At 40.6% G+C, this 57,671-nt stretch carries 40 protein-coding genes and 4 pseudogenes (1 of these 44 cut by a window edge); 24 read left to right on the plus strand and 20 right to left on the minus strand.

What is annotated here, in order from left to right:
- The 4 genes from AB2N10_RS14600 to AB2N10_RS14615 all read right to left on the minus strand — a co-directional run.
- A protein-coding gene (locus AB2N10_RS14600) for an IclR family transcriptional regulator (protein ID WP_354623098.1) crosses the window boundary here: on the minus strand, nt 1-690 show its 5' portion. 81 nt of this gene lie to the left of the window's left edge; the window shows 690 of its 771 coding nt (coding positions 1-690); it begins with the start codon at nt 688-690; its stop codon lies off the left edge, out of view.
- A 377-nt stretch (nt 691-1,067) separates the two neighbouring features.
- Nucleotides 1,068-2,156 carry a 3,6-anhydro-alpha-L-galactonate cycloisomerase gene (locus tag AB2N10_RS14605; protein ID WP_354623100.1) on the minus strand — a complete coding sequence of 363 codons (1,089 nt, stop codon included), beginning with the start codon at nt 2,154-2,156 and terminating at the stop codon, nt 1,068-1,070.
- A 12-nt stretch (nt 2,157-2,168) separates the two neighbouring features.
- Nucleotides 2,169-2,795, minus strand: a complete 627-nt coding sequence (locus AB2N10_RS14610; RefSeq protein WP_354623101.1) for a bifunctional 4-hydroxy-2-oxoglutarate aldolase/2-dehydro-3-deoxy-phosphogluconate aldolase — start codon at nt 2,793-2,795, stop codon at nt 2,169-2,171.
- Between the two features lie 12 nt (nt 2,796-2,807).
- The gene (locus AB2N10_RS14615) at nt 2,808-3,779 is read right to left on the minus strand and encodes a sugar kinase (RefSeq protein WP_354623102.1); all 972 of its coding nucleotides are present in this window, start codon (nt 3,777-3,779) and stop codon (nt 2,808-2,810) included.
- Between the two features lie 379 nt (nt 3,780-4,158).
- On the opposite strand from AB2N10_RS14615, the gene AB2N10_RS14620 reads away from it, so the two are divergent.
- From AB2N10_RS14620 to AB2N10_RS14680, 13 genes and pseudogenes are all read left to right on the plus strand, one after another.
- Nucleotides 4,159-5,619: a mannitol dehydrogenase family protein gene (locus AB2N10_RS14620; RefSeq protein ID WP_354623103.1), complete on the plus strand. Its 1,461-nt coding sequence runs from the start codon at nt 4,159-4,161 to the stop codon at nt 5,617-5,619.
- 14 nt (nt 5,620-5,633) lie between these two features.
- Complete coding sequence (locus AB2N10_RS14625) at nt 5,634-6,656, plus strand: zinc-binding alcohol dehydrogenase family protein (protein WP_354623104.1); 1,023 nt, start codon at nt 5,634-5,636, stop codon at nt 6,654-6,656.
- A 10-nt stretch (nt 6,657-6,666) separates the two neighbouring features.
- Entirely contained in the window at nt 6,667-7,674 is a 1,008-nt protein-coding gene (locus AB2N10_RS14630; RefSeq protein ID WP_354623105.1) for an Ldh family oxidoreductase, read from the plus strand.
- Nucleotides 7,675-7,883: 209 nt separating this feature from the next.
- Complete coding sequence (locus tag AB2N10_RS14635) at nt 7,884-9,680, plus strand: methyl-accepting chemotaxis protein (RefSeq protein ID WP_354623106.1); 1,797 nt, start codon at nt 7,884-7,886, stop codon at nt 9,678-9,680.
- 298 nt (nt 9,681-9,978) lie between these two features.
- Nucleotides 9,979-11,289, plus strand: coding sequence for a GGDEF domain-containing protein (locus AB2N10_RS14640; RefSeq protein WP_354623107.1), 1,311 nt, complete (start codon nt 9,979-9,981; stop codon nt 11,287-11,289).
- A gap of 568 nt (nt 11,290-11,857) precedes the next feature.
- Nucleotides 11,858-13,135: a hemolysin family protein gene (locus tag AB2N10_RS14645; protein WP_354623108.1), complete on the plus strand. Its 1,278-nt coding sequence runs from the start codon at nt 11,858-11,860 to the stop codon at nt 13,133-13,135.
- Between the two features lie 513 nt (nt 13,136-13,648).
- Nucleotides 13,649-15,822: pseudogene (gene katG / locus AB2N10_RS14650) on the plus strand (catalase/peroxidase HPI).
- 281 nt (nt 15,823-16,103) lie between these two features.
- Nucleotides 16,104-17,210 carry a GGDEF domain-containing protein gene (locus AB2N10_RS14655; RefSeq protein ID WP_354623111.1) on the plus strand — a complete coding sequence of 369 codons (1,107 nt, stop codon included), beginning with the start codon at nt 16,104-16,106 and terminating at the stop codon, nt 17,208-17,210.
- A 476-nt stretch (nt 17,211-17,686) separates the two neighbouring features.
- Nucleotides 17,687-18,709, plus strand: a complete 1,023-nt coding sequence (gene galE, locus AB2N10_RS14660) for a UDP-glucose 4-epimerase GalE (RefSeq protein ID WP_354623112.1) — start codon at nt 17,687-17,689, stop codon at nt 18,707-18,709.
- Between the two features lie 62 nt (nt 18,710-18,771).
- Entirely contained in the window at nt 18,772-19,824 is a 1,053-nt protein-coding gene (locus AB2N10_RS14665) for a UDP-glucose--hexose-1-phosphate uridylyltransferase (protein ID WP_369434022.1), read from the plus strand.
- A 14-nt stretch (nt 19,825-19,838) separates the two neighbouring features.
- Nucleotides 19,839-20,996 carry a galactokinase gene (gene galK, locus AB2N10_RS14670; RefSeq protein ID WP_354623114.1) on the plus strand — a complete coding sequence of 386 codons (1,158 nt, stop codon included), beginning with the start codon at nt 19,839-19,841 and terminating at the stop codon, nt 20,994-20,996.
- A gap of 25 nt (nt 20,997-21,021) precedes the next feature.
- Entirely contained in the window at nt 21,022-22,083 is a 1,062-nt protein-coding gene (galM, locus tag AB2N10_RS14675; protein ID WP_354623469.1) for a galactose-1-epimerase, read from the plus strand.
- A gap of 334 nt (nt 22,084-22,417) precedes the next feature.
- Nucleotides 22,418-24,200, plus strand: a pseudogene (locus AB2N10_RS14680) (cation:proton antiporter).
- Nucleotides 24,201-24,258: 58 nt separating this feature from the next.
- Here the strand turns inward: AB2N10_RS14680 and tkt are convergent.
- The 4 genes and pseudogenes from tkt to AB2N10_RS14700 form a co-directional block, all read right to left on the minus strand.
- A complete protein-coding gene (gene tkt / locus AB2N10_RS14685; RefSeq protein ID WP_354623116.1) occupies nt 24,259-26,253 on the minus strand; it encodes a transketolase in 1,995 nt (664 codons plus the stop codon).
- Between the two features lie 69 nt (nt 26,254-26,322).
- A pseudogene (tal, locus tag AB2N10_RS14690) lies at nt 26,323-27,272 on the minus strand (transaldolase).
- Between the two features lie 336 nt (nt 27,273-27,608).
- Nucleotides 27,609-28,589 carry a sugar-binding transcriptional regulator gene (locus tag AB2N10_RS14695; protein WP_354623118.1) on the minus strand — a complete coding sequence of 327 codons (981 nt, stop codon included), beginning with the start codon at nt 28,587-28,589 and terminating at the stop codon, nt 27,609-27,611.
- Nucleotides 28,590-28,726: 137 nt separating this feature from the next.
- Nucleotides 28,727-30,009, minus strand: a pseudogene (locus tag AB2N10_RS14700) (cation:proton antiporter).
- A 420-nt stretch (nt 30,010-30,429) separates the two neighbouring features.
- Here AB2N10_RS14700 and AB2N10_RS14705 point away from each other — a divergent pair.
- Complete coding sequence (locus AB2N10_RS14705) at nt 30,430-31,470, plus strand: porin (RefSeq protein WP_354623119.1); 1,041 nt, start codon at nt 30,430-30,432, stop codon at nt 31,468-31,470.
- A gap of 84 nt (nt 31,471-31,554) precedes the next feature.
- On the opposite strand, the gene AB2N10_RS14710 is transcribed toward AB2N10_RS14705, so the two are convergent.
- Nucleotides 31,555-32,538 (minus strand): MDR family oxidoreductase, encoded by a 984-nt coding sequence (locus AB2N10_RS14710; RefSeq protein ID WP_354623120.1) that lies wholly within the window; start codon nt 32,536-32,538, stop codon nt 31,555-31,557.
- Between the two features lie 60 nt (nt 32,539-32,598).
- On the minus strand, nt 32,599-33,231 hold the full coding sequence (locus AB2N10_RS14715) for a TetR/AcrR family transcriptional regulator (RefSeq protein ID WP_354623121.1): 633 nt from the start codon (nt 33,229-33,231) through the stop codon (nt 32,599-32,601).
- Between the two features lie 372 nt (nt 33,232-33,603).
- Here AB2N10_RS14715 and AB2N10_RS14720 point away from each other — a divergent pair, with 372 nt between their 5' ends.
- Nucleotides 33,604-34,035 (plus strand): copper resistance protein NlpE N-terminal domain-containing protein, encoded by a 432-nt coding sequence (locus tag AB2N10_RS14720; protein WP_354623122.1) that lies wholly within the window; start codon nt 33,604-33,606, stop codon nt 34,033-34,035.
- 51 nt (nt 34,036-34,086) lie between these two features.
- Here the strand turns inward: AB2N10_RS14720 and AB2N10_RS14725 are convergent, their stop codons facing one another.
- The 8 genes from AB2N10_RS14725 to ygfZ all read right to left on the minus strand — a co-directional run bounded on the left by AB2N10_RS14725 (nt 34,087) and on the right by ygfZ (nt 44,219).
- Nucleotides 34,087-35,535 (minus strand): sensor histidine kinase, encoded by a 1,449-nt coding sequence (locus tag AB2N10_RS14725; RefSeq protein WP_369434023.1) that lies wholly within the window; start codon nt 35,533-35,535, stop codon nt 34,087-34,089.
- The gene (locus tag AB2N10_RS14730) at nt 35,525-36,181 is read right to left on the minus strand and encodes a response regulator (protein WP_354623124.1); all 657 of its coding nucleotides are present in this window, start codon (nt 36,179-36,181) and stop codon (nt 35,525-35,527) included. Before AB2N10_RS14730 ends, AB2N10_RS14725 begins: the two co-directional genes overlap by 11 nt.
- The gene (locus tag AB2N10_RS14735) at nt 36,181-36,825 is read right to left on the minus strand and encodes a hypothetical protein (protein ID WP_354623125.1); all 645 of its coding nucleotides are present in this window, start codon (nt 36,823-36,825) and stop codon (nt 36,181-36,183) included. The genes AB2N10_RS14730 and AB2N10_RS14735 overlap by 1 nt, the downstream gene beginning before the upstream one ends.
- A 17-nt stretch (nt 36,826-36,842) precedes the next feature.
- Nucleotides 36,843-37,646 (minus strand): SDR family oxidoreductase, encoded by an 804-nt coding sequence (locus AB2N10_RS14740; protein ID WP_354623126.1) that lies wholly within the window; start codon nt 37,644-37,646, stop codon nt 36,843-36,845.
- Entirely contained in the window at nt 37,636-39,864 is a 2,229-nt protein-coding gene (locus AB2N10_RS14745; RefSeq protein ID WP_354623127.1) for an AMP-binding protein, read from the minus strand. Before AB2N10_RS14745 ends, AB2N10_RS14740 begins: the two co-directional genes overlap by 11 nt.
- Complete coding sequence (locus tag AB2N10_RS14750) at nt 39,861-40,478, minus strand: thermostable hemolysin (RefSeq protein WP_369434024.1); 618 nt, start codon at nt 40,476-40,478, stop codon at nt 39,861-39,863. Before AB2N10_RS14750 ends, AB2N10_RS14745 begins: the two co-directional genes overlap by 4 nt.
- Nucleotides 40,479-40,611: 133 nt before the next feature.
- Nucleotides 40,612-43,098, minus strand: a complete 2,487-nt coding sequence (locus AB2N10_RS14755) for a class I adenylate cyclase (protein WP_369434025.1) — start codon at nt 43,096-43,098, stop codon at nt 40,612-40,614.
- A 146-nt stretch (nt 43,099-43,244) separates the two neighbouring features.
- Nucleotides 43,245-44,219: a tRNA-modifying protein YgfZ gene (gene ygfZ / locus AB2N10_RS14760; protein WP_354623131.1), complete on the minus strand. Its 975-nt coding sequence runs from the start codon at nt 44,217-44,219 to the stop codon at nt 43,245-43,247.
- A 143-nt stretch (nt 44,220-44,362) separates the two neighbouring features.
- Between ygfZ and AB2N10_RS14765 the strand changes: the two genes are divergently transcribed.
- Together AB2N10_RS14765 and AB2N10_RS14770 are read left to right on the plus strand one after the other, a co-directional pair.
- Nucleotides 44,363-44,614, plus strand: a complete 252-nt coding sequence (locus tag AB2N10_RS14765) for a succinate dehydrogenase assembly factor 2 (protein ID WP_354623132.1) — start codon at nt 44,363-44,365, stop codon at nt 44,612-44,614.
- Nucleotides 44,586-45,041: a protein YgfX gene (locus AB2N10_RS14770; RefSeq protein ID WP_354623134.1), complete on the plus strand. Its 456-nt coding sequence runs from the start codon at nt 44,586-44,588 to the stop codon at nt 45,039-45,041. The genes AB2N10_RS14765 and AB2N10_RS14770 overlap by 29 nt, the downstream gene beginning before the upstream one ends.
- 48 nt (nt 45,042-45,089) lie before the next feature.
- On the opposite strand, the gene AB2N10_RS14775 is transcribed toward AB2N10_RS14770, so the two are convergent.
- Nucleotides 45,090-46,010, minus strand: coding sequence for a LysR family transcriptional regulator (locus AB2N10_RS14775; RefSeq protein WP_354623135.1), 921 nt, complete (start codon nt 46,008-46,010; stop codon nt 45,090-45,092).
- 108 nt (nt 46,011-46,118) lie between these two features.
- Here AB2N10_RS14775 and AB2N10_RS14780 point away from each other — a divergent pair, with 108 nt between their 5' ends.
- Nucleotides 46,119-47,591, plus strand: a complete 1,473-nt coding sequence (locus AB2N10_RS14780; RefSeq protein ID WP_354623136.1) for an NAD-dependent succinate-semialdehyde dehydrogenase — start codon at nt 46,119-46,121, stop codon at nt 47,589-47,591.
- A 54-nt stretch (nt 47,592-47,645) separates the two neighbouring features.
- Complete coding sequence (gene gabT / locus AB2N10_RS14785; protein ID WP_354623137.1) at nt 47,646-48,923, plus strand: 4-aminobutyrate--2-oxoglutarate transaminase; 1,278 nt, start codon at nt 47,646-47,648, stop codon at nt 48,921-48,923.
- 186 nt (nt 48,924-49,109) lie between these two features.
- Here the strand turns inward: gabT and AB2N10_RS14790 are convergent, their stop codons facing one another.
- A complete protein-coding gene (locus AB2N10_RS14790; RefSeq protein ID WP_369434026.1) occupies nt 49,110-50,009 on the minus strand; it encodes a LysR family transcriptional regulator in 900 nt (299 codons plus the stop codon).
- Between the two features lie 377 nt (nt 50,010-50,386).
- On the opposite strand from AB2N10_RS14790, the gene AB2N10_RS14795 reads away from it, so the two are divergent.
- The 5 genes from AB2N10_RS14795 (at nt 50,387) to AB2N10_RS14815 (ending at nt 57,523) form a co-directional block, all read left to right on the plus strand.
- Nucleotides 50,387-51,724, plus strand: a complete 1,338-nt coding sequence (locus AB2N10_RS14795) for an aspartate aminotransferase family protein (protein WP_354623140.1) — start codon at nt 50,387-50,389, stop codon at nt 51,722-51,724.
- Between the two features lie 116 nt (nt 51,725-51,840).
- Nucleotides 51,841-53,334 (plus strand): CoA-acylating methylmalonate-semialdehyde dehydrogenase, encoded by a 1,494-nt coding sequence (locus tag AB2N10_RS14800; RefSeq protein WP_354623141.1) that lies wholly within the window; start codon nt 51,841-51,843, stop codon nt 53,332-53,334.
- 439 nt (nt 53,335-53,773) lie between these two features.
- Complete coding sequence (locus tag AB2N10_RS14805; RefSeq protein ID WP_354623142.1) at nt 53,774-55,255, plus strand: aldehyde dehydrogenase family protein; 1,482 nt, start codon at nt 53,774-53,776, stop codon at nt 55,253-55,255.
- A 19-nt stretch (nt 55,256-55,274) separates the two neighbouring features.
- Nucleotides 55,275-56,684: an NAD(P)/FAD-dependent oxidoreductase gene (locus tag AB2N10_RS14810; protein WP_369434027.1), complete on the plus strand. Its 1,410-nt coding sequence runs from the start codon at nt 55,275-55,277 to the stop codon at nt 56,682-56,684.
- Nucleotides 56,685-56,737: 53 nt separating this feature from the next.
- Nucleotides 56,738-57,523 (plus strand): LysR family transcriptional regulator, encoded by a 786-nt coding sequence (locus tag AB2N10_RS14815; protein WP_354623143.1) that lies wholly within the window; start codon nt 56,738-56,740, stop codon nt 57,521-57,523.
- The last annotated feature ends 148 nt before the right edge of the window (nt 57,524-57,671 follow it).

Raw genomic sequence — 57,671 nt, forward strand, 5'->3', positions numbered from 1 at the left:
TGAGTTTAATGTTGAAACTGTTAACGAAGCGACAACTAATCCATTCGGTTTTCCGATCAACACTGCAAAATTATTAATGCCTTCCGATAATTCGTTTTGCGCTGAGTCAATACCCGTTACTCGAACACTATCAATGAGCGCTAGAAATTCTGCTTTTTCCTCTTTGTTCATCTGATTAAATTTGTCATCTCGCTCTAAAATCATCCCTTGCACATCAGGATTACTATTTGCTAGTAATATACGACCTGAGACGGTTTCACTGGCAGGGAACAACGTACCTTCTGCAATACTAATGGAAACAGGGCCATGGCTGCGAGCATGCAAAATGACCATTGCTTGGCTTTGGTAAAGCATGCTTAGATGGCAGGAGTGACCTGTTGAAAAAGCAAAGTCTTCCATATGTGGTAAAGCACATTTTGCCACTTTGTGTAGCGGCGATATTCTGCGTGATAGGTTATAGATTTTTAATGATGCACTATATTTACCTGACAGTTCATCCCGAATAAGATACCCGCGCGCTTCTAGTCCAACTAACACTCGATAAATTTCATTCGCGCTACGGGATAATGCAGTCGCAATTTCAGTTTGTGATTTTGGCTGCTCTTGAGTGACGATATATTCAAGAATATCTAACCCCTTATCAAGCGCAGGCACTGCATATTTGCTTGCCGATTGTGTTTTTTTATCCATCACTACTTAGTTCGTTTTAAATTGTTTTTGCATATTAGCAGGTTGGCATTAAAACCCAAAATTAATCACTTTTGTTTAAAGCCGCGATATTTAAGCTACCAATAATCCCATTCCGCATAATATTGTGATCAGGGCTTGTTGAGGAAAAATGCTGGAGAGCAAGGCGCATAATTGAGTAATAGCAGGCTATTGCGATTGAATGCAACGCAGCCATCTATTATTTTAACCACCAAGATAGATCAGATACTTATGCGGATTGGTATAAGAGAGGATTTTTTAGGTTTTTCAATATTCCAAAAAAAATCCTTAACACCAAATAGTGTTAAGGATTTTTGGAGAAGCTCTTTTTATCTTGTTAACGCAAGATAAATCGTTGCTTAAACCTCATATTGCGCTATTTTCTGCCAATCGAATTCTACGCCAACACCAGGCTCGTCAGAAGCGACTGCACGATAGTTTTCTACTACTAATGGGCGCTTAGTATATTCGTCGATAGGGAAGCTATGTACCTCTAACCAACCTGTATCAAAAGCAGATACTAGGCTTACATGCAACTCTTGCATCCCATGCGTACAAACGGGAATTTCATTTTCAGTAATTAAATTAGCTGCTTGTAACCAACCTGTAATACCGCCACAGTTTGATGCATCCGGTTGTGCAAAGCCTAGTTTAGCTTGATCCATGGCATAACCAAATTCGTGAATGGTATGCAGGTTTTCACCCATCGCTAATGGAATAGAGGTGTTGTCAGCAATTTTTGCAAAACCTTTATAATCATCTGGTAGTGTTGGCTCTTCAAACCAAGTGATATCGTACTGCTCAACCGCTTTTGATAGCGAGATTGCTTGGTCAACTGTTAGTGAGTAGTTGGCATCGATCATAAAAGTAATATCTGGGCCAATTAGCTCTCTAACCGCTTTGATGCGATCAATATCTTCTTGCGCATTTTCACGGCCAATTTTAATTTTAACCGCGTTAAATCCAGCATCTAAATAGCCTTGGATATTTTTAAGTAGTTTCTCTAATGGGAATAAGAGGTCAATACCACCACAATAAGCTTTACAGGTATTGTTTTTACCTCCGGCCATTTTCCATAGTGGTAAACCTTCGCGCTTACCTTTTAAGTCCCACAATGCAATATCAACGCTCGACATCGCAAAGCTTGAGATACCGCCACGTCCAACATAATGAATATGCCACTCCATGAAATCGTAGATCTGAGCTATTTGAGTTGCATCTTTACCGATAAGGGCGGGTTGAATATCATGTTCAAGCATCGCTTTGATAGCATAACCACCTTTACCACCCGTGTAAGTATAACCTGTGCCTTGTGATCCATCTTCGAGCGTGATGGTTGTTGTGATCAGTTCAAAATGGTCGTGATCACCATGTTTTGCATCGGATAAAATCTCTTTTAATGGAATTTTGAATAGCTGCGTTTTTATCGTTTTGATTGCTGTATTCATCTGTCTAGCTACCTATTTTAAGTCAGTTACAATTTCGTTAATAAGGCGGCCAATCTCTTCCCAATTTCCGCTTTTAACAAGTGCAGGATCAACCATCCAAGAACCGCCACAAGCAAGTACTGCTGGCAGTGCTAAATAATCTTTAATATTTTTTGGGTTAATACCACCCGTAGGCATCACTTTAATTTGCCCGTAGGGAGCAAGTAGTGATTTTAGCATGGGTAGGCCACCAGATGCTTCTGCTGGGAAAAACTTAACGGTATCTAAGCCAAGTTCAATCGCTCGTTCAACTTGTGATGGGTTATTAACTCCAGGAATAATGGCAATATTATGTTTTTTACAAGCAGCCACAGTATTTGGGTTAAGGCCTGGTGAAACGATAAAGTCAGACCCTGCTTCTTTTGCTGCAATAACTTGCGCTTCATTTAAAACTGTACCTGCACCGATTAAGATATCAGGGTATTGCTTACGTAATAAGCGAATAGCTTCAACAGCTGCATCAGAGCGGAATGTGATCTCAGCTACAGGTAGACCGTTTTTAACTAACTGTTCACCAAGTGGAAGAATCAATTGTGCATCATCAACAGCGATCACTGGAATCACTTTAAGTGATTGTAATGCTTCATTTAACTGGTTCATTATTTTTATATCCTATTTAGAAGTGGGTTCGTTAATTCTTTCTTGTACCTGTTGTAGAGTCGGTAGCGGTGCTACTGCGCCATAACCTGTAATGGTAATCGAAGCGGTTGCATTAGCATGCTTTAAGCACTCTTGTAAACTTAAACCATTTACGTAATGAGTACAAAATGAGCCTGCGAAAGAATCGCCTGCTGCTGTTGCATCAACAGGTGTTACTTTATGTGGTGCAATGCTAAAACGCTGTGTTGCATCAGCAACGGTTGCGCCTTCAGAGCCTCGTTTAAGTACCACTATTTTTGCACCTAACGCTAGGTAGTGATCTATAATTTCATCTGCATCTTCTAAGCCCGTTAATAGTTGTGCTTCATCTAAGCTTGGGAAGCAGATATCAACCATTGATGCCGTTTGACTAATGATCCCTTTCGCTCTTTCAAGCGACCACAGTTTTAATCGTAAATTAGTATCATATGAAACCAATGTGCCATTTGCTTTTGCAATTTTGATCGCTTCAAAAACAGCATCGCAACTTGATGCGCTTATTGCCTGAGTGATTGCGGTAACATGCAGTAACTTCGCTTTTTTGATTGCTTCAATTGGGAGTTGGTTGTCTGTAATAAGACTAGCCGCTGAGCCTTTACGTAAAAAAGAGAAGTGGTGCCCATCACTGTTATGAGTAATGAAATAAACACCAGTATGTGCATTTGGATTGCTAACTACATTGGAAATATTAACTTTTTCTTCTTTCCATAGGTCGATAAAACGTTGTCCAAATTCATCACAACCTAGATGAGTGAGCATACCCACATCTGCACCTTGGCGTGCTGCTGCAATAGCAAAATTAGATGCATCTCCACCAAACCCACTCAAGAAGTCGGCTCCCGTATCGCTGACCTCTTTAATTTGACTGAATTCGTACATTGGTTCACCAAAGCTTAGGATTTGGCAAACGTCACTTTCATTTTCAACAGTTTCTTTTATGCTCATAACGCTCTATCACCTTATAATAACGACTTGATATAGTATGTGTAACTTATTTTAGATTTATCTATTAGAGATAGTATGTGGCTAATGTTATTTGGTCAACCAAAACGCGCAATGAATGTAGAGCAGTGTCACAAAATAGAGTTTGCTTTAAGCTAGGTTGTTTGCGGGTTTGCCCCCTTAGGAGCCTTTGTTTTATTGACATTTAGTTGCTTTACTATTTTTTTTTTAATATTTTTTCTTTTAATTGGTTATCCATTTGCCATTGATTGGTTGGTGTTCTTTGTTTACAATTACCTAAAGTGTTAATGAGTTGCTGTGTAATACAGCTGGTACATACTGTTCACAATGATTATTGGTTAATTAATCAAGGTAGGTAAATATGAATTATCCGGATATGAGATCCGCTGTTTATTCTTCTCAAACATCATATGTTCGAGAAAATTTAAAGTCTGACATTGTGCACATTGGGTTTGGTGCATTTCATCGTGGGCATCAAGCTGTTTACAATGATTTAACGAACGATATATCAGATACTCAATGGGGTATCTGTGAAATTAATATGTTTGGTCCTGCGGATCTTATTGATGATTTAAAAGCCCAAAATAACCTATTTAGTGTTGTCGAAAAATCTGCAACAGAAACTCATACGCGTTTAGTAAGAACCGTTTCAGAAGCGATTCATACGCCCGTTGACGGTATTAATGCTGCGATAGAAAAAATGTGTGAAGCGCAAGTGAAAATCGTTTCTTTGACTATCACAGAGAAGGGCTATTGTGTTGATCCTCAAGCGGGTACTTTAGACTTTACGAATTCACTTATCGTACATGATTTAGAAAACAGTAATGCGCCTCAATCTGCTATTGGTTTGATTACTGAAGCTTTACGTATCCGTAAGGAGCAAGGTTTAGCGCCATTTAGTGTCCTCTCTTGCGATAATATTCCTGAAAACGGTCATTTAACTAAAAATGCAGTATTAGCGTTTGCATCAGCGGTTGATAAATCACTGGGTGCATGGATTGAGGAAAACGTTAGTTTTCCTAGTACCATGGTGGATCGTATCGTACCTGCTATGACGCCAGACCAATTCGAAGTTATTCAAAAAGAAACAAATTATCTCGATCCTTGTGGTGTTGTGACTGAAGATTTCCGTCAATGGGTTATCGAAGATAATTTTGTTGCAGGTCGCCCAGATTGGGACAAAGCTGGTGCAATGTTTGTTGCTGATGTATTGCCCTATGAAGAGATGAAACTGCGTATGTTAAATGGTAGTCACTCATTCTTAGCTTATAACGGCAGCCTTGCTGGTTATGAGTTCATCTATCAATGTATGGAAGATGAAGCTCTAAAAGCTACAACACTGCGCCTGATGCTAGAAGAGCAAGCAAAATCGTTGAGCCCTAGCTTAAATGTTGACCTGCCTGAGTATGCCAACTTATTAATTGCCCGTTTTAGTAATACCAATATTAAACATAAAACTGGACAAATCGCGATGGACGGTTCTCAAAAACTGCCTCAGCGTGCTGTTGATCCGTTTATTGAACTACAAAAACGTCAGATCAAATCTGCATGTTTACCTGTATTAGTCGCGGGTTGGATGCATTACGTCATTAAGCTAATCCAGAAGGGTGAAACACTAGTTGATCCTATGGCTGAGACGTTTATAGAGATCGTTGTAGCTGATACTGACTTACAAACTAAATGCAATGCACTTTTTGCTATTGAAAAAATCTTTGGCAAGCATGCAAAAAATTCACTGTTTGCTGAGCAGGTAACAACAGCATTCAATGCCATAACAGAGCAAGGAATTGAATCAGTGATCAATTCTTTAGCAACCAAATAGAAGGCTTACTTAATATGAAAACACTTATTTGTCATGAACCGAACTCGATTGAATACATTGAACGTGAAATGCCTTCAATTGAAGCAAACGAAGTACTTTTAAAAACCCGTGCCGTAGGTATTTGTGGAACAGATATTCACGCTTATGCAGGTCGTCAACCATTCTTTTCATACCCTCGCGTACTAGGTCATGAAATTGCAGGTGAAGTGGTTGAGTTAGGTAGCGCAGTTACCTCAATTACTAAGGGCAAACGTTATTCAGTTATTCCTTGTATCCCATGTGGTAAATGTAGTGCATGTAAAGATGGCAAAACAAACTGCTGTGAGAATGTTTCTCTATATGGTGTACACCAAGATGGTGGTTTTTCTGAATACTTAGCGGTACTAGAAGATAACTTAGTTTTGTTACCGGAGTCAGTTTCTGATTCTCAAGGAGCATTAGTTGAATGTTTTGCTATCAGTGCACATGCCGTGCGTCGTGCTGAAATTAAATCTACGAATAACGTGCTTGTTGTTGGTTCTGGTCCAATTGGCTTAGCTGCTGCTGCGATTGCTAAAGCGGAAGGGGCGACGGTTGCGGTTGCTGATGTAACTGATTCTCGTCGTGAACATGTTGAAAAAGCACTTGGTATTCCTGCTTTAAACCCGTTAGAAGATTCTTATGTTGCTGATCTTCGTGCTGCATTTGGCGGTGAGTTACCGTGTGTTGTAATGGATGCAACGGGTAATAAAGGTTCAATGAGCCGTGCTGTTGAATTGATTCGTCATGGTGGTAAATTGGTATTCATCGGTTTATACATTGGTGATTTGGTTATTGATGATCCGACATTCCATAAGAAAGAGACCACTCTATTAAGTAGCCGCAATGCAACGCGCCAAGATTTTGAACGTGTTATTGAATTGATGGCTTCTGGTGATATAAGTGAAGCGATCATGAAAAATAAAGACTATGACTTTGACACCTTTGGTCTCACTTACAAAGAAGATGTTGTCGAAAACCTTTCGCTGGTAAAAGGCGTTATCAACTTTAATTCTTAAGGATAAATTCATGTCGACTCAATTAGTAAAAGAAGAAAAACTACGCGAACTTTCGTTAGCTAAACTATTGGCTGCTGGACTTGATGAAGCAACCGCTGCTGAAGTTGTTGATGTATTAGTTCACGCTGATTTAACAGGTGTGCATTCTCATGGGGTTATGCGTGTAGAGCATTACTGTCATCGTCTTGCGATGGGCGGATTAAATAAAGAAGCTAAATTTTCAATCGAACAAATATCACCTTCTGTTGCTGTACTTGATTCAGATGATGGTATGGGGCATTCAGGTCTTATTGCTGCAACCAAACACGGCATTAAAATGGCTGCTGAGACAGGTTTAGGCTTTGTGAGTGTTAAAAACACTTCGCACTGTGGTGCGTTATCTTACTTTATGGAGCAAGCTACAAGTGAAGGTATGATTGCGATAGCAATGACGCAGACAGATACTTGTGTTGCACCATATGGTGGCGCTGAACGCTTTTTAGGGACTAATCCAATTGCATTTGGTTTCCCAGTTAAAGATTCTCACCCGATGATTGTCGATATGGCAACAAGTGCCACTGCATTTGGTAAATTACTTCATGCTAAAGAAACTGGGCAACAAATTGGAGAAGGCCTTGCGATTGATAAAGATGGCAATGGCACAACGGATCCACACAAAGTTGAGAACTTATTAACGTTCGGTGGCCATAAAGGATCAGGCCTCGCACTCTCTATTGATGCGTTAACAGGCGGATTGATGGGGGCTAACATGAGTAACCATATTAACCGTATGTATGGTGATTATGAGAAAATGCGTAAATTAGCAAGTCTTGTTATTGTTATCAGCCCTGAAAAATTAGGTAACCCACTATTCTCTTTTGCAATTGGTGCAATGATCAATGAATTACGTGCGGTAAAACCTGTTCCTGGTGTAGATAAAGTGATGGCGCCAAATGATCCACAAGTAGCGTATAAAGCTAAATGCTTGGTCGAAGGTATCCCTGTTGCTGATGGTGTTTACGAGTATTTAATGAGTTAATGTTTCATCCTGTTTTTTGATAAAAAGCCCACTTTTAATGTAAATTAAAGTGGGCTTTTTGGCTTTATTTAAGGCGTAAATTTTAGATTATGAGATGTATGAATGATTAATTGGTTAACCTATGTGGTATTGTTGTGGTTAAATTTAATGGTATTGGTTGGACTTTTTATTGTATTTAAGTCACTAAATATAGGTAAGGATATTTTTGAATGAATGTATTACAGCAGCTGTCTTTTAAAGCTAAAATAATTTCAGTTATGATTATTCTGTTGCTCAGTTCAACAGCCGTTTCTTTTTTAAGTGCCCGCTATTTTATCGGTCAGGAGCTCGTTAATACCGATTTGAAACAGATTGAGTCACAAATTTTCCTCATCTCTAACCGCGTTGAAAGTGAACTTGCGTCTAATATAAAACTTGCTGATAGCATTCCACTAAACCTCGCAAATTTAGCACAAGTATTAGATATCAGTGGGTTTTATAGCGTAAGTAAAGTGGTATATGGTTCGGTTTTTACACCTGATCGTAACGTTGATTATATCGCAGGAGAGCCTCCTACTTTTGTTCAGTACACTGACGAAACACAGCAAAAATATTTAACACTTGCTAATAAAATTGAAGGAAGTAAAACTTATATTAGTGATGTCTATTACGAACAACAAAAGCCACTTATCTCGATTGCGAAAGCGTCAATAGACAGTACCGGTGGTGTTGATATTTTTATTGTTGATTTAACCTCTTTGATTGATGGCTTTAAACAGATTGAAACGGAAGGTAGTTTTTTAGAGTTGGTTGATAATTTAAACCAAGTTATCTATAGCAATAAAGAGGCAACTGATGTTATTAAGTTCGGTAGAGAGGTTGATATAGCGGGTAAAAAATGGCAAATAATTGGTTATATTGATAATAGCTATATCGAAAACCATACCGCGTCACTTAATAATAAAATTAGCATAGTAACACTTGGTTTTGGTTTATTTATCATGTGTTTGGGTTTGTTGATTATAATGTTTACCTACAGACCTATTGTCGCTCTGCGTGAATTAATTGAAGATCTTGGGCAAGGGGATGCGGACCTAACGATGCGCCTTAATAGTAAAACCAATGACGATATTGGCAGAATATCAAAGGGAGTAAATAATTTTGTTGCACGCTTACAATCTATGATGCTAGAGGTGCGTGATTCAAGTCTGAAATCCACTCAGGAGATTGATGAACTTCAAGCACAAACAACGGCGAATAAAGCGTTAACAAATAGCCATAATAAAGAGATAGAATTAGCTGTCACTGCAATCACAGAGATGAGTACGACCGCAAGTACCGTTGCTGCAAATGCAGATAATGCAGTTAAACAAACAGGCACAGCACTTAATGCGACAAAAAACAGCAAACAGATTGTGGAAGAGGCGGTCAATAGCGTTGATGACTTGACTTCCGAGTTTGATAAAATGGCCGAGTCCATTAATGTGATGGTGACAGATGTTGACCAAATAGGCATCGTGCTTAACGTTATCGGTGCTATTGCAGAGCAAACCAACCTATTAGCATTAAATGCAGCGATTGAAGCGGCTCGTGCCGGTGAGCAAGGGCGAGGTTTCGCTGTTGTTGCGGATGAAGTTAGGGCGCTGGCTGCGCGGACGCAAAAAAGCACTGCTGAGATCACTGCGATGTTAAATCAGTTACAAAGTGGCAGTAGTAAAGTCGTTAATGCATTAGATGAAACACGTGCAAGATGCCTTAATACTTCATCTAATACTAACAAAATTCATGAGTCTTTGGATGTTGTCATTCAATCGGTTGCTACTATCTCTGAGCTTAACGAGCAGATATCACAATCGGCAAATGAGCAACGTGAAGTAAGTGGGGAAATTGATCAGAATATGTCTGTTATGCAGGATATGGTTTTACGCTTAGATAATGATAGTGAGTCAGCGGTTGGTAAGATGAGACACCTATCTGAAACTAATGACGCATTAGGTAAACTCGTTAACCAATTTAAATTACAATAATAGTTTTATTAACTAGAGATCTGGTTAATGAAGCATCAAATTATTACTTTTCACAGCGCCTGAGGTTCACTGCCCACAGGCAGTTCAGATATGCTGATATAGGTTGGTGGAATGGCACATCTTTGTGTCTCATCCTGTTCAGCATCCTTGCCTCTCGCTCGTGGTGATTGCTGTTGTAAGACGCGTCCAAATTGATACGAGAGGGGTATGGCTCACAGTAATTTTGCTACCTGTTAGTGCTTCTACAATAACTGTATTACCATCAGCCCGTTGGTATTTTTAGGACTTGGGCAACGAAATGGATATCTCTAAAATTAATTATCGTATAATTGAACGATTCTATTTTTCTATGGCGGTCATTTCTGCCGTGTTAATTATGTGGCAGTACTGGGGAATGAACCACAGGGTCAATATCTATCCAAGTCCTGCCGCTAAAATAGCGACAGGAGGCGACCATATAAATGGTGGACGGTCAGAAAGTGCTATATTAGTCGCTGAAAATATCATAAAGCAGCATTGTCAAATAACGCCTTCTAATACTTTTGCATTTTGTAGTTTAGATATTTCCATTGGAGCTGATCCTAACCATGGTATTGATCTTAGCCAGTTTGACCATTTGTCGCTTTTGATTGACCATCAATCTAGTGAGCAAGATACCTTGTTAATTTACTTAGAAAATAGCGAGTTTAATGGAAACGATTCGACTATTTCTCGTATAAAGAGCAACATGCAGGTTATTTTACCTTCGTCATCTAAGCAGCTTTATAACTTACCTTTGCAGAGCTTTTTTGTTCCATCGTGGTGGATTCTACAAAATAAAGTCACCGGGGTGGATGCCCAAAGCAATTTACGTAATGTGACAGGATTCAGAATAACAACGGGTGATAGCACGCTAAGTCGTAGTATTGATATTACGTTATACAAAGCGCAATTTGTCGGTAAATGGATTAGTAGTTACACCTTGTATTTGGGCTTGCTGATCTGTTGGATAACCATGATTTTTATTCATGCCACTTATCGGCTTTACCAATTAAATAAAAATTTAACTTTAAAGCGGCTGCAGACTAAAGAGTTGACGCAGATTAATAAATTATTACGTATCGAAAAAAATAAATTTGAAACGTTATCGAAAACAGATCTGTTAACGGGGATCGCTAATCGAGCCGGTACGCGTGACCTTTTACAAAAATTGCAAAATTCATCGGAGGATAATTGTTCGTTAATCCTATTTGACATTGACCATTTTAAACAAATAAATGATAACTATGGTCATAAAGTTGGTGATGACGTTTTACGTAATTTAGCGCAGTTAATTAAAAACACGATTAGAGAAAGCGACCATTTTGCGCGCTGGGGTGGTGAAGAGTTTTTGATTTTATGCCCTAATACAACAATTCATAATGCCGTTGCTATTGCCAACCATTTATGTAAAAAGGTGAGTGAGGCGAACCTGATTAAAGAACAACCCGTTACTTGTAGTTTTGGTGTTGCTGAATCTCAACTGAAACAATCGCATAGTATTATTGCCCTGTTTGAATCGGCTGATTTGGCTATGTATAAAGCCAAAGAGAGTGGACGTAATCGGGTTGTAATGCAGCATGAGATTTAAGCTAGTTTAAGGAAAGGTTGCGATACTTTTTTGCTTAGCTTAATTGTTACCATTAGGCGTTTATTTTTAGTTATACCAACTCCGGTAAGTATGTGATCCAAATTTTGCGTAGGAAAAACAGCTTAATTCAAGGCGTAATTTGACGTAAATGGTTATTCCCTTTGCGAAAATTACAACGCAGCAGTAAGTTGTTTTAACCAGTAAAATAGATCAGCTATTTATCGGAATTGGTATTAGCAACTCTGTTTACGTTAATAAGTGTGCTTCAATTTTTATTTCATTCTATCTTCAATAGGTAAAGTCAGTAAAAAACGTGCCGAGATACTAGGCATAAAATAGAATTAGCGTATGCTACATCGATATGTTATCCCCCCCCCCGAAAAGAGGCTGACAATTACCTCCGGTTACGCTTTAGTCTGGTCTGTGAGTGAGCAGCTGACAAAGCATCTGGAGATATAATGCGCTCGCTTTTAGGGGAAAAATAGGGCAAATCTGTTTTCTGCCGTATTTTATTGATCTTAGTGAAGTATTCAAAGAAGCACTTGAACGTTATAACAGGGTAAAAAAAATGAGTGATATATTAAGTATTGGTTTACTGATCATTGCCGGCGCGCTGTTTGCCATGTCTGAGATCGCAATATCAGCATCCAGAAAAATTAAACTAAGGGTGATGGCTGAAGAGGGTAATCTTAAAGCGTTAGAGGTGATTAAACTGCAGCAGCAGCCGGGTAATTTTTTTGCCATGATTCAAATTGCCTTGAATGCGACCTCTATTCTTGGTGGTATTGTCGGTGAGCAGGCATTGACGCCATATACCCGCGAATTGATTAGTTTTTTTTATGACGGTGCCTTACTCGATAAAATTAGTTTTTTGCTTTCATTTCTCTGCCTGACATCTTTGTTTATTCTATTTGCTGACCTGCTGCCGAAACGGTTAGCGATTATTATGCCGGAAACCGTGGCGTTGCGGGTTATATCAATCATGCATTGGATCACTTTTTTATTAATGCCGGCGGTTTTTCTCTTTAATGGTTTAACTAATATTATTTTACGTATTTTTAATGTACCAACGGAGCGTAGTGAGCTCGTCACGACTGAAGATATTGTTGCGATGATGGATGCGGGCGCAGAGGATGGTAGTCTGCAAAAGCAGGAGTACCAATTGATTGGTAATGTGTTTGATTTAGAGTCACGGACTATCGCTAGCGCGATGACGCCGCGAGACCAAATTATTTATTTTGATTTGGATGATAGTAGTAGTGATATTAGCCAAAAAATTATTGACCATCCACATAATGACTTTTTGGTTTGTGATGGCAGTTTGGATAAAATTCAGGGGAGCATTGAGTCTAAAGAGATATTACGTTTGGTGCTAAAGGGGGAGTTGGCGCAGATTAATCCAACCCAAGTTGATAAGGATCTATTTTACCTACCTGAAACATTGACGCTTTCTGAAGCGCTCAATGCATTTAAAATTGCAACGCAGCCCTTTGCAGTGATCGTTAATGAGTATGCGACAGTGGTTGGCATTGTGACGGTCAAAGACTTGTTGAGCAGCTTTATGGGGGAATTGATCACTCCTCAGGATGAAGAGCAGATTGTGCAAAGGGATGCTGATTCTTGGCTTATTGAGGGACTAACGCCAATTAACGATGTCATGCGCAGTTTGGATATTGAGGATTTTCCTGATCGTAATCAATACGAAACCATTGCCGGTTTTATGATTTATCAGCTAAAACGGTTACCCAAACGAACCGATAATTTTATTTATCAGGGCTATAAGTTTGAAGTGTTAGACCTTGAGGGGGTGCGTGTGGAGCAGGTTTTGGTGACGCGATTGGGATGATTTTGTGGGTTTACATCATCGCTGGCGACGTTGTAACCCATGATACTTCAAGATGCAAAGTCAGCAAGAAAAAGCATACCGAGATGTGAGGCATAAAATAGAAGTATAGTGATTCTACATAGATATTTTATAACAAAGCAGATTGGTGCTATTTTCCTTGCCCTACTGGGTACTACCTCGAAAACCAGTGCAGCGTTGTAACATTCAAAAAGTGAATAACAATTACCTCATGTTACGCCTTGCTCTGCTTCATCTTTCCTTAATAAGCGATGACCATAATATTCTCTGTAATGATATTAGTTTCATCGCTATCCGCTCGCTGCCTATTACTTTCTCATATTCACCCAGCTCGTTTTACTAGGCAATTTCACATTCGTACAACGTTATACAGTTCCGCTGTTCTGCTTCAGTTACGCATTAATAGTAAAGCGAACTAATATCAGTTATGTATATTTAATTTATATACCGATCTCACTGCGGTATGAATTTCAATTTATGAGAGGAAGTTTAAATATGGCTGAAAAGAGCACAAACAGCGCTGGTAAATGTCCAGTGATGCACGGTGGTGCAACTGAGAGTAGTATGTCAAATATGGCGTGGTGGCCAAAAGCTTTAAACCTCGATATTTTGCATCAACATGACCGTAAAACGAATCCAATGGAGGCCGATTTTAATTATCAGGAAGCGGTTAAAAGGCTTGATGTTGCTGCCCTGAAGTGGGATATGCTTGCCTTAATGACCGATACTCAAGCGTGGTGGCCTGCAGACTGGGGACACTACGGTGGTTTAATGATTCGTATGTCTTGGCATGCTGCGGGTACCTATCGTACCGCCGATGGGCGAGGTGGTGCTAGCACGGGTAACCAACGTTTTGCGCCGCTCAACTCTTGGCCGGATAATGTCAATCTTGATAAGGCGCGCCGCTTGCTTTGGCCGATTAAGAGAAAGTATGGTAACAAACTTAGCTGGGCAGATCTGATTGCCTATGCGGGCACGATTGCCTATGAGTCTATGGGGCTAAAAACCTTTGGTTTTGGCTTTGGACGCGAGGATATTTGGCATCCTGAGAAAGATATTTATTGGGGTTCGGAAAAACAATGGTTAGCACCAAGCGGCAGTGAAGGGAGTCGTTATTCTGGAGAGCGGGATCTCGAAAATCCCTTAGCGGCGGTAATGATGGGGTTGATTTATGTTAATCCGGAAGGGGTTGATGGTCATCCTGATCCGTTAAAAACAGCGCATGATGTACGCGTTACTTTTCAACGTATGGCGATGAATGATGAAGAGACCGTAGCCTTGACCGCTGGTGGGCATACTGTCGGTAAATGCCACGGCAATGGTGATGCCGCTCAATTAGGTGGTGCACCGGAAGGTGCTGATATTGCAGAGCAGGGGTTAGGTTGGAATAATAAAACGAAACGGGGCGTGGGGCGGGATACGATATCGAGTGGTTTAGAGGGGGCATGGACGACGCATCCAACGCAGTGGGATAATGGTTACTTCTCGTTGTTACTTAACTATGAATGGCAACTGCAAAAAAGTCCCGCTGGGGCATGGCAGTGGGAACCTATCGATATAAAAGAAGAAGATAAGACGGTCGATGTTGAAGATCCTGCAATTCGTCATAATCCGATCATGACTGATGCTGATATGGCAATGAAGATGGATCCAGCTTATCGTAAAATAGCGGAGCGTTTTTATAACGATCCCGACTATTTTTCGCAAACTTTTGCTCACGCATGGTTCAAATTAACCCATCGCGATATGGGGCCAAAAAACTGTTATATCGGGCCCGATGTGCCAGCGGAAGATTTACTATGGCAAGATCCCATTCCTCAGGGAGTATGTAATTATGATCTTCAAGTCGCCAAAGATAAAATTGTCGCCAGTGGTTTAAGTATTGCTGAACTTGTCGCGACGGCTTGGGATAGCGCAGAACATTCCGCGGTTCTGATAGACGGGGCGGTGCTAATGGTGCGCGTATTCGTCTGGCTCCCCAAAAAGATTGGCTAGGTAATGAACCAGAGCGTTTGTCTAAGGTGCTTGCTGTTTGTGAGGGAATAGCTAGTGATGTCGGTGCGAGTGTCGCAGATATTATTGTCTTAGCTGGTAATGTTGCTATAGAGCAGGCGGCCAAAGCGGCAGGTTTTACGATTAGCGTGCCATTTTCACCGGGACGTGGTGATGCTTCACAGGATATGACCGATGCGGTCTCTTTCGCCGATTTAGAACCTATTCATGATGGTTATCGCAATTGGCTTAAGCAGGATTACTCCGTGAGTGCTGAAGAGTTACTACTTGATCGAACCCAATTGATGGGATTAACTGCGCCTGAAATGACAGTGTTGATTAGTGGTTTGCGTGTTCTTGGGGCTAACTATGGTGGTAGCCAACATGGTGTGTTAACTGATCGAGTTGGCGTCCTGAGCAATGACTTTTTAGTGAATTTAACGGATATGCGCTATAGCTGGAAGCCCGTTGCAAATAACCTTTATGAAATCTGTGAACGTGATACGGGAAAAGTAAAGTGGACGGCGACACGTGTTGATCTTGTTTTTGGCTCAAATTCGATACTGCGTGCCTATGCTGAATGTTATGCGCAGGATGATAACCAAGAAAAATTTGCCAGGGATTTTATTAAGGCATGGGTCAAAGTGATGAATGCCGATCGCTTCGATTTACTGTAGTTTTATGCTTTATATTCATGTTACCTCAAGTCTGGTGCGAGCTCGTATACCAGAGCTGAGTTGATTGTTATTTACTTTTGAGTCTTATAACGCCAAGTCGGCACTCTCCCATAGTGCAGAGCATCGTAGTCTGGGAGTTTGTCGAGATAGGCTGCGCGAAATATCTAATTAATTGACCAGCATCAGCAATTAGCGATTAATTCATTGAATATCGAGCAAGCGTAAATTAATCTGCACATTAGGCGCACAATATTTTAATACTCAAGGTAGAGATAAGTATCATGGATTCATTTAATTGGGGGCAATATTTTGAAACTGGGTTAGATGAGGTTGATGAACAGCATCATCACCTTGTTAATTTAATTAATCAGTTTGGCCGGCTGCTATCTGAAAACCAAGTTCATATTGATGATGTTGATCGCCTATACCATCAGTTATCAGATTACGCGGTATATCATTTTCACAAAGAAGAAAAGTTAATGGCTGAAATTCATGTTGATCCTCGTCACTTGAGTAGTCATATTGATGTCCATAGAGGCTTTCTTGAGGAAGTATCTTCAATTTATTCCAGTATATCTATCGATGACCTTGATCAAGCAAAATCTTTTTTTAAATTTCTGACTCATTGGCTCGTCTACCATATCCTTGGTAAGGATCAGGATATGGCTAAACAGATCCATGCCATTAAATCAGGAGTGACTCCTCTGGCTGCATACGATTCATTACAGCAAGAAAAAAATAGATCCATGGAACCTTTGATGGAGGCGCTTGATGGCTTGCTTGATCTTGTCTCCATGCGTAACAAACAGCTTAAAAAATTGAATGCGTCTCTGGAAGAAAAAGTAGCATTACGTACCGAAGAGCTTTATAAGGCAAACCAATACCTTGAAGAAATGTCCTTAACCGATGTGTTAACTGGATTACCTAATCGCCGTCACGCGATGCGTTTTCTTGCGAGTTGTTGGAATAAATCATTAGCAAATAACTCCCCCTTAATCTGTATTATGATCGATGCAGATCACTTCAAAGAGGTTAATGATAGCTATGGGCATGATGCTGGCGATTTAGTGTTGAAAGAGCTGGCTAAAACGTTGCGTGATACTTTTCGAACTGATGATCTTGTCTGTCGTCTCGGTGGGGATGAATTTTTAATTATCTGTCCCAATACCGATAAAGAAAGTGGTATGCATATTGCGGAGTTAGCCCGTAAAGCGATTGCTAAGCTTTGCGTTGTAACAGGCGGCAAACCTTGGCATGGCAGCATGAGCGTTGGGGTTGCTTGTCGAACGCCCGATATGCTGCAATATGAAGATCTTATCAAGGTCGCTGATAAAGGCGTATATGCAGCTAAAAAGGCCGGGAAAAATTGCGTGAGATCGACAGGATAAAAACGCTGTTATCATGCATGATGCACTGTTTATCTGTTTTAGCGCGCCTCAATAAGCGTCATATTCATAGCCCATAGCTGTACTTTTCTAACCCAATAAATCATGAAAATAAGAAAACCTTCCCTAGCCGTAACTTTTTACGAAAGTAGGATTACAGCAAATTTTCTCGTTACTGAAGTCAATACATCGCTGCGTTGCATTCAATCGTAATAGCCGGCTATTACTCAATCCTGCACCTTACTCTCCCTTATTTTTTCTCTACAAGCTATGACTACCAATATTATCTGGATTGATATAATTAAGGGGTTGATTTATTTAGCTATTGAGGAATGCATTATCGCATCAATAAATACATGAAAATTTTATCACTACAGTATTGTGTAAACGTTTACAGTTATGTATAGTCATATCTTGGTAGCCGTGCTGTTAGTAGAGCAGCAAAGTGCTTATTTCGGATAAAACAAGGTGATAGAGTTATGAAAGTATTAGTGACAGGTGGTATGGGATATATCGGTAGTCATACTTGTGTACAGATGATCTTAGCTGGCATTGAGCCCATTATTGTCGATAACTTATGCAATGCTAAGTTAGCCGTATTAGATCGTATCGAGGAGTTAACAGGCGTCAAGCCTGCTTTTTATCAAGGGGACATCCGCGATGAAGCATTCTTGACAGATATTTTTTCGCAGCATCAAATCCAGTCTGTGATCCATTTTGCGGGTCTTAAAGCGGTGGGTGAATCGATGGTAATGCCGCTTTCCTATTACGACAATAATGTCAATGGTTCGTTGGTGTTAGCGCGAGCAATGGCCAAGGCTGGTGTAAAAAGCTTAGTATTTAGTTCCTCTGCCACTGTTTATGGTGACCCTGAAGTAGTACCTATTACAGAAAGCTCGCCAACAGGTGCGACAACAAATCCATACGGCCGCAGTAAATATATCGTTGAACAATGTTTATCTGATTTGCTTGTTGCTGAACCCGATTGGAGCATTACATTATTGCGTTACTTTAATCCGGTTGGTGCGCATCCATCAGGCACTATGGGAGAAGATCCACAAGGTATCCCTAATAACTTAATGCCTTTTATTGCTCAAGTGGCGGTTGGTCGTCGTGAATCATTAGCTGTTTTTGGTAATGATTATAACACGCCCGATGGGACTGGCGTACGTGATTATATTCACGTGATGGATTTAGCCGATGGTCATATTGCAGCGTTACAAAAAGTGGGACAAAAAGCAGGATTACATATTTACAATTTAGGTACGGGCAAAGGAAGTAGCGTGCTTGAGATGGTGAATGCCTTTGCAAATGCGTCGGGTAATCCTGTTCCTTATAAAATTTGTCCACGCCGAAGCGGTGATATTGCACAGTGTTGGGCAAGTACCGATAAAGCTGAAAAGGATCTTGGTTGGAAAGCGAGCCGAACTATTGACGATATGAGTGCTGATACTTGGCGTTGGCAGTCGCGAAATCCGCAGGGTTATCCCGATCCTCAATAATATTTTAACATTATGATGAATAAAGCCCATTGTATATGGGCTTGCAAATAGAAGAGAATACTATGTCTGAAGTTACGTTTAACCCGATTGATCATCCACACCGCCGTTATAACCCGTTAACGGGGCAATGGATTTTAGTTTCACCGCATCGTGCGAAGCGCCCTTGGAGTGGTCAAGACGAGACTCCCTCGACAGAAGAGTTACCGAGTTATGACGCTGAATGTTTTTTGTGTCCAACCAATACGCGTATCTCTGGTGATAAAAATCCTGGTTATGCAGGTACTTATGTTTTTACCAATGATTTCGGTGCATTAATGCCGGACTCGCCAGACGCCCCCATGTCGAGCAATCCACTATTTAAAACACAAGGTGTTCGTGGTTTAAGTCGTGTTATCTGTTTTTCACCAGATCACAGTAAAACACTGCCAGAGTTACCGTTGGATAAGATCCGTGGCGTGATTGATACTTGGAATGATCAAATTGAAGAGCTTGGCAAAACCTATGTATGGGTACAAGCCTTTGAAAACAAAGGTGCAACAATGGGGTGCTCACAGCCTCATCCGCATGGTCAAATTTGGGCAAATAGCTTTTTACCTAATGAAATTGAACGTAAAGAGCAGCTTCTTAAAGCTTATTATGAACAACACGGTTCAAATTTGCTGCTTGATTACGTACAGGCTGAATTAAAAGATGGAGAGCGTACGGTTGTTGAAACCGAACATTGGCTTGCAGTTGTTCCTTACTGGGCCGCTTGGCCGTTTGAAACCATATTATTACCGAAAACGCATATTCGTCGTATGAGTGAGTTGACCCAAGATCAGCGTGATGATTTAGCGCTAGCAATTAAAAAACTCACGAGTCGTTACGATAATTTATTTAACTGTTCATTTCCTTATTCCATGGGATGGCATTATGCACCATTTTTTGAACAGGGGACTGATATTGACCACTGGCAATTACATGCTATTTTCTATCCGCCATTGTTGCGTTCTGCCTCTGTACGTAAATTTATGGTGGGGTATGAAATGCTTGCTGAATCTCAACGAGATCTTACGGCAGAGCAAGCTGCACAAAAATTACGTGATGTAAGCGATATTCACTATAAAGAACAATAACGAGGAACGACACCATGTCAACGAATGAATTGAAGTTACGAGCTGCAAAGGCATTTAAAGATGTATGTGGTTATCAGGCAACAACCTTTGTACAGGCGCCTGGTCGCGTTAACTTGATCGGTGAACATACGGATTATAACGATGGTTTTGTGATGCCTTGTGCGATTAATTACCAAGCGGTTGTTGCTTGTGCTAAACGTTCTGACGGTATTGTCCGTTTGATCTCTGTCGATTATGACAATGTGCAGGATTCATTTTCTCTGAATGAGCCGATTAAGCCGACCAATGATAAACTCTGGGCTAATTATATGCGCGGTGTGGTCCATTTCTTAAAAGAAAAGGGCTATGTTGTCGGCGGTGCGGATATCGCGATCACAGGTAATGTTCCACTTGGCTCTGGTCTTAGTTCATCCGCTGCACTTGAAGTGGTAACTGGGCAAGCAATGAAGGCATTGTATGATTTAGAGGTTGCGCAATCAGAGTTGGCACTTATTGGTCAAGCCTCTGAACATAACTTTGCAGGATGTAACTGCGGTATTATGGATCAGATGATCTCCGCTTGTGGTGAGAAGAACCATGCTCTTCTTCTTGATTGCCGCAGCTTAGAGACAAAAGCTGTGAGTATTCCAGATAATATCAGCATTATGATCATTAATTCTAATGTGACCCATAGCTTAGTGGATGGAGCATATAATGCATTGCGTAAACAATGTGAAGAAGCTGCTCACATTCTTGGTAAGGCTGCTTTACGTGATGCGACCTTGGCTGAATTAGATGCCTCGACTATTGAAAAAGGTTCTGATGTTTATAAACGTGCGCATCATGTTATTTCTGAAATTGATCGTACAGTTGCTTGTGCCGATGCTTTAATCGCAGGGGATTTGCATAAAGTGGGTGAATATATGTACGCATCACACGCTTCTATGCGAGATGACTTTGAAATTACGGTACCAGAAATTGACTATATTGTAGAAGTATTAGCTGATTTTCTCGGCTCTAAAGGTGGTGTTCGCATGACTGGGGGGGGCTTTGGTGGCTGCTGTGTTGCGTTAATGCCTTCTGATATGGTTGCTCAGGCAAAAGCGCTCATTGAAGCTAAATATGAAGCAAAAACAGGTATTAAAGAATCGATTTATATCTGCACGCCACAAGATGGTGCGGGTAATATCTAATAAATAATAAGGTTAGATTATTGTGATGGAAAATTCTCTTATTCAAACGATGACTCAAGAGGTCGCCTTTGATGGGCTTCCGGCTAAATTGGTGACGTTGCAAAATAAAAACGGCATGTCCGTTACATTTATGGATATCGGTGCAACGTGGTTAAGTTGCACTCTTCCTATTGATAATGAACGCCGAGAGGTTTTGCTAGGGCTTGCGACAATGTCTGATTTTAAAAAGCATTCTTCTTATCTGGGGAGTACTATCGGTCGTTACGCTAACCGCATCGCCAAAGGGATGTTTGATATTGATGGTTTGCATTATCAGGTTGCTATTAATCAAGCCGGAAATACGCTTCATGGGGGCCGAGATGGTTTTGATAAACGTCGTTGGAATATTACACATCAAGATGCCAGCACAGTCGGTTTTTCGCTTGTTTCTGCGGATGGTGATCAGGGGTTTCCTGGCAATTTACAGGTGTCAGTTTGTTATCAGTTAAGCGATGAAAATACATTGTTAATTAGTTATCAAGCGACAACGGATAAAGCAACGCCAATTAATCTAACTAATCATGCTTATTTTAATCTATTAGGCGCTGAATCTGGATTAGATTGTAAAAGCCATATTCTTTCTATTAATGCAGATAACTATTTACCGACAGATGGAGACGGGATACCACTTGGCCATCCCGTATCTGTACAGGCGAATAGTTTTGATTTTCGTCAAGCAAAAGCAATTGCTTCGGACTTTTTAAAGGGCGAACAGCAATCGTTAGCGAAAGGTTATGATCACTCCTTTTTACTGAATCAAGATAGTCAGAATGGAGCGTGTGCTGCAACACTTTGTAGTCCAGATAAACGTATTACATTAAAAGTGTTTACTAATAAACCTGCTATACAATTATACACAGGTAATTGGCTAGCTGGAACGCCAAACCGCAGTGGTGGTGAATATATGGATTATGCGGGTATCGCGTTAGAAACTCAGTTCTTACCCGATGCGCCTAACCATCTTGAGTGGGCGCAGCCTAGTCCGCTTTTGGCGCCAGGAGAAACCTATCGTTATCAAACCGCTTATCAGTTTACTCTGTTAGAATGATAATCTCTCATGTATTACAATGAATAAATTAAGCCGAATATTATCCTATTCGGCTTTTTTATGGGTATCGATGCATTACTCAGCTATTACGCTATCATGCGCCTTGCTCTTCCTCATTTGTCCTCAACAAGCTATGACCACAATATTATGCCTAATGGTATTGGCTCCTTACTTTCCGCTTGTTGTTGTTTCTGTTGTCATCTAATATGAAGCATTGTTTATAAATGTAGCGAGGAGGTTGTCATAAAACTGTTTTACAGTTTCGTTAAAATAACGTAATTTTTTCTAAAATGCTGCGTATCATTCGTAGCGCTCAGTCACGTTAAGGATATTTATGACTGCACTTATTTTTGCTGCCATCGTTTTGGTCTCCGTTGTTGCCCAGTGGCTTGCTTGGTCACTGAAAGTTCCCGCTATTTTGTTTCTTCTCCTCACCGGTTTACTCTTAGGGCCGGGTGTGGGGCTATTAAACCCCGATGCATTGCTCGGCGATCTATTATTTCCAGTGATTTCACTCTCCGTTGCCGTTATTCTCTTTGAAGGCGCATTAACATTACATTTCAAAGAGTTAAAAGGGCTAGGTAAGATTGTTCGTAATCTCTGTTCGGTCGGGATGCTGGTGACCTTTGTGATAATTGGTGCTGCTTGCTACTGGCTACTTGATATAGATTGGCGTGTTTCTGCGGTGATCGGTGCCGTATTGGTAGTGACAGGGCCGACGGTAATTGCGCCGATATTAAACACCATGAAACCCGTTAAAGAGATTGACTCTATTTTACGCTGGGAGGGGATTGTTATTGATCCGATTGGTGCTTTATTTGCTGTTCTGGTTTTTGGCGCGGTAACGTCAACAAGCCAAGGTGATGCGGTACTTTCTACTTTACTTGCGCTGTTGCAAATGTTGTCTGCGGGCTTATTAATGGGGATTTTCGCGGGTTGGTTTACGACGCTCATTATCCGTCGTGAATGGCTACCCTATGAGTTGCATAAATTTGCTATTTTAGCCTTAGTCTTAATGACCCATTCGATTGCTAATGTTGCCAGCCATGAATCTGGGTTACTTGCGGTAACTATCTATGGCATGTGGCTTGCCAACCAGAAGGATCTTGATTTAACCTCTATTTTAGAGTTTAAAGAAGATCTCGCAAATATTAATTTCCAGTTTATTTATCTTACTGGCCGCTAGGTTAGAGTGGGATAGTGTGTTGTTACTTGGCCCGATGGTCTTCGCATTTTTGGCTGTTATCCTGTTTATTGCGCGCCCGTTATGTATTTTCTCATCAACATTGGGCAGTAAGATTTCCTATCGTTCAAAAATTTTATTATCCTGGATCGCACCAAGGGGGATTGTGGCTGCGGCGGTGGGATCTGTCTTTGCCTTAAGTCTTACCGAAGCCGGCGTTGAAGATGCAGAAAAAATTGTGCCGCTTATTTTTACTGTAATCATTGTGACGGTGATATTACAGAGCGTAACGGCGACACCTTTAGCACAGTGGTTGGGCTTAAGAAAACCCGTTCCATCAACGGTTTTATTTATCGGGGCTAATCATGTTGCCAGAGGCATTGCGGTTGGGCTGAAAGATTTGGGTGTCTCTGTACTGATGTCTGATCCTGCTTGGGAAAATTGTCATCTAGCGCGTATGGCAGGGCTTCCTTGTTACTACGGTAATCCACAATCTGAGCATGCAGAGCGTTTTGTGCCGCTTGCTGATCTCAATATGGTGCTGGGCCTTTCACCTAATCGCCATGATAACGCCCTCGCTGTTCAGCATTTTGCTCATCTACTCGATGAAAAGAAGGTTTTTTCGCTACATTCAGGTGAACATCATAGTAAGCGCAATAAAGTCAGTTCGACCTTTCGTTCAAGGCAAGTTTTGTTTCGCCGCGATGTGACGTTTACCAAGTTGAGTAGTTTGTTGACTAAAGCAGGTAAAGTTAAAGCGACTAAATTGGGTGATTCTTTTCTTTGGCAAGATTATTTGCAAGCCAATAAAAGTGCGGTACCACTCTTTGTTATTAGCGTATCAGGTAAGCTTAAGCCATTTGAAATAGGGGATGAGTATCAACCAATTGCAGGGGAAACGATTGTTGCCGTTCACCCGGTGGCGAACGTCTAGTTGTGCAGCCCTTTTATTAACGGTAATAAAAGGGCTGTGAAGGGATCACTTCAAATAGTTAGTTAAGTAGCGTTTTTGCAGTGTTAACGATATTTTCAGTGGTAAAGCCGAATAACTTGAATAGTTCATCGGCTGGCGCTGACTCTCCGAAGCTATTCATGCCAATAATGCGTCCAGAAAGCCCGACATATTTATACCAGTAATCTGCGATTCCTGCTTCAACCGCGATACGCGCAGTGACCGCTGCTGGTAAGACGGATTCTTGGTAAGAGGCATCTTGCTTATCAAAGAGATCGGTCGATGGCATCGATACCACGCGTACTTGATAACCAGCACGAGTGAGTTCGTGATAGGCATCGACGACGATACCCATTTCAGAACCCGTTGCGATAAGAATTAATTGTGCTGTGCCAGTGCAATCTTTTAATACATAGCCACCTTTAGCAATGTTAGCAACTTGGCTTGTTGTGCGTTCTTGCTGAGCTAAATTCTGACGAGAGAAAATTAATGCTGTTGGCGCATTTTTACGTTCAATTGCCAGTTTCCAAGCGACCGCTGATTCTACTTGGTCACATGGTCGCCAAGTGCTCATATTAGGGGTTAAGCGCAATGAGGCTATTTGTTCAACGGGTTGATGTGTCGGACCATCTTCACCAAGGCCAATTGAATCATGGGTATACACTTGAATGTTTTGAATTTTCATTAGTGCCGCCATACGCATTGCATTGCGCGCATATTCCATAAACATTAAGAAGGTTGCACCATAGGCAACAAAGCCACCGTGTAAGGCAATACCATTCATAATGGCAGTCATGCCAAATTCACGAACACCATAGTGTATGTAGTTACCGGAAAAATATTCTCTTGTTAAGGATTTAGAGCCTGACCACATGGTTAAATTTGAAGGTGCAAGGTCGGCAGATCCACCCATAAATTCTGGTAACATAACACCAAAGGCTTCAAGTGCATTTTGCGATGCTTTACGTGATGCAATATTTGCTGGCGTTGCTTGAAGATCCGCTATAATAGCCGTTGACTTCTCTTCCCAGTTTGCAGGAAGCTCGCCATTTACACGGCGTTTAAATTCTGCCGCTAGCTCTGGATACTGTGCTTGATAGGCGGCAAATTTCTCATCCCATGCTGTTTCTTTTGTTTTGCCAGCTTCTTTAGCATCCCATTTTGAGTATATATCCGCAGGGATTTCAAAGGGGCCATGTTGCCAATCTAATTTTTGACGTGTTGCTGCAATCTCTTCGGCACCTAATGGCGCGCCGTGACAGTCGTGCGTACCTGCTTTGTTTGGCGAACCAAAACCGATAATCGTTTTCGTACAGATAAGTGTGGGCTTACCCGTTTCTGCTTTCGCTGCTTCAATTGCCGCGTTAATGGCGTCTGCATCATGGCCATCTACCGCAGGAATAACATGCCAACCATAGGCGGCAAAACGTGCTGGCGTATCGTCTGAAAACCAACCTTCAACTTCACCATCAATGGATATTCCATTGTCATCCCAAAATGCAATGAGTTTACCAAGACCAAGTGTACCAGCGAGTGAACAGACTTCGTGAGAGATCCCCTCCATCATGCATCCATCACCCATAAATACGTAGGTGTTATGGTCAACGATGCTATGACCATCTTTGTTAAACTGTTCAGCAAGTGCACGTTCAGCCATTGCCATACCAACTGCATTGGCAATACCTTGACCAAGCGGTCCCGTTGTTGTTTCAATACCGGGAGCGTAACCATATTCAGGGTGACCCGGTGTTTTAGAGTGTAGTTGGCGGAAGTTTTTTAACTCATTGATTGGTAAATCATAACCAGTTAGGTGCAAGAGTGAATAGAGCAGCATTGAACCATGACCATTTGATAGTATGAAGCGGTCACGGTCTGCCCAGTTTGGATTATTCGGGTTATGATTAAGATGGTCTCGCCACAGTACTTCAGCGATATCAGCCATCCCCATTGGTGCACCAGGGTGACCTGAATTAGCTTTTTGTACTGCATCCATACTTAACGCGCGGATTGCGTTGGCTAGAATTTTTCGTTGCATATTGGTACCTATTTAAATTTTTTATAGAGCAAAAAAAGCGACTGAGGAGCCGCTTTATTATTGGAAGGGTTATATGAGATTAGCGATCATCGCTTCAAGTTTATCCTGATCAAGGGCAAAGTTGCGGATCCCGTCAGCGAGTTTTTCAACGGCCATCGGATCTTGATTGTGCTGCCACAAGAACTCTGCGTGAGTCATTTTTTTAGGACGATCTTTAAGTTCTACATTGGCGGTTAATTTTTCAGCAACGTCACCCTCGCTATCTTGCATTCTTGTAATAATTGCGGGCTGATTGTTAGGCGGTCACAACCTGCTAATTCGAGGATCTCACCGACATTTCGGAAGCTTGCACCCATCACAACGGTTTTATAGCCATGTTCTTTGTAGTAGTTGTAGATATTAGAAACAGAGATAACGCCAGGATCTTCTGATGGCGCAAAGTCGTGACCTTGTTTGGCTTTGTACCAGTCCATAATGCGACCAACGAAGGGAGAGATAAGGAAAACACCGGCTTCGGCACATGCACGTGCTTGAGCAAAGGAGAACAACAGTGTTAGGTTACAGTTAATGCCTTCTTTTTCGAGGATCTCGGCAGCAAGAATACCTTCCCACGTCGAGGCAAGCTTAATTAAAATACGGTCATTTTGGATGCCTGCATCGTTATACATTTTAACTAACTGACGTGCTTTGATTACGCTGTTTTCTGTGTCATAGGATAAACGTGCATCGACTTCGGTAGAGATGCGTCCAGGGACTATTTTAAGTATTTCTTTACCAATATTAACCGCGAGCATATCGCAGGTATCAGTTACCTGTTGTGCTTTATCGTTGCTTTTAGATTTTGCATAGGCAATAGAGGAGTCGATAAGATATTTATAATCTTCTAATTGTGCCGCTTTTAAAATTAAAGATGGATTGGTTGTTGCGTCTTCTGGCTGGTACTTCGCAATTGCTTCAACGTCACCGGTATCCGCGACGACGGTAGTCAATCTACGAAGTTGTTCTAATTTATTGCTCATTTTTATTCCACCTTAATTTTTTGCTTGTACGACAGCTAATAGAATTTACAACAACCATAATGACTCACGTTGATAATGAACAAATGATTGCGCGTGTAACATTTGTTATAATAGTATTGTTTTTTTCCGTAAAAAGTCAATGAAGAAAATTATTTTTGTGATCTGTCTCTTTTTTTGTTGGTTGTTGTGATAATAGTGTGGGGTTGCGTTCGGAGAAATGCATAGAAGTTAGGCTTAAGGTATGCTTTTGAGCAGCTAGTTGATTCACGCTCTCTGCTAGTGAGGGAGCGATCCCCCATCTCTTGCGGATATTGGAAGGTGCTGTATGGTTAGGGGTTAATCTTCCATATTCAAAAGGGTCATTGCACAGCTCACGCTGGTCGCTAATATATCGATACTACCGGTGCGTAGTGCTCCCGCGATGGCTAAAGCCTTGCGCTCTTCACTTGCGATAGCGATGACATTTGGGATGCGTCGTAAGTCCTCTGTCCCTAAGCCAATCACTCGATTTCGTAGACGTGTATTAGCACTCTGACCATCTCTTTTAAAGAAGTCGAAACCACCAATATCACCAATAATTCCTTCGTTGATACGGGCTTCTGCAAACTCCTGTTGGGTAAACCACCCTAGCTTTATCATGTGGCTATTTTCATTCATGTCACCCACACCAACCAAGGCATAATCGGCATTTTTTGCCTGTTGTAATGTTTCAGAGATAGTATTATGAGTAAGGAAAACAGAGCGAGTATTGGCGTCATCGACATAGCCTGGGGCATATAATGTTTCGCTGGTACCGCCAAATTTTTTCGCCAGTTGGCGACAGATATGGTCGGCATTAATACTATCGCCGCTACGATGAGTGCCACCAATCGCACAAACAAATCGTGCATTGCGTTGTGTTACAAGTCCTACGTGGTCTGCAACGGCGGCGACATTTTGCCCTTGGCCAACGGCGACGGTGCTATTGTCTTTGAGATTGTTCGCCAGAAAGTTAGAGACGAGTACGGCAACCTGTTTACGCTGTTCTTGGTTGCTTGTTTGATCTAGGGCGATGAGGACACGTTTTAGTTTATATTTATCCATTAGGCGTTGCTCGAGTTGCGCGCTATAGATGGGGTGATAACGGACATTAATTTCAACAATTCCCTCTTCACGGGCTTTACGTAGCAGCCGGCCAATTTTAATTCGAGAGATGGAAAATTTTTTGGATATTTCTTCCTGAGTTGCGCCTTCTTGATAATAAAGCACCGCTATTTCGGTTAACATTTCATGATCATCAAGAGTAGGTGTTGCTGAAGAGAGATTTACTTGAGACATATTGATTACTCATTAGTTAATTAAATGGCTGTTCAAATGATAATTACGTGTTCATATGTTTACATAATTTACTGAAGTTTGCCAATAAAATAGCTCTGTGCAGCGAGGCAGTAACTTGTTATTTATTCTAACATGCATTATTGCTGTTTATCTTGCCATGCTTTGGCTTTATTAATTAATGGAATGATACTTGAGCCTTGTACTAAAATTGAGAACAGTACAGCAGAGTAGGTCATTACTAATATTATTTCGCGTACATCTATATTTTTTTCTGGGATAACGATAATCCCACTTGGGATGACCATCGCCATGGCTAGCGCTAAGCCTCCCCGTAATCCTCCCCAGGTTAAAATAGCGACGGAATAAGGGTTGTATTGTCGGAAAAGTTGGAATCCTAAATAGGGCAACATAATACTTAAGTAACGTGCACTTAATGTAAGTGGAATTGCAATCAGCATTAATATCCAATCTTCTTGATGAAAGGAGTATTCAAGCATACTAAGGCCAATGAGTAGAAAAAGAATGCCATTTAAAAATTCATCAACAAGCTCCCAGAAATGATCTAACAGTTGTCTACTCTCTTTAGAAAAGCCGGTGATGCGTGTCCAGTTACCAATGATGATGCCTGCAACAACCATGGCTAATGGCCCAGATACCCCGATCATCCGGCAAAAACATAGCCAGCTGTAGGTATACCGATAGTTAATAGTAACTCCATGGAGTGATCATTTGTTGCGCTGATTAAATAGTGGAACAATAAACCTAGGGCACAGCCATAGATAATGCCGCCGATTGCTTCATGTAAGAATAATTCTCCCACACTGAGGAAAGTTGGTTCTGTACCTGAAAAGGCAATGCTATAGAGGGTGACGAAAATGACTAAGCCAAATCCATCATTAAATAATGATTCACCTTCAATTTGAGTTGAAATACGTTTCGGTGCCTTTAATTTTTTGACAATCGCTAATACAGCAATGGGGTCGGTTGGAGATATTAATGCGCCAAATAGTAGGCAATAGATGAGAGCAAATTGTAAACCAAGCAGATATTGGCAGATATAATAAAGCGCATATCCGATAAAGAAGGTTGAAAATAACGTAGCACCTAAAGCCAGTACCGAAATTTCCCATTTTTGATCCTTAAGGCTGCTGAGATTAATCCCTAATCCTCCAGCAAATAATAAAAACCCCAAAATACCGTCTAATAGAAAACTATTGAAATCAATTTTTAATAATTGCTCAGATGCAATGACTTTCAGGGAGGTAAAACCGTTATTGCCAGCAATGATGATCACAAGAGATAAAATCAATGCGCCAGCTGTAATCGCAATGGTATTTTGCAATTTGCCTATTTTGCTGTTTATAAAGGTAATTATCATTGCCGTCGCAGCAAGAAAGCAGATCGTTGCATAGCTTGTCATGTTAAATCTCATCGATGATATTGTGCATGGAATATAAAACGAAATGTTGTTTAATACTATAAATTTGATGATTTTGCTGAGGGGGCTATGACCAGAGTAACAATCTTAAGCTTGCGGGCGCATTTATTTAAATATTTTTTCAAGGAAAACACAAAAAAATTTGAGTAGGCATGATTTTTTTACGTCTTTGATATAAGATGTTTGCCAAGGGATTTATTGGATAAATTGATCTGTGTTTGACCTACACTATTATCAACGAGATTAATTTAAGATTCTTTAAGAAATCATACTCGTAAACTGGCAATGCTAGGCATTACTGAAGTGAACATTGTAATTGAATTTCTTGATGGTATCTGTGATTGGTAGCACCTTCTGGTGATCTACTTTAATTATTTAGTAGTTATAAAGGATATTAAAGAAATGAAAATGAAATTCATTGCTATTGCTGTTGCTAGCGCCATTCCAGCCTATTCTGCTTCAGCGGCAACCGTGTTTGAAAATGACGATACTACCTTAAACATTGGTGGACGAATCGAAGTCAGAGGAAATATTTCTGACGCGAATAAAGATGACGAGAATAAAGACAATGGTGGTAACTCTAATTCTTTTGATGATAAGTCTCGTGCACGATTATCGGTAGATGGTAAAAAAACAATTTCTAATGATGTGGCTTTTGTTGGTAAATATGAATTTGAACTGACGGAAAAAGATGACAACTCTAAAGACGATACCGAAATCAATACGCGTCATTTATATACTGGTGTAGAGTCGAGCCTAGGTAATCTTTACTATGGCCATCAAAACAATGCTCTAACATATCTAACCGATTGGACCGATATGGCAGAAGTGTATAGTGGTTATGTTAATGAATATACCGTTGCTAGTGCTGACCGAGCAAAGAATGTATTGCGTTACACCATCGCCACAGATTCAGGTCTGACTTTCCAAGTAAGTGGTAATTTTAATTCGGAATCTGAATACGATGCTAATCGTAGTGATGGTTATAGTACGGTACTAGCTTATAGTCTTCCAATGGGTGTTGAGCTAGGTATCGGTTATGCGTCTAGCGATGAAACTTACGGTAATGGTACTGATAAAGATACTTCAGATGCTTATATCTTAGCTGCTAGATATACGAATGAGAATGGGATATCGGCTGCTACAATGTATCAAGCTGGTAGTATTTCAAAATTAGGTATTAAAGATTCAGACTATAATGCCGTTGAGACATATCTAGGATATTCATTCGGTGACAACGCAATAAATTTAACTTATAACTACTTTTCTGCCGATGATATTGATGAGCTAGATATTCAATTTGTAGCCGCTGAATATGCGCGCTATTTCGGTAATGTTGCTTTGTATGGCAGTTACAAATATAACTTACTGGACAATGGTGATGGTGGTTATGGTGACAATGATAAAGACGAGCTTATGCTAGGTATGCGTTACGCATTCTAATTGTTGCTCATCGCTTAATTCGATGATAATCCCTCATCAACTCAGCGTTGATGAGGGGTGTTTAATAAGCACTAAATATTGCTATTATTTATTAATATCAACAATGACACGACCACGGACTTTACCTGAAATCAGGTCTCCTGCTACTTCAATCGCTTCACTCAAACTAATTTCATTAGAAATATCATCAAAGACTGTTGGCTCTAAAATATCAGCCAGACGTTGCCATGCTTCTAAGCGGTCTGCGGTTGGGCGCATGACACTATCAATACCTGCAAGAGTTACACCACGTAAAATAAAGGGAGCAACGCTTGAGGGGAAATCCATACCCTGTGCTAAACCACAAGCTGTAACTGTGCCACCATACTGCGTACTCGCGCAAACATTCGCTAAGGTATGACTACCAACCGTATCTACAGCACCAGCCCAACGTTCTCTCGCTAATGGACGACCTGGCTCTGATAATGTTGCGCGATCAATGATTTCAGCTGCACCCAATTTTGTTAGGTATGCGGCTTGATCAACACGACCCGTTGATGCAACCACTTTATAGCCCAATTTTGCTAAGATCGCGATGGCGAAACTACCAACGCCACCGTTAGCACCAGTCACTAAGATTTCCCCTTTATCCGGTGTCACGCCATTTTTTTCTAGAGCGATCACACACAGCATTGCCGTATAGCCTGCCGTGCCAATGGACATGGCTTGGCGAGGAGAGAAGGCTTTAGGTAGAGGGATTAACCATTCGCTTTTTAAACGTGCTTTTTCGGCCAAGCCACCACAGTGTGTTTCACCGACCCCATAACCATTAAGTAACACGCTGTCACCCACTTTAAATTTATCGCTATCACTTTGTTCAACAGTACCGACCAGATCAATGCCAGGGATCATTGGGAAGGTACGTACTACAGGACCCTTTCCTGTGATTGCTAATGCATCTTTGTAATTGAGCGTGCTATATGAAACCTTAACGGTAACATCACCAGCTGGCAGTACACTATCATCAATCTCTTTAACGGTAGCTCGGTAACCTTGCTCATCTTTTTCGATTAAAATACCTTGAAACATGTTTTTTCCTTATTTAGACCAGTCGTCTATTAATGGTTGAAAAAAATAATGGGGTAAAAATTATTTGGGTAAACCTGCGATAAAATTATTAAAATAAATATCTAGCGGCTTACTGTTTTCTACTAATCTTGCTCTGCTGACTGCGCCTTCCCAGCCAATCCAGAAATATTCCGCTAATTGGTCGCAATCTGCGTTGGTTGAAATATCGCCACACTTTTTGGCTTCTTTTAAACAGGTTGCCACACGCTGTTGCCAAGAGATAAATATATTAATTAAGATCGGCCTAAAGCTTTCTGGCAGTAAATCAACCTCTTGCCCTAGATTGCCGACTAAACATCCTCGCTTAAATTGATAACGACTCATGCCAATTTTAGCGCCTTCAACATAGTTATTAATGCGTGTTAATGGCGGGTAGGATTCATCTAATAAGCATGCATCTAGCTTCTTGATAAAATAGCTAGCATAGCTTTCTAGTACCGCTAAGCCAAATGCCTCTTTGCTGCTAAAATAGTGGTAAAAAGAGCCCTTTGGAACACCAACCTTTTTAAGGATAGCTTCAATTCCCGAGGAGGCAAAGCCACTTTCGGTTAATTGTTGCAGACCACTGCGAATTAATTCACTCTTGGTGTCGAGATTATCACGGGAAACTCTAGGGGGTCTTCCACGTCTTGTTTTAGTTGTTGATAAATTCATTTGTTAATAATAGACCGATCGTCTATTAAATTGCAAATGTTTTCTAAAAATAGTTTAGAGATAGGTAAGTTGCCCCTTAAAAATAGTGTTATATGCCGATGCTACTTCAAGATGCAAAGTCAGTAAGAAAAGAGTATCGAAATTGGGGGCATAAAATTGAAGTATAGTTTTTCTACATATAGAGTTTACTTTAATACAGGTTGGTGATCTTCTCTTTGCCCTAGCGGACGCTAAATCGAAAACTAGTCCTGTGTTGTAACAGTCGAAAAGCGAATAACAATTACCGCTTGTTTTTTCTTGAAGTATAGGGGTGGACAGCTTTAATTTTGTTTGTTAGGTTAGGTTTTTTAAATTATTAGTGAAATGATTGTTATGAAAAGTATCTACAGATTGGTTTTTATCGCTAGTTTAAGCCTTGTTGGTTGCCAACAAAAAGAGAGCGACACTCAAGCGATTGCGTCACATAATGCGGCCGCCGAAATTCCCGATACACATTCAGCACGAACCTCGCTAGATTGGAACGGGATATACAAAGGAAATGTACCCTGTGATGACTGTGAGGGTATCGAGTTATTTGTGGAGTTAAAGCAGGACGGTACTTATATGTTGAGTAAAAGCTATCTCGGAAAAATGAGTGCCGCTGTTATGCAAGAAGGCCCCATTGTTTGGGATGGTAATATTATTGCCGTTGACGATTTACTCTTTCTTGTCGGAGAAAACCAATTATTTCTAGTTGATCAGCAAGGTACACGTATTGTTGATCAAGCTGGTTCCGCTTACTCTTTACATAAAGAGATTGAGTGACTTCTATGATAATGCCGGCTAGTTCGGCATTGTTCATGATATTTTATAGCTTTACATTTTCTGCTCACTTTCTAGTAGCGGTAGTAATATTTCAAAAACATTCCCATCTGTTGCATTGTAAGGCTGTAATTTGAAACTCCCTTGATGGCGTTTAACGATATCATCGGCAATTGACATACCTAAACCGGCTCCATCACCTTTACCGCTATCGCCCCTAAAGAATTTTTCAAATATCTTATCACGTATTACATCTGCTATTTGTTTACCGTTATCCATGATCAATATCTGTAAGCTTTTGCCATTTGCGATTGTGGCATCCGTGTGCATTTTTATTGTGATATCGCTTTTATCACCCGAATAGCGAATGGCATTGTCGATTAAATTGGTAAAAAGGATGGATAACAAAGTCGCGTTTCCATAGACAGTACAATGTTCAATCGGGAGTAAGGAGATATTTTGTTGGCGCTTAAGCGCAACAGGTGCTAAGTGGGCGATAACATCACGCAAAATGCTAGTTACATTAATTGGCGTACTTTGTAGATTTTGTTGAGACTCTATACGAGAGTACATGAGTAGCTGCTGAATGAGTCGATCTGTGCGGTTAATACCGCTAATAATATTGTTTAAATCGCTGCGTTGTTCACTGATATTATTACTATTAAGCGCATTTTCTGCATTTAAGCGCAAGATAGCGAGTGGGGTTTTTAATTCATGGGCGGCAGTACGAGTGAAGCGCTTTTCGCGTTTCCATGCTTTACTTAATTGCTCTAGTAAATAATTAAGTTGCTCCACTAAAGGGGTGAGTTCAACGCTGGAGTGCTGCATCATGATTGGCTCTAAATTATTGATATTCCTTAGGCTAACGGCTTCTTGTAATTGTGTTATTGGTTGTAAAAATTTATTCACTAGCAGTAATGTTGTCAGGGATAAAATAACAATCAATAACAGTTGCGGTAAGCTTGTCGATAGGGCTATTTCCATGATTGCTTCATTGCGTATAGACTGTTTCTCAGCAACTAACATATAAAGTTGGTGCTTATCATTGGGGATTTTTAGTAGAAAAGATCGCCATATTTGCTCGTGAAAGGTGAAATGATTAAATCCCATATTATCAAGGTCTGTTAATGCTTCATCAGGGGCTGTTGGGGATTTAAAAACAACCTTGTTATCTTGATAAAACTGAAAAATGAGGTTTTCTTCGTATATGTGTCCAAAATTTGTTTTTGGTGCTTTATGGTCTACCACATTTTGAATCCCTTTAAACCAATAGGCATATAGGTTTTCACCTTGTTCTGCAGGCATTGCTAGTATGTTGGGGATGGCTAATGCGAGCACTTTTGCTGATTCACCAAGGCGCGCATCATAGACTTCTGTTACTTCATCTTTGCTTTGTTGGACGATGAATGCCCATGAAATTAAAACCAAGAGGGTCGTTATGCTTATGCTACTAACGATTAAGCGTTTTTTTATCGAGATTAATTGACTGTTATTATTTTTCAATGAAATACCCAACGCCTCTAATATTTTTAATGATGCTATTATCTATTTTTTTGCGTAAATTATGAATATGTACTTCGATAGCATTGTCACTGGCTAGTTCATCCCAGCCGTGTAATGCTTGTTGTAGGTGTTCTTTGCTTAATACTCGCCCTGCCTTGGTGACAAGGGTGGCGAGTAGTTTAAATTCATTATTAGTCAGCTTTATCTCTTTACCGAGATAGTTCACGCGGTTGTTGGCCAGTGAAATGGTTAATCCCGCTATTTCAATGGTCGATTCCGTATTACCTGATATGCGCCGAATCAACATCCGTAAGCGGGCTAGTAACTCTTCCAGTGCAAAGGGTTTGGTTAGGTAATCATCTGCGCCACCATCTAGTCCTTTTACACGATCATCTATCTCATCCCTTGCTGTTAAAATCAATACTGGTAATGTATGACCCGCCTTACGGATTTTGTGTAATAGATCTAAGCCATCGCAATCGGGTAGGGTTAAATCGAGAATGATAGCCATGACATTTTCTGTGTTAAGGATAGCTTCAACACCATTACCTAATTGTAACCAATCGACGGTATACCCATGTCGACTTAGTGAGGTGACCATAGACTCACCAAGTAGATGGTCATCTTCAACTAAGAGAAGTCGCATTAATTTAGCTCCTTAAGTTTGTTGTTAATTTCTTGCATACGGCCTTTGTCTGCGATTGCTCGATTAGGTCGAGGCTCTGCTTGTTGTGCTTGTTTAAAGTATTTGATTGCTTCTGCTTTTCTACCATCTTCCTTTAAAAAATCAGCATAAAAATAGTTTGGATCAATACCCAGTGGATTAATTATTAATGCTTTTTTAAGCATTTTTTCTGCTTTCTCATCATCGCCAAAGCCAATCGGCCAACCCGGTACTTGATAGTATAGCGAACCTAAACTGGTATAGGCGGAGCCATGCAGTACATAGGGATCGCTTTCTATCACTTCTTCTAAAAGTTGCTTGGCTTTTTTGACTAAGGATAATGCACCTAAGCCGCCCTTAACACCAGCGAGTGAACTATTGTTGATGGCTAACCAGACTTTTAGTTCGTTACTGTTAGGCGCTGCTTTCAACGCCTCTTCATTGGCCATTATATTCTTTTCTAGGCAGCTAGTTTTGAGATCTTCGCCGCTTATTTGATATTGGCAATTTGCCCATTCTTGTTGAATGTTAAGCAGTATCTCTTCTGCTGTTTGCGCATGGCTTATATTACTTGCCAATATGAGGGTTAAGCCAAGCAATGCATTCATTCTCTTTACTGTTTTCATTATTATCACTCCCGTTGTTAATGTGCCTTAGCAAGGCTTTCACTAATAATCTTTTTTTGTTTGTAAATAGATGCGGAAACTAAGTTTGGAAAGAGTTGATTGATGCGTACAAATAATTTTTCTGGCCAACCAATCCAAGCTACTTTTGTTTCGTTTTGCAGTGTTTGTAATACCTCTAGGGCAACTCGTTCAGGGGTATCGACGCTATTGCCTAATGCCTGATTGAGATCCCTGACGCGTTGATCATTTAACGCCGTGTTGGTGGCGCGAGGGGCAATAAATAGCATCTGTTGACCACTCCCCTGTAATTCGCGTTGCATTGCTTCTGTGAAACGGTGGAGTGCTGCTTTGGTTGCGCAGTAAGTAGCGTAACCGGGATAACCGATAGCGGCGAAGGTCGAACCGATATTTACGATGATACCGTTATCAGGCAACCAAGTAAGTGCATACTTACTTAGTGATATTGGTGCACTGATATTGATGGCTATCTCTTGCTCGATTGATTCGATGGTACGTTGAGCAAGGTAATCGAAGGTATTACAGCCAGCATTATTAATCACAATATCGATATGAATTCCCTCATCAATATATGAGAGGCATTCCTTGTTAACGGTTTTTAGACCTTCGCTACAGCTAATATCGGCTTCAATTGATAGATAGTTACTTGTTGCTGGTAACTGCTCGATTAATTGATCTAGCTTGTTTTGTTGGCGCCCGACTAAAATGAGGTGACAGCCAGCCGAGACCAAACTAAGGCAAAGCGCATGACCAATGCCACCCGTTGCCCCCGTTATTAAGACGCGTTTATCCTTAAGCTTCATGACAAACCTCAACAACTGTTATTGTCTCGCTACTGGTTGGAAGGGCTGCGAGCATCTGACTGTAAAGTTTGAATACCATGTTAGCGCCATCAATAATCGCTTGTTGATCCGCTTTGTCGCTAATTTTATTGACTAAGGAAGCGAAGAGTTTGATGTGTTCTTGGTCTAAGGTGCTGTGTGATGTGAGATAGCTCATCGCTGCATCGGGGAGATTAAGTTTTTGTTGTACTAATTCAGCAATTTTTCCTCCAACATTGACGCTGGTGCCTTCTAATACCCAGACCATACCTAAAAATGCGAGAGGATTTTTACGGTCAATCTGATGGTAAAGGTATGCCACCATTAACTCAATACCACTCCCTACTTTGCCCGTTCCTTGATTATTTCGCACCAGTTTGGCATCGAAACCGCAGGCGTTGATATCATTTAAAATCCACTCATGATGGCCTTTTTCCTCTTCAATATATTGTGCCAAGGCGCTACGCAACCACTCGTAGTTTTCACTTAAACGAGAGCCACATGCCATTAATAGTGGCACGGTATGTTTTACATGGTGGTAAGCCTGCGTTAAAAAGGCATAGTAGCTTTGCAAGGATATTTCACCACGCTGACAGGCTGCAAAAATCGGCTGTTGGTACATTTTTTGTTGTTCTATTGCCGTGGCTTCTTGTAATTGAGTGAAGAAGTCACTTGTTGGTTGCATATTGTTTTGCATGGCTTTTTCCTTAATTGATATAAGTTTTACCGAGTTTGGTCGCGCGATGGAATGGTCTATCATCGGCGTAAACAGGTTGCTGAAGTTGTTGCGCATAGGGCGACCATTGGCGGTCAATAGTTGTGGATATTGCGTAAACGGTGCGCTCATCACCAAGGTCGCTATTTGTGCATAATCAGGTAGTGAGTTGTTGAGCTTTTTAATTGCCGCTATCGTGCTTTGTTGCTCGCTATGTTGTGCTGCAACAATCGCAGTTAAGCTCTCCTGTGCATCACCGATGATGACAATTTGTTGTAATTCAGAGTGATTATGTGCCTCTGACTCAATCCACTCTGGTGAAATGTTGCGTCCGTAACTGGTGATTAATAAATTACTTTTTCTTCCCGTAATATGTAAATAGTTGTCTTTGTCGAGGTAGCCGATATCGCCTGTGTGAATGCTATTTTTCGTTGCTTGTTCTCCTAGATAGCCCAACATAGTCGCTTCGCTCACGATTATTTCACCATCAGCGGCAACGCTGACATTGCAATGCGCTAGCGGTTGACCACAACTTCCTAGCTTATTATGGGCATGTGAGTTTAAGCTGACCACCGAACCACATTCGGATAATCCATAACCTTCATAGGCAGGAATTCCCAACGCCAATGCTTTTTGCATTATCGCTTCTGATACATGTGCGCCGCCGACGGCTACAAATTTGAGTGTGCTAATAAGTTGTGGTTGCTGCATAGCAATTTGAATCAATACCTGCAATAAAGCAGGCGTTAAGACTAAGCTATGCGGTTTTTCACGTTGCAGTATTTGACAAAAAACGGTTACATCAAATTTGCTAGAGCCTTGCAATCCTACTTTTTCTCCACTGTAGATGACGCTACAGACACCCATCTGTAAAGGCACGTAAATACCGGTAATATTTTCAAGTAGGGTTGATAGAGGTAAGAGAACTAGATGAGACAAGGGTTTATCGTCATTATTGATAGTAGAAATTAATGACTGAGTTACTTTTTGTAGGTGTGATTGGCTCAAACAGACGCCTTTAGGGGAGCCCGTCGATCCAGAGGTAAAGGTGATTTTATTGGTTTCTGCAAATAATGGGGCGAAGCTACCTTGCTTCGTTACCTTGTAACCATTGAGATAGGAGAAATTGATGGCTTTCTCACCAGCAATGTGTGGCCAATCGCCAATCAGTGTATCTATATTTGCTGAATTTAAAATATGGTCAACTTGTTGTTCACTGAAAAACATCGGGATAGGAATAACGGTGATATTCGCTAACAATGCCGCTAAATCGATGATAGCCCAATCGATGCTATTCTCTGCGCGTAACGCAATACATTGACAATCATTACTGATTAATTTCTGCTCTGTTAGTTTTATCTCTTGCCACAGTTGTGAGTAAGTTAATTGCACTGTTTCGAGGCTGCGTGTGGAACTGCCGCGTAACGCAATGTTATTGGGCGTGTTGTGTGCAAAAAAGGCGATGTTTTTTAACAGGATATTCATGATGTTTTTACTCGTGATTGACGTTGGCAAAGCTGCTCGTAGCGAGCAATTAGTTGAGTCAAACCTACTTTTAAATTACCGGCTGATACACGTGGATGTGTATGGTAATAAGTTCCCCAAGTCGTTTCTGTATTAGCTATTTTTGTTTGGTCGGCCATCGATAGCACGGTGGGGGTTAACCCTAAGTGCACCATCATCGCGTATAGGGGATCTGTCGCGGTAAAAATGCACCACTCGAAACCTTGCTCGGTAAGATGCTTAGCCATTAACAGGAAGTGCAGGGGAGATATACCTTTAGAGAAGCTCGCCAATTGACCAAATTCAATGAGATTTGAACGTGCTATCACTTGTGCAAATTGTTTCGCCATAATTTGCTCGGCGGGTTGTGCTAAGTATTGTTCAAGAAATAGCGGCTCATCGCTCGCAATACGGTAGCCGCAAACTGAAAGCAATTCTCCATTTTCCGAGTAGATTGCTAAAAATGTCGGCATAAATTCAGTGATCTTTGCCGTAAATGCAAGTTCGTAGCGACAGGCGACATAGCGCTCAACCTCCTGACGTAAGGGGTGAGAGCGATCGATCACTTTTAATGTAACGGGCTGTGTGAGTTTCATTTTCTTACCCTCTTTTGGATATCTAAATTAACTTTAGAGGGCAAGACTTAAGATAAACTTAAGATAAGTAAAAAATAATGATTATTTTAAAGCGATTAGCTGCGGCGCCCAGGGTGAGTTGTAAGTGGAAGTCTTAGAAGCTATTTTTGCCATTGCTTTTATAGGGAGATAAAAATAATTTGCCATCTTCAAGTGCGCCAATGTCATAAAATTGCGGCAAATTGAAGTTAATCTGTTCATCTAAATCATTACTAGGATTATTGGATGCATAGAAGCGATTTACATTTTGCACTAAATCATCTTTGCTGCCAGAAAAATGATGGAAGGTCTCTATCTCATTATCTGCATTGGCAATATAGACATTGAATCCACCATGATAATTTTCGAAGAAAAATTGGATAAGCCCATCACTAATATGAGATTCGATAATTTCAGCAGTCTCAGTAAAGTGGGTGTTTTTTAGGTTAATGGCGCTGGTGGATAATTTTTTATTGGATATGTGGCTATAAATATCCACGGTGCTTTCTAGGTGTTGTAGCGTGACCCCTGTGCGCTCGAAGTAAAATGCAAATTTTCGTCCGCCGGTCCATAATGTTTGTACTGAACGTTGTGCTATTGAGTCTAAACGTAATTGTATATATTCATTGAGTTTTTTATAAAATGCTTGGCTAATTTGTTGAGTAAAATAACGACTATAACAAAAAATATCGATTTGCTCAGGGGGGCGAGCCTCTTGATGCATCTTACCTAAAATAGTCGTCAGAGCATCTACGACAGCGAATTCATTGTCAAAGTGCAGGCTACGCACTTCATTCCAAGAGTTGCGATAAATAAGATCAATGCTGCCGATCAAGCACTCTTTATGTTCTCCACATGAAAATACATCGTCAATTTGATTCAGTACGCTCTCTTGGGTATCTTGCCAGTGCCGAGTTGGATCTTTTTCGACATTTAAAAAGATAGTAAGGTGTTTTATTTCACAAGGTCGGCTGAGGGCTTGATTACTTGCTTTGGGAACATAAATAGGGAAAATAGAATGCAGATCCTGAATAAACTGATTCAGTTTTTGCTCTACAAGATCGGAGCCTTGATTATATAGATGTAATCTGGTTTCTTCATCATATAAGCCATTCATATGGCACCAAGAGATTAATTTCGATATATATTTGGCGTGCATTAATTTGGGCGTTTGCATTAACGCATTATTTTCAATAGGGCAATTGTATAGGTACCAACCCGCCGGATTTGTTCTGTTTTCTGGAACTTGAATAAAACTAAGATCTGGTTCAAAAAGGTCGGGTGAAATATTGGGATTAATTAGATCCACTTTCCCTGGTAATGTTTCATGAGCTGCGTAGAGTTTGCGCGATAAAATACCCAGGTCTTCTGCGCTAATCGATTCTGATATATTGTTGTCTCTCGCAAAGCTTAGTAATTTCCGGTAACTCCCCATCAGTGTTTCTAATAAGACATCTTTTGCTTTACTAACCTCTGAGACCTTCCAGTTTTTACGATTGTCCAAATAGGCTATCTCTTGATCATTCCAGCCCCATTGCTTAACAAATTTGCTAACAATTGAGCGTCGCCAAGCATTGTTATCGTGTATCTCTTTCTTGGATAAGTTTTCTTCCGTTTTGAGGTAAAAACAGGCTCTTACGACTTCAAGCCGCTTGCTGTCATTAATACTCATTAAATAGGAAGTAACTTTATTGAGCATTAAGCAATAGGGATCTAGGTTTTCATCGTAATAAGTTTGTTCTTGGAAGGTTTTTTTGTAAGACATCGCAATCAGTTCAGTATTCGGATACTCCCAAGAATATGCTTCCATCAAAATTGTTTTTAGTACGGCTTTATAAGGATTATCGATGCCTTTATATAATTGCCAAAGTGTGGCACCAAAATACTCTTCTGCGGGAATGCGATGGAATCCGCCTAAGTCTAACCAGTCTTGTGGATTTAACTCGCCACTTTCATATAAGCTTTTTACATACTGATCGTAATTTTGCTCGTGTTCAAAGGGAATTTGTCGCCACAGTATTCTTTTTCCTGCTATATGTAATGCGGTACGGTAGAACTCATCAAGCAGCAACATATGCTGCGATGAACCACATGCATCGTAGGTCATATTGGCATCATTATCGACGCGAAATTTATTATCAGGTATTAAAAAAAAGTTTAACTCAACATTAAAGTTATTTGCCCAGTGGGTGATATTCCATGCTTTTTCATTTAATAATTTTATTCGTTCAGGTTCAAGCTGATGTGGATAGCAAATCCAAATATCGAAGTCACTTTCAGAGCTTTGTCCGACAGATGACGTACTACCCATCGCATATAAACCAATGAGGTCGTTAATATTAGAAGTTTTAACGGGTAATTCTACTTCTAGGAAATTCGCTAAAATATCCCTATGTTTATCTGTTATTTCATATAAGTGTATTCCAGTTGGAACATCTCCATCAATATAACCGGGTAATGTCGGATGATTAAAATGAAATAATAGTGGGAAAGTTTGAAAAACATTGATCTCTTCTTCATTCATTAATACTTGTGCTGATTGTATCCGTAAGCGATTAAATTGATCGGCTTTTTGACATAATCTTTTAATTTCGTGATTCAATAGGGAACCTTTTGCATACAGATAAATATAACAAACGGAAAAAGAGCATTGATTGTAGCACTGTTAGTGAGATGGGGAAACATGCACAAATTTATTTATATTCGTCATATCCCCCCACGTTGGTTGTTATAAGTAATGCAAATATTTTACTCTTCAGCTAATTGGTAGGGAAGGGGGGCGCAATATAAAGTTGAGCCTTCAATTTCTTGAACTTGATATATATCATCGTCGTTATAATCGTTTGGCAAAACCGCAAGTACTTCGATATGCCCATCTCCATATTGACATCCAGATATAATGGTGCCGATACGCTTCCAATTGTTATTGACTAATACTTGGACATTATCTCCGACTTCAGGTGCTTTGCTAGCACGACCAGTGAGGATAAATAGGGCGCGTTTGTTGATTCCACGATATTTTGCTCGAGCGATCGTCTCTTGCCCAATGTAGCAACCTTTACTAAAGCTTATGCCGTTAAGCGCTTGTAGATTAAGCATCTGCGGAATAAACAAGCCTGATGTTTTTTCTTCTATGAAAGCAACACCAGATGCAATATTCATGGCATTCCATAAACTATCATCAAAAACCGCGGCTTGTTCCTTAAGATCGCTAATTAGCTCTTCGGCCTGTTGATTTTTTAAAATAGCGAGGTAACGTAGCGATGGATAGGGCTGTTTAACTAAAATGCCATTTTCTGTGAGTCGGCTTTCATCGTGTGTTGCCGCAACACCTAATTGTTTGGCAATATATTCTGCAGATTTTCGTCCAGCCAGACCGATTGCTTGATATTCAGTTTCTTTGCTTATTTCAACTTTAGAAAATGTGCCATATTTTTGCAGTTCTGGTAGTTGTGTGGCTGTCACTGAGCTTGGTTGGGTAAGCAAAATGCGATCTTCTAATACAAGGATCCGAAGAATACTCCACACTTTTCCCTGTGGATTACATTGAGCAGCGAGTGTTTGTTGTCCCGGTTTTAGGTTAGCTATATCGCAAGTCAGTTGCCCTTGTAGAAAGGTCACGCGGTCTTCACCTGATACTCGGATTAAATCCCAATGTTCAAGTGGGCATAAAACTAAATCGGGTAGTTGGCTAATATTGTTCAGTTGACTAAGTGTTAGCATTTAGGGCCTCTTTCATACAGTTTCTATGCAGTTATATTCTATTACAATGGTATAGTTCACAAGCTCTTTTGTCAGTAGTTGCTGTTAATAAATTATTGTTGTTATGATGTGGATGTGGTTATTTTAATGGGGAAGTAAAAAAGATGACAGAAGTGGTTAATAAATCGCGCTTATTATGGGCGTGTCGGCGTGGGATGTTGGAGCTAGATGTGTTATTTATGCCATTTGTCACTGACACTTTTGATTGCTTATCTGATAACGATAAACTGACTCTACAGCGCTTACTTTCATGTGAGGATCCTGAGCTATTTGCTTGGTTTATGGGGCACAAAATCTGTCCCGACCTAGAATTATCTAAGATGATTAATGCCATATTACAACGCGATAAAATATAGCATCATCGTTGAACGTTCAATTTATGCCGCACTTGTTACCACTGGTGCATATTGTGTGTTAATTATATCGTTCTTGACTCTATTTGATTTCAATTGGTTCGCTTCCTCCCCCTTTTTCGTTTTGCTAGTTGCTATCGCCGTTTATGGAGGAAAAAAAAGCTACGAACAATGTTATCAGCTTAAATTCAGCGATGCGGGTGATGTTGAATTGTTATTGGCCAGTGGGGAAGTTATGCGTGCTAAGGTCACTGCGAGTTCTTTTTATAACAGCTTTTTTTTATCCTTGCATTTACAAAGTAAAGAGCCAATGGCTGGTGGACAGTGTGCAGCGCTGAAGAAAAAGGCGCGACGTGTTGTTATTTATAGGGATGCGGTTAGCACAAAGGAGTATCGCCAACTCGCCCGCTTACTTCACTTCGGGCGATAAAGGCTCATGTTAAGCGTTCTTTAGACAAAAAGAGCAAGGATAAATCTGTTAGTTAAATGCAATATTAAAAGCGTTTTGTAACAAGCTAACTTTATTGGGTTCTATTGGCATCTTTTTATTTACTAAAGATAAATCGAATTGATAAGTCCGAGTGCTAGGTTGAATTATTCTAATTTCCCCCGCGTTCAATTCTTGTTGGATATAACTTTGTGGCATGTAGCCTAAATATTGACCAGAAATTATCATCGTCTTACGCATATCAAATTGATAAGCCTTAGCATTAAGATTCAGTTTTTTTAACTGCTCGCGTCCATTTGCTTCAATGTCTATACCTGGGTGAATACTGGAAGCGGTCGCTAAATCTTCTGACGTAATGTGCGTGTCTACTTTATTAAAAAAAGGATGTTTTTTACCACAACAAAGGTAAATCGGTTCGCTTGTCAGTGGGGTATAACTCAACCCATCAACTTTTTGATAGTCAGGAAATATGCCTATATGAGCTTTATCTTTGAGTAATAATTTTTCAATATTAGAAATAGAGTCTCCATCTAAAGTAATATGGAGATTAGGGGCTTTCTCATGTACGATTTCAATTGTACGAGCCAATTTATGTTGTTTATTTTTGTCCAGTTGATCTGCGCATAAAATCACAATTTCACCACTTAACTCCTTGCCTAATGTACCAACTATTAATGAAAAATCATTCAAGGAATCAAATAAGTTGATAACTGCTCGATAGACTAGTTGTCCTTCTTGAGTCAATGAAAAACCACCACGTCCACGCATACAAAGTTTAAGTTTCATGCGCGTTTCAAGATTAGACATATGCACACTGATGGTTGAACGTGTAATACCAAGCGTTTTTTCAGCGGCAGAAAAGCCCCCGTGTTCTACAACAGACATAAAAATGCGTAATAAGCGTAAATCGTACTCAGTCACTGGCTTAGGAATAATAGAATGGAGATGCATAATGCCTCTAATGTTTTATTTACTTAAACCTTAAGGTTGATAGTTTTATATTTAACCTGTTTTAAATTTAGTATTCAATAGGTAACTATTAAATCGGAGAAGTTACTTATGCTGAATCATCAAGACTTAGGTTTACAAGATAAACAATTAATTAAAAATTTTTCTTATATTAACGGCAGTTGGCACAGTAGTGAGTCTCAAATAGAGGTGACTAATCCCGCTAATGGGAAAGTGATTGCGAGAGTGGCTAATGCAGGGGTTGTGGAAACTGAATTAGCCATAAAATCAGCTAATGACGCTTACAAAATGTGGTCAACTAAATCAGCAAATGAACGTGCTAAATTAATGAAAAATTGGTTTGATTTAATGATGCAACATCAAGAAGATTTAGGACGGATTTTAACGCTAGAACAAGGTAAACCATTTGCGGAAGCAAAAGGTGAAATAGCCTATGGCGCTGCATTCATTGAATGGTTTGCTGAGGAAGGCAAACGAGTTTATGGTGATACTATTCCTGGTCCTGCTCACGATAAACGTATTATTGTTATAAAACAGCCCATTGGTGTTGTTGCTGCTATCACTCCGTGGAACTTTCCGAATGCAATGATTTCTCGTAAAGCGGCCGCAGCATTGGCGGCGGGTTGTACTTTTGTGGTTCGTCCAGCAACACAAACACCACTTTCTGCATTAGCGATGGCTGAACTAGCCGAACGTGCGGGCATTCCAGGAGGTGTTTTTAACGTCGTTGTTGGAGACGATGCAAGAGGGATGGGTGAAGTATTAACACAACACCCATATGTCAATAAATTCACTTTTACCGGGTCAACGGCTGTAGGTAAGTCATTAATTAGGCAATGCGCATCGTCAGTAAAAAAGGTATCGATGGAGCTAGGTGGTAATGCACCCTTTATTGTCTTTAACGATGCAGATGTTGAAGCCGCAGTACAAGGCGCAGTAATGTCTAAATATCGTAATGCGGGTCAAACTTGTGTTTGTACGAATCGTATTTTTGTACAAAGCAAAGTGGTTGAAGAATTCACTGCAAAATTTGTAGCTGCAGTATCTGCGTTAACTGTAGGTGATGGTTTAGTTGAAGGGATAAATATCGGCCCTATGATCTCTAGTGATGCCGTTATTAATGTTCATAAGCTAGTGGAGGAGTCTATCTCAGCGGGAGCAAATTTGGTTTTAGGTGGTAAAAAACATAAATATGGGGATAACTTCTATCAACCCACTATTTTAACTAATGTCACCAATGATATGCCCATTGCCAGTAATGAAATTTTTGGCCCCGTTTCTCCCATTATTGCTTTTGAAGATGAAGATGAAGTGATTGCAATGGCCAACGACACTGAGTATGGGTTAGCTGCTTACTTTTATGCGCGCGATATTGGTTTAATTTGGCGTGTTGCTGAAGCTCTTGAGTTTGGCATGGTTGGAATTAATGAAGCAGCCATCTCCAATGCTGCCGCTCCCTTTGGAGGTGTAAAGCAATCTGGGAATGGTCGCGAAGGGTCAAAATATGGCTTAGACGATTACTTAGAAATTAAATATTTATGTCTGGGTGGTTTAGATAAATAAACGTTATTTATAGAAAAATTTTGACAATTAAAATAATAAGATTAGGTGAATAAAATGAACAATGCAGAATTACAGAAAAGAAAAGGAGAGGTAATTGCACGTGGTCAAGGTAATGTTTATCCCGTGTATGTTGAACGAGCTAAAAACGCTGAAATTTGGGATGTTGAAGGTAATCGTTACATTGACTTTGCTACCGGTATTGCGGTCTGTAATACGGGGCATAGCCATCCTAAAGTGATTGAATCGGTAAAGGCACAAATTGATAAATTTAGCCATACCTGCATGACCGTAAATCCATATGAGGTCGCTGTCCAATTGGCTGAAAAGTTGGTTGAAATTGCCCCTGGAGAATCAGAAAAGAAAGCTATTTTTCTAACAAGTGGTGCGGAAGCGGTAGAGAATTGTGTGAAAATAGCACGAGCTCATACTGGCCGTCGAGGTGTCATTGCATTTAACGGTGGTTTTCATGGCCGTACTAATTTAACCATGGCATTAACTGGAAAAATGACTCCCTATAAGTATTTGTTCGGCCCATTCCCTGCTGATATCTATCATGCACCTTTTCCAATCGAGTCTCATGGTATCTCTGTTAATGATTCATTGAAAGCGATCAACAACTTATTTAAAGTCGATATTTCTCCTACGGATGTTGCCGCTATTATCGTTGAACCTGTACAGGGGGAGGGCGGTTTTTATTTTGCCCCTACAGAGTTCTTAGTGGCTTTACGCAATCTTTGTGATGAGCATGGTATTGTTTTAATCGCAGATGAAATTCAAACTGGTTTTGGTCGTACAGGTAAAATGTTCAATATGGAGTATTCTAATGTTGAACCTGATTTAATGACGATGGCAAAAGGGATTGCAGGTGGCTTTCCAATTTCCGCAGTTGTAGGAAAAAGTAAAATTATGGATGCACCGTTACCAGGCGGATTAGGAGGCACTTATGGTGGCTCTCCCGTTGCCTGTGCAGCTGCTTTAGCTGTGTTAGAAGTGATTAAAGATGAAAATTTAATTCAAAGAGCAAATGAAATTGGTGCAATTTTTAATGAAAAATTAACCATTTTAAAAAATCAACATCCACAACTTATTTCAGATGTCAGAAATAAAGGAGCAATGATTGCGATTGAGTTAATAACTGATGGTGATATCGAACAACCAAATAGTACATTAACACAAGCAATTATCGCTAATGCAGCTGAGTATGGCTTGGTGCTATTAGCCTGCGGGTTTTACGGTAATGTGATCCGCTTTTTGCCTGCTTTGACCGCAAGCAATGAAATTATTGAGGAAGGAGTAGAGCAATTTACACAATTATTTAAATCGCTATGTTAATAGAACACTTTAATTACCTTTGATAGAAAATAAACAGAGAAACCTATTATGTTTTGCTCGGTTGCTCTATTTTATATTTTTGAATAGTGCATTTATACCCATGTTACGTCAAGGTGCAAAGCATCTTGAAGTAACATGGACATAACATTGCCTTTGATTGGGTCTGTAAATAGTAATATCTGCATCTTAAATTATTTTTTTGATGGCGTTAATCTCAGAAAGTAACCACTCAATCGATGGCTGATGGTCATATAGTTTGTGGGTGATAATATTTAATACTAGTGGAGGAATTTCATCTGGTAATTCTATGATTTTAAGTGGGATCATAGAGATAAGTAACTGCGCAACTCTTATTGGTACCGGAAATAATAATCCTGTTCGAGCGCTGATCATACCGCCAATTGCGTAACTTTGTGTGACCATGTGGATGTTACGGTATAGTTTTTGATCGTGTAGCCAATTATCAATGACATCGGAGCCATTTAATGTTATTGGCAAGTGAATTTGGCTTTCACTGGCAAATTGTATAGTGGTTAATTTATCTGGAATATCGCGCCAGGTGGCGACAACTGCAACATATTGATCGCGCAGCCACTCCTGACTGCTAAAGTTTTTGGATGCGTGCGGCAGGTTATCGACTCCGACATGAAAATCTAACGCGCCACCCTCCATCTGTTCCATTTTTACATTCTCAGAATTGATATCTATTGAAAGCCTTATATTAGGTGCTTGCTCTATAAATTTTTCAGCAAGTACCGGCATGGCGACGAATTCAAAATAATCACAAGCACCAATATAAAAAGTATGGGGATCAGTTAAGGGGTTAAAGGAAGACTGCATCTCAGATGCGCGTTTTATACTGGAAACACCCTGTCTGAGAACCGGTAACATATTTTTCGCGAATGGGGTGGGCTCCATTCCTCGGCTAGTACGAACAAAGAGTTGATCGTTAAATCGTTGCCGTAACTTAGCCAGATTATGGCTTGCAGCCGATTGGCTGACATAAAGTTTTTCTGCTGCTCTTGAGATATTTCGTTCATCATCCAATGCAATCAGTATACGCAATTGATTTAAATCTAAGTTCATTTCATCACCCTATTGTTATGAATTTTATTCATACTTTTGGGTGTTAATATACTTTAAAGCATAATTAAAAATCAATAATTTAAATAACAGTTATTGTTGGCTGAGTAAATCCATAAGTCACTTGTGTTGACACCAACAGCGCACCTTAAATCAGTGTTGCAAAAAGCGAGTTGCCATGGTGTTTGGCGCGTTTTTCTATCTGTTTTTATTCTATCTATTGAGGTCATCCATTGTTGATGCTCATCTATACAGAAAATCTCTCCCACTAAACTTTAGCATTTACTTAAGTAAGGTTAATTAATTTTACATTTAAGAATATAAATGACGCGCCATAATGAGCTTAGATATTAATTGGGTGCCATTATTAGGGATTATTTATGAATCAGCAGCAGGGTTATCATGGCTTGACTCAGGCACAGTTAGACGCGCATTGGATGGCGTTTACAGGAAATCGTCAATTTAAAAAAGACCCTCGTATCATTAGCGCAGCGCAAGGTAATTATTACACGGATGTTGCTGGGCGTAAGATATTTGATGGATTATCTGGATTGTGGTGCAGTGGCATTGGGCATGGTCATCCTGCGATAGTTGAAGCGGTTAGCCAGCAGATAAAGAGTTTAGATTATACGCCTGCCTTTCAATTTGGGCATATAAAATCCTTTCAATTAGCGGAAAAAATCGTCGATTTTATGCCACAGGGGTTAAATCGGGTATTTTATACTGGCTCTGGATCGGAGTCCGTAGAGACTTCTCTTAAAATGGCTCGCGCTTATTGGCGTAAAAAAGGTTGTGCGAGTAAAACCAAGTTGATTGGTCGTGGTCTTGGTTACCATGGAGTTAATTTCGGCGGTATTTCGGTTGGTGGTATCGGTGCAAATAAGTCTCTCTTTGGCTCGGCGTTGGATGCCGCTCATTTACGTCATACGATGTTGCCAGAGAACATTTATTGTAAAGGTCAGCCTGCTCTAGGAGCAGATCTTGCTGATGAATTATTGCAGCTCATTGCTCTGCATGATGCGTCTAATATCGCTGCGCTTATTGTTGAGCCGATGTCTGGTTCTGCGGGTGTTATTCCTCCTCCTATCGGTTATTTAAATCGTCTTCGAGAAATTTGCGATCAACATAATATCTTACTCATTTTTGATGAGGTGATCTGTGCATTTGGTCGAATGGGGGCTAAAACCGGCGCAGAGGCTTTTAGTGTTGTACCTGACATCATGTGTATTGCTAAACAGATAACCAATGGCGCTATCCCAATGGGAGCTGTGATCGCTAAGCAAGAAATTTACGATACCTTTATGGAGCAAGGTGGCCCTGACTATTTGATTGAGTTTCCACATGGTTATACCTATTCAGCTCACCCTGTTGCGTGTGCTGCTGGATTAGCGGCTTTAGATGTACTAGAGAAAGAAAAGCTGATTGAGCGTGTTAAAGGGCTGAGTCACTATTTTGAAAATGCAGTACACAGCTTAAAAGGGTGTAAGTACGTCAGTGATATTAGAAATTATGGATTTGCCGCGGCCTTTACCATTGAGTCTTTTCCTGGAGAGCCTGCACTACGACCTTACCAAATCGCGATGAAAATGTGGGAAAAAGGGTTTTATGTGCGCTATGGAGGGGCAACCATTCAACTTGGTTTGCCGTTTACCAGTGAACCGCAGGAGATTGATTCATTAATTAATGCGCTCGGAGAAACATTTAACGAAATAGGGTAATACGTATTTGTAAGGAAAATAGGTGCTTGCTTCGTGAACCAATAAAATAGCAAAGCGGCAGCAACAATATTTATAGATCAATACAAACAGGGTAAACCTGTGTGCTGGAGAGTTATATGAGTAAAGTAGTAGGTCACTTGATTGGTGGGAAAATAGTTAATGATAATCAGCGTAGCCAAGATGTATTTGATCCCGCACTTGGAAAAGCTGTTAGTAAAGTCGGATTGGCATCTAAAAAAACCGTTGAGCAAGCGATTGCTGCCGCTGAGCAAGTATTTCCTGAATGGCGAAATACAGCTGCTCACAAACGTGCGCAAATCATGTTTCGCTTTAAAGCGCTATTGGAAGAAAATGCTGAAAAAATTTGCCAGTTGATTGGTCGAGAACATGGCAAAATTTCGCATGATGCAGCTGGTGAATTACAACGCGGCATTGAAAATGTTGAGTTTGCATGTGCTGCACCTCAGTTATTGAAAGGTGAGCACAGTAAAAATGTGGGAGCAAACATTGATACTTGGAGCGAGTTTCAAGCGCTAGGGGTGGTGGCAGGAATTACTCCGTTTAATTTCCCCGCAATGGTGCCGATGTGGATGTTTCCACTCGCGATTGTATGTGGTAACTGCTTTATTTTGAAACCATCAGAGCGAGCTCCAAGTGCAACGCTTTTTATTGCACAACTCTTAGAGGAAGCAGGCTTACCCGCTGGCGTTATGAATGTGGTTAATGGGGACAAAGAGGCGGTTGATGTTCTATTAACGGATGAGCGCATCAAAGCGGTCAGTTTTGTTGGTTCGACACCGATTGCAGAACAGATTTATAGCAAAGCAAGCGCTAATGGAAAGCGCTGCCAGGCCTTAGGTGGCGCTAAAAATCACGCTATTGTGATGCCGGATGCTGATATGGACAATGCGGTGAGTCAATTATTGGGTGCCGCATTTGGTTCATCGGGGGAGCGCTGCATGGCATTGTCGGTAGTCGTTGTCGTGGGAGATCAAGCGGGTGATACATTAATCGAAAAAATGCGCAGCGCAATGCAAGGTCTGAGTGTAGGGGCGTGCGATAAAGTAACGAATAATTTTGGGCCTCTGATCAGTAAAGAGCACCAACAAAAAGTGATTGGTTATATTGATAGCGCAGAAAAACAAGGGGCCAAAATTGTGGTTGATGGGCGTACGATGGTGGTACCTGGTTATGAAGAAGGGTATTTTGTTGGGGCGACTTTGATTGATGAGGTCAATGCTGAGATGGATAGCTATCAAGCCGAAATTTTTGGTCCTGTTCTACAGGTGGTACGCGTACAGACAATGCAAGAAGCGATGCAGTTAATTGATGATCATGAATATGGTAATGGCACCTGTATTTTCACCCGCGATGGTGAAGCTGCGCGTTACTTTTCTGACAATATTCAAGTGGGTATGGTTGGCATCAATGTGCCTTTGCCTGTCCCAGTTGCTTATCACAGCTTTGGTGGCTGGAAGCGTTCACTATTTGGTGATTTGCATGCTTATGGCCCGGACGGCGTGCGTTTCTATACCAAACGTAAGACGGTTACGCAACGTTGGCCATCGAGTGGTGTGCGAGAAAATGCGAGTTTTGCATTCCCAAGCTAATCCTATGGTGACGTTGCTATAAAATAGGCAAAGAGGGGGGATATGCTTGAGAGTCTCTTTATTGCAGCAAATGCTCTTTGCTGCTGGGTATCTCGTGGCTATGTTTTGGCTTTCTATGTACTTGCATCGGAGCAATCTTCGTGGCTTAGCAATTAACTCTGATTAATCGCAATAGATACAGATAGGTTTGTTCCAAGTCAAACAGAAAAATGGAGTAATAGTGCGCTAGTCTCTCTGTTTATGTTTGTTGTTGGTTATCTTACTCTACAGTTATGAATAAAATTCATAGAATAATGAGAATAATCAATTTCAAAAAATAGAGCAAAATCGGTAAGTTGACTAACAGAAGTTGACATATCAATTAAGTGAGCAGAGCGGCTATGCAATCAAAAAGTGAATCGCGATATTACTAAAGTAATTGATATGAAAAGGTAGGGATATGAATGTGGATAATAGACACTATATAAATGGAGCATGGCAGCTTCCCGCTTCTACAAAGCGTTTTTCTGTTATTAATCCTGCGACAGAAGCGGTGATTAAAGAGGTCAACGCCGGAAATAAAAAAGATATTGATACTGCAGTACAAGCAGCAAGATTTGCATTTGACAATGGCCCCTGGCCGCAATTAACAGGTGCCGAGCGCGCTGTTTATCTGCGTAGAATTGCAAAAATTATTACTCGTCGTTGTGCTGAATTGAGTGCGCTTGAAGTACTCGATAATGGTAAGCCTTATCCAGAAGCGCAGTGGGATATCGAAGATACCGCCAGTACTTTTTCCTATTATGCCTCGCTGGCTGAAGAGTTAGATAACAATAGTGAGCAGGATATTGCCTTACCAGACTCGCGTTTTAATTGTAGTGCCATTAAACAACCTCTGGGAGTAGTTGGGGCGATTATTCCTTGGAATTTCCCGATGTTGATGGCTGCTTGGAAGGTCGCACCAGCGCTTGCAGCTGGATGCACAATGGTCTTAAAACCCTCAGAGGTTACGCCGTTAACCGCATTAGCATTAGCTGAAATAGCTGATGAAGCAGAGTTACCTGCAGGAGTGTTAAATATCGTCACTGGGTTAGGAAGTGAAGCTGGAAAAGCACTCGCTGAACATCCCTGTGTTGATAAATTAGCCTTTACAGGATCCGTGCCTACCGGTTCTCAAATCATGGCCACTGCTGCACGTGATATCAAGAATATTAGTCTTGAGTTGGGGGGAAAATCACCATTTGTTATTTTCGAAGATAGCGATATAGAAAAAGCGATTGAATGGATCATGTTTGGTATTTTCTGGAATCAAGGTCAGGTTTGTTCTGCTACCTCACGCGTATTAGTCGCACAAGCGATATACCCGAAGTTATTAAGTCGCTTAGTGGAGGAATCACAAAAAATCACCATCGGAGCCGGTGATAAAGAGGGGGTGTTACTCGGGCCTTTGGTTAATCAACAGCAGTATCAAAAAGTGTTACAGGCGATTGCTAAAGGGGTCGAAGAAGGCGCAACCATAGCCGCTGGCGGTGGTCGCCCAGATGGATTAGACAAAGGTTATTACTTACAACCCACAGTGCTGACAGATATGTCAGAAGATAGTTGGATATGGCGAGAAGAGATATTTGGCCCCGTGGTTTGTGTCAAACCCTTTGCCAGTGAAAGTGAAGCGCTAGCGATGGCGAATAACTCACGATTTGGCCTTGCTGCTGCAGTGATGTCCAAAGATAAACAGCGCTGTGAGCGTGTTGCAAAGGCATTTAGGGCTGGCATTGTGTGGATTAATTGCTCGCAACCTACTTTTGTCGAAGCGCCTTGGGGTGGGGTTAAATCGTCCGGGATTGGTCGAGAGTTAGGTCTATGGGGACTCAATAACTACCTTGAAGTAAAGCAGATCACAAGCTTTGCTAGCGATCAAGCTTGGGCATGGTATATCAAATAACTTTAAATTAAGAGGATTTATGCAAGCACATATAGAAGCATTGAAAGATTCAAAACATTGTCCACTTTGGCTTGATCACGAAGATCTTCCCGCTACACTGCCTGCGTTACAAAAAGATGAACATTGTGAGTTACTGATTGTCGGTGGTGGTTTTACAGGCCTTTGGGCTGCATTACAATTAAAAGAGCGTAATCCTGATAGCGATATTATTTTAATTGAGAAAACATTTATTGGTGATGGCGCTTCTGGACGGAATGGTGGTTTCATTAGTGAAGATTTAGCACATGGTGCTGAAAATATGGTTCAGCGTTTTCCTGTTGAAGCTGAAAAATTGGCTGAACTAGGCCATCAAAATGTAAAAGAGTTTCTCAACACGCTAGAGCGTTATGGTATCGATGCGCGATATGAAAAGGTTGGTGGAACTGAAGTTGCTACCGATGCTAAGTATGTTGAATATTTACGTCAAGTTTATGAAAAAAATAAAGCAGCAGGCAACGATGTTGTTTGGTTTGATAAAGAGGCGATGCAAGCGGAAGTTCATTCTCCAACCTATTTAGCAGGCCTATGGTATAAAGAAGGCTATGATGGCGTACTAGATCCTGCTCGTTTATGTTGGGGGTTAAAACGTGTACTTGTTGAGTTGGGTGTTCGTATTTACGAACAAACATCATTAGAAAATTTTAAACAATTACATGATAAAAGCATGCAAAGTGAGTGCCCCGGGGGCACCATTTGCAGTGATAAAATATTTTTTGCAACAAATGGCTACCACTCTCCGGTTGCTAAAATTAGGCGTAAAGTGCTTCCTGTTTGGGACTATCAACTCGCGACGGAGCCATTAACAGATGAACAGTTGGCATCCATCGGTTGGAATAAGTTTCGTCATGCTCTTTATGATAATTTTAATATGTTTCACTATTACCGTTTAACTCAGGATAACCGAATTACTTGGGGCGGTGGCGGTGCTGTTCGTTATTATTTTAATAGTAATACTGACCAGAGCTGCGCAGATATACCCGCTCGTTTTGAACAGTTGTCTAAGGAGTTTTTTGAAACATTTCCTCAACTATCGGGCATCAAGTTTACCCATCGTTGGAGTGGGATTATTGCAACAACAACACGTTTATGCGTCGCCCCAAACGTTGGCTATAACGGTCGGGTTTCATGGGCGGTAGGTTATACAGGGTTAGGAGTGGGGGCCGCCAGATTCGGTGCTCGAGTGGGACTTGAGTTATTAGGGTATTATCCTAGTGATGTATTAAAAATGGGGTTTGTTAAAAAATTCGTCATTCCTTGGCCATTTGAACCGCTACGCTGGATTGGTTATAAAATTACTCATCGTGCGTTAGTAAAATCTGATGCAAATGGTGGCAAGCGTGGCTTATGGTTAAAAATGTTAGATTTAATGGGGCTTGGTTTTGCCTGCTAGCGATGAACATTATTGCGTTATGCTAAATATTGCTACCATGAATAGAAGGGCGTATGGGTAATAAAAAACATTTTCTACCCAGCCAACTTGGTGATTCGCATATTCGTCTTTTACGTATATTTAAAGTGGTTATTGAATCAGGTGGGTTTTCCGCAGCAGAGGTACAACTCAATATTACAACCTCTGCGATTAGTTTAGCTATCACTGAGTTAGAGTCTCTTTTAAATATGCGCCTATGTAATCGTGGACGCTCTGGGTTCTCTGTCACAGATCATGGTAAATCGGTTTATGCTGCTACTTTACAATTGTTGGGTAGCTTAGAGACATTTAAGTCTCAAATTAATGCGATTAACACCGAGCTAATTGGGGATCTTAATATTGGCATTACTGATAACTTGGTAACCAACCCTCAGATGCGAGTGACCCGCGCTATTAGTTCCCTCAAGCATCATGCGCCCGGCGTATTTTTTAACATTCGTATGATGCCTCCTAATGATATTGAATTGGCTATTTTAGATGGTCAACTTCATATTGGTGTGGTGCCTGATTTACGCCCGTTATCAGGATTATCTTACCTACCGTTATATGATGAAAAATCATTACTTTATTGCAGTGTAGAACATCCTTTATTCCATCAAAATTTAAATATAATCTGTGATGCAGAGATTGCTAAATACGATGCCGTGTTAGCCAACTATGTTCAATCGAGTGACATTATTAAGCAACAAAAAAAATTAAATATTGCAGCTACATCAACCGATAGAGAAGGGATTGCTTTTCTTATTTTAACGGGACGCTTCATCGGTTTTTTACCGACACATTTTGCGAACGTTGGGTAGATAAAGATTTATTACGTCCTATTGATCCCTATCGAAGGCGTTTTGTTACCAAGTTTTCAGCGATAACACGTAAAGGTGCGCGAACCAATTTAATACTTGAAGCATATATAGAAGAGCTTAGTAAAATGTGTATGCCACATGGTGATGC

This window comes from Psychromonas sp. MME1 (genome assembly GCF_041080865.1).
Taxonomy (GTDB): Bacteria; Pseudomonadota; Gammaproteobacteria; order Enterobacterales; family Psychromonadaceae; genus Psychromonas.

Excerpts from the sequence above, each read along its gene's own strand:
- AB2N10_RS14605 (WP_354623100.1), bottom strand. The coding sequence starts at position 2,156 with ATGAATACAGCAATCAAAACGATAAAAACGCAGCTATTCAAAATTCCA.
- AB2N10_RS14705 (WP_354623119.1), top strand. The coding sequence starts at position 30,430 with ATGAAAATGAAATTCATTGCTATTGCTGTTGCTAGCGCCATTCCAGCC.
- AB2N10_RS14770 (WP_354623134.1), top strand. The coding sequence starts at position 44,586 with ATGCCATATTACAACGCGATAAAATATAGCATCATCGTTGAACGTTCA.
- AB2N10_RS14620 (WP_354623103.1), top strand. The coding sequence starts at position 4,159 with ATGAATTATCCGGATATGAGATCCGCTGTTTATTCTTCTCAAACATCA.
- AB2N10_RS14735 (WP_354623125.1), bottom strand. The coding sequence starts at position 36,825 with ATGAAAACAGTAAAGAGAATGAATGCATTGCTTGGCTTAACCCTCATA.
- AB2N10_RS14815 (WP_354623143.1), top strand. The coding sequence starts at position 56,738 with ATGGGTAATAAAAAACATTTTCTACCCAGCCAACTTGGTGATTCGCAT.
- AB2N10_RS14710 (WP_354623120.1), bottom strand. The coding sequence starts at position 32,538 with ATGTTTCAAGGTATTTTAATCGAAAAAGATGAGCAAGGTTACCGAGCT.
- galK (WP_354623114.1), top strand. The coding sequence starts at position 19,839 with ATGTCAACGAATGAATTGAAGTTACGAGCTGCAAAGGCATTTAAAGAT.
- AB2N10_RS14810 (WP_369434027.1), top strand. The coding sequence starts at position 55,275 with ATGCAAGCACATATAGAAGCATTGAAAGATTCAAAACATTGTCCACTT.
- ygfZ (WP_354623131.1), bottom strand. The coding sequence starts at position 44,219 with ATGCTAACACTTAGTCAACTGAACAATATTAGCCAACTACCCGATTTA.
- galM (WP_354623469.1), top strand. The coding sequence starts at position 21,022 with ATGGAAAATTCTCTTATTCAAACGATGACTCAAGAGGTCGCCTTTGAT.
- AB2N10_RS14640 (WP_354623107.1), top strand. The coding sequence starts at position 9,979 with ATGGATATCTCTAAAATTAATTATCGTATAATTGAACGATTCTATTTT.
- AB2N10_RS14750 (WP_369434024.1), bottom strand. The coding sequence starts at position 40,478 with ATGAAACTCACACAGCCCGTTACATTAAAAGTGATCGATCGCTCTCAC.
- AB2N10_RS14740 (WP_354623126.1), bottom strand. The coding sequence starts at position 37,646 with ATGAAGCTTAAGGATAAACGCGTCTTAATAACGGGGGCAACGGGTGGC.
- AB2N10_RS14800 (WP_354623141.1), top strand. The coding sequence starts at position 51,841 with ATGAGTAAAGTAGTAGGTCACTTGATTGGTGGGAAAATAGTTAATGAT.
- AB2N10_RS14645 (WP_354623108.1), top strand. The coding sequence starts at position 11,858 with ATGAGTGATATATTAAGTATTGGTTTACTGATCATTGCCGGCGCGCTG.
- galE (WP_354623112.1), top strand. The coding sequence starts at position 17,687 with ATGAAAGTATTAGTGACAGGTGGTATGGGATATATCGGTAGTCATACT.
- AB2N10_RS14665 (WP_369434022.1), top strand. The coding sequence starts at position 18,772 with ATGTCTGAAGTTACGTTTAACCCGATTGATCATCCACACCGCCGTTAT.
- gabT (WP_354623137.1), top strand. The coding sequence starts at position 47,646 with ATGAACAATGCAGAATTACAGAAAAGAAAAGGAGAGGTAATTGCACGT.
- AB2N10_RS14625 (WP_354623104.1), top strand. The coding sequence starts at position 5,634 with ATGAAAACACTTATTTGTCATGAACCGAACTCGATTGAATACATTGAA.
- AB2N10_RS14615 (WP_354623102.1), bottom strand. The coding sequence starts at position 3,779 with ATGAGCATAAAAGAAACTGTTGAAAATGAAAGTGACGTTTGCCAAATC.
- AB2N10_RS14730 (WP_354623124.1), bottom strand. The coding sequence starts at position 36,181 with ATGCGACTTCTCTTAGTTGAAGATGACCATCTACTTGGTGAGTCTATG.
- AB2N10_RS14805 (WP_354623142.1), top strand. The coding sequence starts at position 53,774 with ATGAATGTGGATAATAGACACTATATAAATGGAGCATGGCAGCTTCCC.
- AB2N10_RS14715 (WP_354623121.1), bottom strand. The coding sequence starts at position 33,231 with ATGAATTTATCAACAACTAAAACAAGACGTGGAAGACCCCCTAGAGTT.
- AB2N10_RS14695 (WP_354623118.1), bottom strand. The coding sequence starts at position 28,589 with ATGTCTCAAGTAAATCTCTCTTCAGCAACACCTACTCTTGATGATCAT.
- AB2N10_RS14655 (WP_354623111.1), top strand. The coding sequence starts at position 16,104 with ATGGATTCATTTAATTGGGGGCAATATTTTGAAACTGGGTTAGATGAG.
- AB2N10_RS14630 (WP_354623105.1), top strand. The coding sequence starts at position 6,667 with ATGTCGACTCAATTAGTAAAAGAAGAAAAACTACGCGAACTTTCGTTA.
- AB2N10_RS14635 (WP_354623106.1), top strand. The coding sequence starts at position 7,884 with ATGAATGTATTACAGCAGCTGTCTTTTAAAGCTAAAATAATTTCAGTT.
- tkt (WP_354623116.1), bottom strand. The coding sequence starts at position 26,253 with ATGCAACGAAAAATTCTAGCCAACGCAATCCGCGCGTTAAGTATGGAT.
- AB2N10_RS14780 (WP_354623136.1), top strand. The coding sequence starts at position 46,119 with ATGCTGAATCATCAAGACTTAGGTTTACAAGATAAACAATTAATTAAA.
- AB2N10_RS14610 (WP_354623101.1), bottom strand. The coding sequence starts at position 2,795 with ATGAACCAGTTAAATGAAGCATTACAATCACTTAAAGTGATTCCAGTG.
- AB2N10_RS14720 (WP_354623122.1), top strand. The coding sequence starts at position 33,604 with ATGAAAAGTATCTACAGATTGGTTTTTATCGCTAGTTTAAGCCTTGTT.
- AB2N10_RS14745 (WP_354623127.1), bottom strand. The coding sequence starts at position 39,864 with ATGAATATCCTGTTAAAAAACATCGCCTTTTTTGCACACAACACGCCC.
- AB2N10_RS14790 (WP_369434026.1), bottom strand. The coding sequence starts at position 50,009 with ATGAACTTAGATTTAAATCAATTGCGTATACTGATTGCATTGGATGAT.
- AB2N10_RS14775 (WP_354623135.1), bottom strand. The coding sequence starts at position 46,010 with ATGCATCTCCATTCTATTATTCCTAAGCCAGTGACTGAGTACGATTTA.
- AB2N10_RS14795 (WP_354623140.1), top strand. The coding sequence starts at position 50,387 with ATGAATCAGCAGCAGGGTTATCATGGCTTGACTCAGGCACAGTTAGAC.
- AB2N10_RS14765 (WP_354623132.1), top strand. The coding sequence starts at position 44,363 with ATGACAGAAGTGGTTAATAAATCGCGCTTATTATGGGCGTGTCGGCGT.